This window comes from Streptomyces malaysiensis subsp. malaysiensis, assembly GCF_040653035.1.
In the GTDB taxonomy this organism is placed as follows: Bacteria; Actinomycetota; Actinomycetes; order Streptomycetales; family Streptomycetaceae; genus Streptomyces; species Streptomyces malaysiensis.
On record NZ_JBEZNG010000008.1, the window covers coordinates 274,305 to 331,975 of the forward strand.

51 protein-coding genes (2 of these 51 cut by a window edge) are annotated in these 57,671 nt (G+C 70.6%); 31 read left to right on the top strand and 20 right to left on the bottom strand.

Annotated features, from left to right (window positions below):
• Positions 1-107, top strand: the final stretch of a protein-coding gene (locus tag AB0E24_RS19015; RefSeq protein ID WP_069870003.1) for a tetratricopeptide repeat protein. 262 nt of this gene lie to the left of the window's left edge; 107 of the gene's 369 nt are visible here — the last part of the coding sequence; its start codon lies off the left edge, out of view; the stop codon is at positions 105-107.
• Positions 108-268: 161 nt separating this feature from the next.
• Here the strand turns inward: AB0E24_RS19015 and AB0E24_RS19020 are convergent, their stop codons facing one another.
• The gene (locus tag AB0E24_RS19020) at positions 269-574 is read right to left on the bottom strand and encodes a DUF6343 family protein (protein WP_173963312.1); all 306 of its coding nucleotides are present in this window, start codon (positions 572-574) and stop codon (positions 269-271) included.
• A gap of 143 nt (positions 575-717) precedes the next feature.
• On the opposite strand from AB0E24_RS19020, the gene AB0E24_RS19025 reads away from it, so the two are divergent.
• Positions 718-1,926: an ADP-ribosylglycohydrolase family protein gene (locus AB0E24_RS19025; RefSeq protein WP_359378347.1), complete on the top strand. Its 1,209-nt coding sequence runs from the start codon at positions 718-720 to the stop codon at positions 1,924-1,926.
• 45 nt (positions 1,927-1,971) lie between these two features.
• Here AB0E24_RS19025 and AB0E24_RS19030 read toward each other — a convergent pair whose 3' ends face one another.
• Positions 1,972-3,195, bottom strand: a complete 1,224-nt coding sequence (locus AB0E24_RS19030) for an FUSC family protein (RefSeq protein ID WP_079257224.1) — start codon at positions 3,193-3,195, stop codon at positions 1,972-1,974.
• A gap of 70 nt (positions 3,196-3,265) precedes the next feature.
• Here AB0E24_RS19030 and AB0E24_RS19035 point away from each other — a divergent pair, with 70 nt between their 5' ends.
• Positions 3,266-3,733, top strand: coding sequence for a type II toxin-antitoxin system PemK/MazF family toxin (locus AB0E24_RS19035; protein WP_173963313.1), 468 nt, complete (start codon positions 3,266-3,268; stop codon positions 3,731-3,733).
• A 93-nt stretch (positions 3,734-3,826) separates the two neighbouring features.
• Here AB0E24_RS19035 and AB0E24_RS19040 read toward each other — a convergent pair whose 3' ends face one another.
• The gene (locus AB0E24_RS19040) at positions 3,827-4,369 is read right to left on the bottom strand and encodes a DUF1697 domain-containing protein (RefSeq protein WP_359378351.1); all 543 of its coding nucleotides are present in this window, start codon (positions 4,367-4,369) and stop codon (positions 3,827-3,829) included.
• Positions 4,370-4,448: 79 nt separating this feature from the next.
• On the opposite strand from AB0E24_RS19040, the gene AB0E24_RS19045 reads away from it, so the two are divergent.
• Positions 4,449-5,096: a nucleoside/nucleotide kinase family protein gene (locus tag AB0E24_RS19045; RefSeq protein WP_359378354.1), complete on the top strand. Its 648-nt coding sequence runs from the start codon at positions 4,449-4,451 to the stop codon at positions 5,094-5,096.
• 71 nt (positions 5,097-5,167) lie between these two features.
• Here AB0E24_RS19045 and AB0E24_RS19050 read toward each other — a convergent pair whose 3' ends face one another.
• From AB0E24_RS19050 to AB0E24_RS19065, 4 genes are all read right to left on the bottom strand, one after another.
• Complete coding sequence (locus AB0E24_RS19050) at positions 5,168-5,830, bottom strand: DUF4360 domain-containing protein (protein ID WP_069869992.1); 663 nt, start codon at positions 5,828-5,830, stop codon at positions 5,168-5,170.
• A gap of 38 nt (positions 5,831-5,868) precedes the next feature.
• On the bottom strand, positions 5,869-6,522 hold the full coding sequence (locus AB0E24_RS19055; RefSeq protein ID WP_069869990.1) for a DUF4360 domain-containing protein: 654 nt from the start codon (positions 6,520-6,522) through the stop codon (positions 5,869-5,871).
• A gap of 335 nt (positions 6,523-6,857) precedes the next feature.
• Positions 6,858-7,574, bottom strand: coding sequence for a methylated-DNA--[protein]-cysteine S-methyltransferase (locus tag AB0E24_RS19060; protein ID WP_435865299.1), 717 nt, complete (start codon positions 7,572-7,574; stop codon positions 6,858-6,860).
• Between the two features lie 79 nt (positions 7,575-7,653).
• On the bottom strand, positions 7,654-8,538 hold the full coding sequence (locus tag AB0E24_RS19065; protein ID WP_359378361.1) for a glycerophosphodiester phosphodiesterase: 885 nt from the start codon (positions 8,536-8,538) through the stop codon (positions 7,654-7,656).
• Positions 8,539-8,765: 227 nt separating this feature from the next.
• Between AB0E24_RS19065 and uvrB the strand changes: the two genes are divergently transcribed.
• The 4 genes from uvrB (at position 8,766) to AB0E24_RS19085 (ending at position 14,972) form a co-directional block, all read left to right on the top strand.
• Positions 8,766-10,904 carry an excinuclease ABC subunit UvrB gene (gene uvrB, locus AB0E24_RS19070; protein ID WP_232637132.1) on the top strand — a complete coding sequence of 713 codons (2,139 nt, stop codon included), beginning with the start codon at positions 8,766-8,768 and terminating at the stop codon, positions 10,902-10,904.
• Between the two features lie 217 nt (positions 10,905-11,121).
• Positions 11,122-11,700: a TerD family protein gene (locus tag AB0E24_RS19075; RefSeq protein WP_069869984.1), complete on the top strand. Its 579-nt coding sequence runs from the start codon at positions 11,122-11,124 to the stop codon at positions 11,698-11,700.
• 119 nt (positions 11,701-11,819) lie between these two features.
• A complete protein-coding gene (locus AB0E24_RS19080; protein ID WP_359378365.1) occupies positions 11,820-13,745 on the top strand; it encodes a TerD family protein in 1,926 nt (641 codons plus the stop codon).
• 222 nt (positions 13,746-13,967) lie between these two features.
• Complete coding sequence (locus tag AB0E24_RS19085; RefSeq protein ID WP_069869980.1) at positions 13,968-14,972, top strand: TerC family protein; 1,005 nt, start codon at positions 13,968-13,970, stop codon at positions 14,970-14,972.
• An 87-nt stretch (positions 14,973-15,059) separates the two neighbouring features.
• Here the strand turns inward: AB0E24_RS19085 and AB0E24_RS19090 are convergent, their stop codons facing one another.
• From AB0E24_RS19090 to AB0E24_RS19100, 3 genes are all read right to left on the bottom strand, one after another.
• On the bottom strand, positions 15,060-16,370 hold the full coding sequence (locus AB0E24_RS19090) for an MFS transporter (RefSeq protein WP_359378499.1): 1,311 nt from the start codon (positions 16,368-16,370) through the stop codon (positions 15,060-15,062).
• Positions 16,371-16,564: 194 nt separating this feature from the next.
• Positions 16,565-17,221, bottom strand: a complete 657-nt coding sequence (locus tag AB0E24_RS19095; RefSeq protein ID WP_069869977.1) for an MBL fold metallo-hydrolase — start codon at positions 17,219-17,221, stop codon at positions 16,565-16,567.
• 4 nt (positions 17,222-17,225) lie between these two features.
• The gene (locus AB0E24_RS19100) at positions 17,226-17,957 is read right to left on the bottom strand and encodes a maleylpyruvate isomerase family mycothiol-dependent enzyme (RefSeq protein ID WP_069869976.1); all 732 of its coding nucleotides are present in this window, start codon (positions 17,955-17,957) and stop codon (positions 17,226-17,228) included.
• Between the two features lie 229 nt (positions 17,958-18,186).
• Between AB0E24_RS19100 and uvrA the strand changes: the two genes are divergently transcribed.
• Positions 18,187-21,204: an excinuclease ABC subunit UvrA gene (gene uvrA, locus AB0E24_RS19105; protein WP_079257217.1), complete on the top strand. Its 3,018-nt coding sequence runs from the start codon at positions 18,187-18,189 to the stop codon at positions 21,202-21,204.
• Between the two features lie 170 nt (positions 21,205-21,374).
• Here the strand turns inward: uvrA and AB0E24_RS19110 are convergent, their stop codons facing one another.
• Positions 21,375-22,337, bottom strand: coding sequence for a carbohydrate kinase family protein (locus AB0E24_RS19110; RefSeq protein WP_093700229.1), 963 nt, complete (start codon positions 22,335-22,337; stop codon positions 21,375-21,377).
• Positions 22,334-23,392 (bottom strand): LacI family DNA-binding transcriptional regulator, encoded by a 1,059-nt coding sequence (locus AB0E24_RS19115; protein ID WP_359378370.1) that lies wholly within the window; start codon positions 23,390-23,392, stop codon positions 22,334-22,336. Before AB0E24_RS19115 ends, AB0E24_RS19110 begins: the two co-directional genes overlap by 4 nt.
• Positions 23,393-23,612: 220 nt before the next feature.
• Here AB0E24_RS19115 and AB0E24_RS19120 point away from each other — a divergent pair, with 220 nt between their 5' ends.
• The 13 genes from AB0E24_RS19120 to pgi all read left to right on the top strand — a co-directional run bounded on the left by AB0E24_RS19120 (position 23,613) and on the right by pgi (position 39,865).
• A complete protein-coding gene (locus AB0E24_RS19120; protein WP_099016880.1) occupies positions 23,613-24,038 on the top strand; it encodes a Rieske (2Fe-2S) protein in 426 nt (141 codons plus the stop codon).
• Positions 24,039-24,224: 186 nt separating this feature from the next.
• Positions 24,225-26,465 (top strand): excinuclease ABC subunit UvrC, encoded by a 2,241-nt coding sequence (gene uvrC, locus AB0E24_RS19125; protein WP_359378374.1) that lies wholly within the window; start codon positions 24,225-24,227, stop codon positions 26,463-26,465.
• The gene (rapZ, locus tag AB0E24_RS19130; protein WP_079153545.1) at positions 26,462-27,397 is read left to right on the top strand and encodes an RNase adapter RapZ; all 936 of its coding nucleotides are present in this window, start codon (positions 26,462-26,464) and stop codon (positions 27,395-27,397) included. The genes uvrC and rapZ overlap by 4 nt, the downstream gene beginning before the upstream one ends.
• Positions 27,394-28,413 carry a gluconeogenesis factor YvcK family protein gene (locus AB0E24_RS19135; protein WP_069869971.1) on the top strand — a complete coding sequence of 340 codons (1,020 nt, stop codon included), beginning with the start codon at positions 27,394-27,396 and terminating at the stop codon, positions 28,411-28,413. Before rapZ ends, AB0E24_RS19135 begins: the two co-directional genes overlap by 4 nt.
• On the top strand, positions 28,404-29,393 hold the full coding sequence (gene whiA, locus AB0E24_RS19140; protein WP_046085668.1) for a DNA-binding protein WhiA: 990 nt from the start codon (positions 28,404-28,406) through the stop codon (positions 29,391-29,393). The genes AB0E24_RS19135 and whiA overlap by 10 nt, the downstream gene beginning before the upstream one ends.
• 285 nt (positions 29,394-29,678) lie before the next feature.
• Positions 29,679-32,630, top strand: coding sequence for a M14 family metallopeptidase (locus AB0E24_RS19145; protein WP_359378378.1), 2,952 nt, complete (start codon positions 29,679-29,681; stop codon positions 32,628-32,630).
• A 175-nt stretch (positions 32,631-32,805) separates the two neighbouring features.
• Entirely contained in the window at positions 32,806-33,810 is a 1,005-nt protein-coding gene (gene gap / locus AB0E24_RS19150) for a type I glyceraldehyde-3-phosphate dehydrogenase (RefSeq protein WP_069869969.1), read from the top strand.
• Between the two features lie 83 nt (positions 33,811-33,893).
• Positions 33,894-35,096 carry a phosphoglycerate kinase gene (locus AB0E24_RS19155; RefSeq protein ID WP_093700225.1) on the top strand — a complete coding sequence of 401 codons (1,203 nt, stop codon included), beginning with the start codon at positions 33,894-33,896 and terminating at the stop codon, positions 35,094-35,096.
• A 5-nt stretch (positions 35,097-35,101) separates the two neighbouring features.
• Positions 35,102-35,878 carry a triose-phosphate isomerase gene (gene tpiA / locus AB0E24_RS19160; protein WP_079257212.1) on the top strand — a complete coding sequence of 259 codons (777 nt, stop codon included), beginning with the start codon at positions 35,102-35,104 and terminating at the stop codon, positions 35,876-35,878.
• Between the two features lie 113 nt (positions 35,879-35,991).
• The gene (gene secG / locus AB0E24_RS19165) at positions 35,992-36,219 is read left to right on the top strand and encodes a preprotein translocase subunit SecG (RefSeq protein ID WP_014059875.1); all 228 of its coding nucleotides are present in this window, start codon (positions 35,992-35,994) and stop codon (positions 36,217-36,219) included.
• Between the two features lie 214 nt (positions 36,220-36,433).
• Positions 36,434-36,769, top strand: a complete 336-nt coding sequence (locus AB0E24_RS19170) for an RNA polymerase-binding protein RbpA (RefSeq protein ID WP_009718803.1) — start codon at positions 36,434-36,436, stop codon at positions 36,767-36,769.
• 153 nt (positions 36,770-36,922) lie between these two features.
• Positions 36,923-38,161 (top strand): MFS transporter, encoded by a 1,239-nt coding sequence (locus AB0E24_RS19175; protein ID WP_359378384.1) that lies wholly within the window; start codon positions 36,923-36,925, stop codon positions 38,159-38,161.
• A gap of 51 nt (positions 38,162-38,212) precedes the next feature.
• On the top strand, positions 38,213-39,865 hold the full coding sequence (gene pgi / locus AB0E24_RS19180) for a glucose-6-phosphate isomerase (RefSeq protein WP_102935486.1): 1,653 nt from the start codon (positions 38,213-38,215) through the stop codon (positions 39,863-39,865).
• A gap of 94 nt (positions 39,866-39,959) precedes the next feature.
• On the opposite strand, the gene pgl is transcribed toward pgi, so the two are convergent.
• The 5 genes from pgl to tkt are packed head-to-tail and all read right to left on the bottom strand — an operon-like array spanning position 39,960 to position 46,640.
• Positions 39,960-40,742: a 6-phosphogluconolactonase gene (pgl, locus tag AB0E24_RS19185; RefSeq protein ID WP_359378386.1), complete on the bottom strand. Its 783-nt coding sequence runs from the start codon at positions 40,740-40,742 to the stop codon at positions 39,960-39,962.
• Positions 40,739-41,872 (bottom strand): glucose-6-phosphate dehydrogenase assembly protein OpcA, encoded by a 1,134-nt coding sequence (gene opcA, locus AB0E24_RS19190; RefSeq protein WP_069869964.1) that lies wholly within the window; start codon positions 41,870-41,872, stop codon positions 40,739-40,741. Before opcA ends, pgl begins: the two co-directional genes overlap by 4 nt.
• A complete protein-coding gene (gene zwf / locus AB0E24_RS19195) occupies positions 41,869-43,392 on the bottom strand; it encodes a glucose-6-phosphate dehydrogenase (protein ID WP_370684997.1) in 1,524 nt (507 codons plus the stop codon). Before zwf ends, opcA begins: the two co-directional genes overlap by 4 nt.
• 5 nt (positions 43,393-43,397) lie before the next feature.
• Positions 43,398-44,516, bottom strand: coding sequence for a transaldolase (gene tal / locus AB0E24_RS19200; protein WP_069869962.1), 1,119 nt, complete (start codon positions 44,514-44,516; stop codon positions 43,398-43,400).
• 45 nt (positions 44,517-44,561) lie between these two features.
• On the bottom strand, positions 44,562-46,640 hold the full coding sequence (gene tkt, locus AB0E24_RS19205) for a transketolase (RefSeq protein ID WP_069869961.1): 2,079 nt from the start codon (positions 46,638-46,640) through the stop codon (positions 44,562-44,564).
• Between the two features lie 383 nt (positions 46,641-47,023).
• Here tkt and AB0E24_RS19210 point away from each other — a divergent pair, with 383 nt between their 5' ends.
• The 3 genes from AB0E24_RS19210 (at position 47,024) to AB0E24_RS19220 (ending at position 49,640) form a co-directional block, all read left to right on the top strand.
• Positions 47,024-47,974, top strand: coding sequence for a heme o synthase (locus tag AB0E24_RS19210; RefSeq protein ID WP_069869960.1), 951 nt, complete (start codon positions 47,024-47,026; stop codon positions 47,972-47,974).
• Positions 47,975-47,998: 24 nt separating this feature from the next.
• Positions 47,999-48,418 carry a hypothetical protein gene (locus tag AB0E24_RS19215; protein ID WP_231981499.1) on the top strand — a complete coding sequence of 140 codons (420 nt, stop codon included), beginning with the start codon at positions 47,999-48,001 and terminating at the stop codon, positions 48,416-48,418.
• Positions 48,419-48,587: 169 nt separating this feature from the next.
• The gene (locus AB0E24_RS19220; RefSeq protein WP_359378503.1) at positions 48,588-49,640 is read left to right on the top strand and encodes an amidohydrolase; all 1,053 of its coding nucleotides are present in this window, start codon (positions 48,588-48,590) and stop codon (positions 49,638-49,640) included.
• Here the strand turns inward: AB0E24_RS19220 and AB0E24_RS19225 are convergent.
• The 3 genes from AB0E24_RS19225 to AB0E24_RS19235 all read right to left on the bottom strand — a co-directional run bounded on the left by AB0E24_RS19225 (position 49,610) and on the right by AB0E24_RS19235 (position 52,403).
• Entirely contained in the window at positions 49,610-50,602 is a 993-nt protein-coding gene (locus AB0E24_RS19225; protein WP_079257208.1) for a COX15/CtaA family protein, read from the bottom strand. The two genes, AB0E24_RS19220 and AB0E24_RS19225, sit on opposite strands and share 31 nt — an antisense overlap.
• A 104-nt stretch (positions 50,603-50,706) precedes the next feature.
• Positions 50,707-51,480, bottom strand: coding sequence for an ABC transporter permease (locus AB0E24_RS19230; RefSeq protein WP_359378394.1), 774 nt, complete (start codon positions 51,478-51,480; stop codon positions 50,707-50,709).
• Entirely contained in the window at positions 51,477-52,403 is a 927-nt protein-coding gene (locus AB0E24_RS19235; protein ID WP_079257207.1) for an ABC transporter ATP-binding protein, read from the bottom strand. Before AB0E24_RS19235 ends, AB0E24_RS19230 begins: the two co-directional genes overlap by 4 nt.
• Before the next feature lie 195 nt (positions 52,404-52,598).
• Here AB0E24_RS19235 and AB0E24_RS19240 point away from each other — a divergent pair, with 195 nt between their 5' ends.
• The 6 genes from AB0E24_RS19240 to AB0E24_RS19265 all read left to right on the top strand — a co-directional run.
• Positions 52,599-53,399 (top strand): helix-turn-helix transcriptional regulator, encoded by an 801-nt coding sequence (locus AB0E24_RS19240; protein WP_079153543.1) that lies wholly within the window; start codon positions 52,599-52,601, stop codon positions 53,397-53,399.
• Positions 53,396-54,817, top strand: coding sequence for a Fe-S cluster assembly protein SufB (gene sufB / locus AB0E24_RS19245; RefSeq protein ID WP_069869955.1), 1,422 nt, complete (start codon positions 53,396-53,398; stop codon positions 54,815-54,817). Before AB0E24_RS19240 ends, sufB begins: the two co-directional genes overlap by 4 nt.
• A 90-nt stretch (positions 54,818-54,907) precedes the next feature.
• A complete protein-coding gene (gene sufD, locus AB0E24_RS19250; RefSeq protein ID WP_069869954.1) occupies positions 54,908-56,077 on the top strand; it encodes a Fe-S cluster assembly protein SufD in 1,170 nt (389 codons plus the stop codon).
• Positions 56,074-56,397 (top strand): bifunctional 3-phenylpropionate/cinnamic acid dioxygenase ferredoxin subunit, encoded by a 324-nt coding sequence (locus AB0E24_RS19255; protein WP_093702446.1) that lies wholly within the window; start codon positions 56,074-56,076, stop codon positions 56,395-56,397. Before sufD ends, AB0E24_RS19255 begins: the two co-directional genes overlap by 4 nt.
• A 7-nt stretch (positions 56,398-56,404) precedes the next feature.
• Complete coding sequence (sufC, locus tag AB0E24_RS19260; protein WP_069869952.1) at positions 56,405-57,169, top strand: Fe-S cluster assembly ATPase SufC; 765 nt, start codon at positions 56,405-56,407, stop codon at positions 57,167-57,169.
• Positions 57,166-57,671, top strand: the 5' portion of a protein-coding gene (locus AB0E24_RS19265; protein WP_069869951.1) for a cysteine desulfurase. Its footprint extends 751 nt past the window's final position; the window shows 506 of its 1,257 coding nt (coding positions 1-506); its start codon is at positions 57,166-57,168; its stop codon lies off the right edge, out of view. The genes sufC and AB0E24_RS19265 overlap by 4 nt, the downstream gene beginning before the upstream one ends.

Genomic DNA, 57,671 nt, shown 5'->3' on the forward strand with positions numbered 1-57,671 from the left:
AGCGGGCCAACCGCCCGGCCGAGGCCACCCGCCACTTCCGTCTGGCCGCGGCGCTCGACCCGCGGCCGGACTTCGTCGAGGCGGCCCGGTTCGGCGACAAGGGCTGAGGGGACGGATGGGCTGAAGGGACGGATGGGCGAGGCGCGGACGCCGCGATGCGTCCGCGCCTTACGGCGTCCGGACCCCACAGGGTGTCCGCGCCCTATAAGTGCCCGCGTCCTCTGGCGCCCGCGCCCCATGGTGCCCGCGCCCCATGGTGCCCGCGCCCTTATGGTGTCCGGCGCCGCCCGCGGTTCCGTCCGCGCTCGGCGACGGGTGCGTACGGTGGCACATCCCGGCCGGGCTGGTAGTGCGGTCCCTGCCGGATGTGCCGGATGACCAGGACCAGGTCGATCAGCGTGACGACGGCGAGCGCTCCACACGCGGCCGCCCATCCCGGCCGTCCCACGACCGCGAAGGCCACCGCGCCGCCGAGCGTCCAGAGCAGTCCCCACGTGGCCAGCCCCAGCCGCATCCGCAGTGGGCTGCGCGCGTGCAGGGGTTCATCACCCGTTCGGATCAGCCGCGTCGGCATAACAGTGCATCTCCCGTTTTCGACCGCTTTCTCCCGTTTCCGCCCCCTCGAATCTACCGCCGAGGGGCGCTCCCCGACACCTGAGATCATGTCGTGAGCATCCGCACGGGACGGCGCGGGACCAGGACGATGAGGAGCTGCCAGTGATCCGCCAGTCATGGGACGAAACGGTCGCCAAGCGGGCCCGGATCCGCGGCTGCCTGCTGGGCGGGGCGATCGGCGACGCCCTCGGCAATCCGATCGAGTTCCTCTCCCTGGGCGCGATCCGAGAGACCCATGGCGGCGAGGGCGTCACCACCCTCGTCCCGGACGGCGGCGGGGTCGCGGGCCTGGTCACCGATGACACCCAGATGACGCTCTTCACGGCGGAGGGGCTGATACGGGCGCACGCCAAATCCTCGTCGGAGGGCGTCGAAGGGTCCGAGACCGCCGCCGTCCGCCATGCCTATCTGCGCTGGCTGGACACCCAGAACCACCCCGCCCCGCCGCCCGCCCAGGGCACCGGGGACCTGGTCCGCACCGGCTGGCTGCGCACCCAGCCCTGGCTGTACGCCCGCCGCGCGCCCGGCAACGCCTGTCTCTCCGGCCTCACCGAGAAGCATGTCCCCGCCCCGCGGGCCCCTCTCGACGGCACGCCCGGCCCGGTGAACCCCGGCTCCAAGGGCTGCGGCACCGTGATGCGCTCGGCGCCGTTCGGCCTCACCGGGCTGGACCCGCGCGACTGCTTCGAACTCGCCGCCCGCTGCGCCCAGATCACCCATGGCCATCCCACGGGCTACTACGCGGCCGGTGCCCTGGCCGCCATGATCGCGTGCCTGCTCGACGGCGAGTCCCTCGAAGGGGCGACCCTGCGCGCCCTGGAGCTGCTGGCCCGCTACCCCCGCCATGAGGAGACCTCCGCCGCCCTCCGCAAGGCGGTCGATCTGGCGGCCGAGGGCGATCCGACCCCCGAGAAGGCCGAGTGGCTCGGCGGCGGCTGGGTCGCCGAGGAGGCGCTGGCCATCGCGGTCTACAGCGCCCTGGCCCATACCCCCGCCCAGCGGGCCCACTACGGCCCCGGCGGCGAGATCAGCTACGATCCGGCGCCCCGGCGCACCCCCGTCCAGGCGGCCCTGCTGCTCTCCGTCAACCACTCGGGCGACAGCGATTCGACGGGCTCGATCTGCGGAAATCTCCTCGGCGCCCACCATGGCGACCTCCGCCTCCCGCCGTCCTGGCTGGCCCGGATCGAGGGCCGCGGCACGATCGCCGAGCTCGCCGACGACTTCGCCTCCGAGTTCCACCGCTCCGTGGAGCCGTACGAGCCCTACGACGACGTGGTCTTCCCCCGCGACCGCTACCCGCTCGGCTGACCGCGCCCCCGGGGACGGCGTGCGTGGGCCGCGGCGGCGCCCCGCTCAGAAGGGTGTGGAGCCCTCCTTGCGGCCACGCCGGAGCCGGCGCTGGATCTTGTGGAGGTAGGGGAAGCGCTCGTGCTTCTCGCGGGTGCTGCGGTCGAGCTCTTCCATGAGGCGCTTGGAGCGCTGCTCCATGTCGAGTTCGTCGAGGATGCGGTCGATCTCCGCGAGCAGGGCACCGTGCAGCTGCCACTGACGAGGGTGCTCCTGGACGCGGCGCAGCAGGCGGTCGGCGGCGCGGTCGCGGCTGACGTGGGCCTTGACGAGTTCGCTGGAGAGGCGCGATTCGGCCTCTTCGGCGTTGGCGCTGACCTGCGTGGTGACCAGGATCGCGAAGTTCTCGACGGCGGCGGAGAGATGGGTGAAGAGGTCCTTGAGGGCATCCGCCACGTCCTCGGGGAAGAGGGGCTCGTCCGTCCGCGCCTTGGCGAGGTCGGTCAGGGTGCGGGTCATCACGCGCAGGATGACGGTGCAGATCTCCAGCGTGTCCAGACCGGTGCGGAGCACCACGCGGTAGAGGAGACCCTCCTTGACGCGGGGGTTGAGCCGCACACTGTCCTCCGCCTGGCGGAGGGCGGCGTCGACCTGGGCGACGTCGTGGTCCAGTCGGCGGGCCTCGTAGAGCCGGGCGGCGGCGTGGTCGACGGCGACATGGCTGCCGAGCTCCTCGCCGATGTGCAGCATCAGCTGACGCATCCGGCGGGCCAGGTCCTCGATGGACTTGCCCGCCGTCTCGACCCACACCGGAGGGGCGAGGAAGAAGTTGAAGGCCATCCCGACCCCGGCCCCGATCAGGGTCTCCAGCACCCGGTCCCAGGCGTAGGTGGTCACCTGCGCCACGCCGAGGACCAGCATGGCGCTGATCGCCACCTCCTGGACCCAGTCGCCCACCCGCGTCAGATATCCGGCGGTCTGGGCGGCGAGGATGATCATGCACAGACTCCACCAGGTCAGCCCCACCAGCACGCTGAAGGCGATGGCGATCAGGACGCCCACGATCACGGCCTCGACCCTGCGGACGCTCGCGGTGAGGGTCGCGTAGAGGGTGACCTGGACGACGAGGAGGGCGGTGAGCGGGGCGGTGAGCGGGGCCGGTTCCTTGCTGAGTCTGAGGGCGACGACGTACGCGATGGTCGCGGCTGCCGTGGAGCGCACTGTCTGGACGACGACCGGGTCATGGCGCCGTTTGACCAGCTCCGCCAGTGGGTCGAGAACATCGGGCACGTACTTGCCTCTTCCACGCCGAGGGGGCCGCCATGTCATCGCCCCTCGCGGACGGGTTAACGTGTCGCGCGTGATCAGGCCATTCAACGGAACGCAGGGGACGGAGGACGGCGCCGCGCTTCCCGGAAGCAGCGGTCCCGCCGCCACCGTCGAGGCTCATCCGCGCCAGGTCGGGCGGGTACGGACGGAGTACGCACCCGATCCGGACGGGGACCCGGACCCCGGGGAGATCGTCTGGACATGGGTGCCGTACGAGGAGAACGACGGCCGAGGCAAGGACCGGCCGGTGCTGGTGGTCGCGCGCGAGCGGGGCGGGACACTGCTCGCCGTGCAGCTGTCGAGCAAGCGCCATGACGACCGCGAATGGGTGGCGATCGGCTCCGGGCCGTGGGACCGGGCCGGCCGGGCGTCATGGGTCGATCTGGACCGGGTGCTGCGGGTGCATCCGGACGGGATGCGGCGCGAGGCGTGTGCGCTCGACCGGCCGCGCTTCGACCTGGTGGTGATACGGCTGCGGCAGCGGTACGGCTGGAGCTGAGCAGTCCGAGCGGGCGCGCCCGGAGACAGCGGCCTCTCGCGGCGGAGACGCGCCTCGGGGAGGGTGCTTCTCGCTTCGCGTTGAGGAAACGTCTCAGCCGTCGGCCAGCGCCAGCAGCTTGGTGACCGTGTTCCAGTTGCGGGCGGTGGCCGGCACGCCGAGCCGGGCGTTGGCGACCTTCGCCGCCAGCTTGGAGCGGCCGATTCCGTCCGGGCAGCGCAGGAAGATCTCGCGGCCGATGAGGCGGAACTCGTCCGGGGCGTAGGCGGCCGGGTCCAGCGCGTCCAGCGCGGCCGTGTCCGCGGGCACGGCCGCCAGGAAGACCACATGCAGGGTCCTGGGCTCGGCCGCGGCCTCCGGATAGGGGTTGGCCCCGACCGCCGCGGCCAGCTCATCGCGGGTACGGACCATGATGTCCACGGGAAAGCCGAGGTCGGCGGCGAAGCGGTCCTGGAGGGTGCGGGCCGTGCGCTCGGGCGGGGTACTGGGGTCGGCGAAGACGATATTGCCGGTCTGGAGGTGGACGGTGACGTCCTCGAAGCCCAGCTCGGCCATCAGCTCACGCTGCCGCGCCATGGGGAACTTCCTGTTCCCGCCCACATTGATGCCGCGGAGCAGCGCTATCTGAGATGCCATGGCCGGAGAGTACCTCCCGCCGGACCGTGGGGCCGGGGCCCGAGGCCCGGGCCGGGAGGCCCACGGCATGATGGGGGGCGTGCGGCTCGAAGCGATCACCTGGGAACGGCTGACCGACGCGACCGCCGACCGCATCGCCGGGCTGACGGCGGCGGACGGCAGCCCCTGGCTGAGGGTGGCGGTCGACGGGGCTCCGGCGGCGCCCACCGCCGAACTGGCCCGGGATCTGTCGGAGGCGCTGCGGATCCGGGGGCGCCCGGTGCTGGCGGTCGCGTCGTCGGGTTTCTGGCGGCCCGCCTCACTGCGCTACGAATACGGGAAGCGGGACCCCGACGCGTACTACGACCGCTGGCTGGACACCGGCGCCCTGTGGCGCGAGGTGTTCGGGCCTCTGGAAGCGGGGCCGGGCGGCACCGGGCGGGTCCTCCCCGACCTGTGGGATCCGGTGGCCGACCGGGCCACACGCAGCCCGTACGCCGAACTTCCGCGGGGCGGGGTGCTGTTGCTGCACGGCCTGCTGCTGCTGGGGCACTGGTTCCCGTTCGATCTGTCGGTGCATCTGCGGCTCTCCCCGGCCGCCCTCGCCCGCCGCACCGAGGAGGACGAGCGCTGGACCCTGCCGGCCTTCGCGCGCTACGAGGACGAGGTGGGGCCCGGTGAGGCGGCCGATGTGGTGGTGCGGATGGACAATCCCCGGCATCCGGCATGGCACCGCCCGGAGGGGTAGCCGAAGTACGCTTCCGGGCGGTGCGCTCCGGGCGGTGCGCGGAAGGCCATCTCCGGAGAAGTGCCAGGAGGTCACTTCTCGGCCGGCGGGCATTCCTTCCAGGCGAAGTGATAGGTGGTGCTTACATCGCCGTCCGTCGAGTCCATGGCGATGAAGCTGGTCGTTTCCTTGGTGTCGGAAGTTCCGGCGTTGGCCCGCAACTCGGTGTTGATGTTGAAGTTGCGGAGTTCACCGCAGGGCGACCACACCACGGTCGCGATATCGGATGTGTCGGTGGCCTGCCAGTTGTCGTCGTAGGCGCCCGTGAACTCATGCGTGTTGGACGAGGTCTGCGACTGCCCCTGGAAGTAGTACGAGGCTTTCTGGGTGGCCGACGCGCCCTTTTCCAGATGGGCGAAACCACGGTAGTCGACACTGGCGATGGCGTAGGAGAAGCCCTGTGGTACATGCATGACCAGACTCAGCTGACAGTTCTTTCTGAAGTCCGTCGGCTTGGCTCCCTTGCCCACCTGGGCGAGATACTCGCTGTAGGTCACGGTGAAGGCCGTGTTGTCGGGGGAGACGGCGATCGCCGCGGTGCCCGCCGGACAGCCCGAACCATTCACGGTCGCGACCGTGATCACGATCTTGTCGGGCGGCACGGTGTCGAACGGGGGTTGTGCATATGCCTGGGAAGTGAGCGTCGAGGCGAATAACGCCGCGACCACGCCGCCTGCGTACAGAACACCGGGCATGATTCTCCATTCGATGGTGGATTTACCGCACTCTCGGACTACCGGACGGCGGAAGGACATTCCTTCCAGGCGAGGTGGTAAATCGTGTTGACCCCGCCGTCCGTCGAGTCCATGGCCATGAAGCTGGTGGTGCCCGCGGGCGAGGTGCCGGCGCCGACCCGCAGCTCGGTGTTGACGTTGAAGTTGCGGTCCTGGCCGCAGGGGGCCCACACCAGGGCGCTGTAGTCGGTGCTGTCGGTGGTCTGCCAGTTGTCGTTGTACGGACCACTGAATTCATGGGTCCGCGACGCGGTGTCCGCCGAGCCCTGGAAGTAGTAGCTCGCCTTCTCGGTGCCCTTGGCGCCCTTTTCGAGATGGCCATAGCCCCGGTAGTCGACCTGGGCGATGGCGTACGTGAACCCCTGCGGTACATGCACGCCCAGGCTGAGCTGGCAGTTCTTACGGATGTCGATTGGATCCGCGTCGGGGCCGACCTGGGCGAGATAGTCGCTGTAGGTCACGGTGAACGCCGAGTTGTCGGCGGCGACGGCCACGGCGGTGGTGCCCTTGGGGCAGCCCGAACCGTTCACCGTCTTGACGCTGATCTGGATCTTTTCCGGCGGCCCATCAGGGGCCGAGGAAACACCCTGGGCGGAAAGGGCCGAGGCGAATAACGCCGCGGCCGCGCCGCCCGCGAGCAGAACACCGGACATGGCTCTCCAATTCGATCACTTGTGGGGACGTAGTTGAGCGATGAATTTCCGATGAGCGGGAAGAGCGGAGAAGAGCAGGGAAGAGCGGAGAAGGGCCGAGAAGGGCGGGAAGGGCAGGCGGAACCGAAGATCGGTGGAACGGGAAGAGCTGAAGAACGGAAGAGCGTTATCGCGCGGTACGGTGCGTACGGCAGAACGCAATGAGAGCCCCATGCCCGGCTGGTGACAGAAAGGCAGGGCGATGGGCGCTCCTAAGATAAGGGTGATAGGCAAGCGCCACAAGACGGCCGAGGAATTCAGGAACAAGATATTTCCGTCCCGGCCGGGAAAACGATTCAGAAGAGCGGCTGCGGAAGAACGCCCTCCAGGGCCAGCAGGGTGCGCTTGGTCTCCAGCCCGCCGCCGAAGCCGCCGATGCCCCCTCCGCTCTCGACCACGCGGTGGCACGCCACCACGACCGGCAGCGGATTGCTCCCCATGGCCACGCCGACGGCGCGGGCCGCGCCCGGCTCGCCCACCCGGTCGGCGAGGTCCTGATAGCCGACGACCGTGCCGAAGGGGACATGGGCGGCCAGCTCGCGCAGCACCCTGCGGTTGAAGCCGGCGGTCAGGGACCAGTCCAGGGAGAGGGTGAACGCCTTGGTGTCCCCGGCGAAATAGCTCTCCACCTGCCGGATCGCCTCGGCGAGATGCCCGGCGCAGCGAGGCACCGGTGCGGAGCCGGCGGAGTCGGCGGAGTCTGTGGAGTTCGCGGAGTCGGCGGACTCCGCGGACTCCGCGGTGCCGGAGTCGGCGGACGGCACGGAGCCGGGCACGGCGCTGGACACGGCCATGGGCTCGGCGCCGAGGCGGCGTGTGAGCCTGGCGACGGCCTCGGCCGTAGTCTTCTCCTCCGCGTGGAAGACCACTTGGGCCAGCCCCTCGTCCGTGGCCGCGAGCAGCAGCGGGCCGATGGGCGTGGCCCGGACCGCCCAGGCCCAGGCGCGCGCGTCCCGCCGCTCCGGCTCCGGCCGCTGCCGAGGGTCCCGCTGTGTCTGCCGCTCCGCGCTCATCACGCCTTCAGCGTAGAACCCACCACCGACAGCGCCCCGCCGGCCGGCCGGCGGGGCGCCTCGTCCGGGGAGCCGTGGATCACGAGGCGTCGTCGAGGGCGTCCCTGATCACATCGGGCTTGTTGGTGATGATGCCGTCGACGCCCATGCCGGCCACCGAGACCGCCGCCGGGCCGTCGTTCACGGTCCAGGTGTAGACCTCCAGGGGCTTGCCGTGCGCCCCGTCCACCGCCCGCACCGCGGCCACATAGCCGGCGTCGATGGTCTTGTAGCTGGGGTTGATCTGGTCGGAGAACTCGGCGTAGTCCGGCAGGTCGGCGACGGCCGGGGTGCCCAGGAAGCCGGTCTTGATGTCCGGCCGCAGCCGGTGGACCGACCGCACGGAGTCGGCGCTGAAGCTCTGGATGATCAGCCGGCGCTTGTGCCGGTGGTCCAGCCAGCCCTCTCTTCGCAGCTCCCGCAGCGTCTGGCGTTCGATCCCGGGATAGAGCTCGGGGGCCTTGAGCTCCAGCAAGAGCTTTTGGTGGTTGTCCGAAACCCGGTCCATGTACTCATCCAGGGTCGGCACCGTCTCGCCCTGGAACTCCGGGCCGAACCAGCTTCCGGCGTCCAGCTTCTCGATCTCGTCGAGGGTGAAGTCGGAGATGTTCCAGGGCGCGCGGTCCGGGAAGACCTGCTCGACATCGGTGGTCCGGCTCAGCGTGGTGTCGTGCATCACGATGAGCTCGCCGTCCTTGGTGCGCTGGACGTCGTTCTCCACCCAGTCGATCCCCAGGTCGTCGGCGGCGTCGACGGCGGCCAGGGTGTTCTCGGGGGCGTACGCCGAGGCCCCTCGATGGGCCACGGTGACCGTGTGGTGGTGGGTCTGGGCGGTGGCCTGGGCCGAGGCAGTGGCTGTGGGGAGGAAGAGCGCGGACACCCCGATGAGCGCGCCGGATAACGCGGCGGCCGGGCGGATCTGCATACGGACTCCTCGCATCGTCTGACTCTCGTCTGACTCATGGACGGGCAGAGGGTCCCAGATGTGTGCCAGCCGGGGATAGATATCGGATGGACGGAAAATTCGTGCCTCGGGCGACATCATGCGCATGATCGTCCGAATCCGGCCGGAGATGGCGGAGAGCGGGCGGCGAGCGGGCGGCGAACCGGAGTGCCCCGCCGTTGTCGGTGGCGAGTCGTACCGTTGGTTTCATGCGGCCCGTAACTCAGCTCGAACGCAAGGTGGCGCCCTTCGAGGTCGTCAGCCCCTATCAGCCCAGCGGTGACCAGCCCACCGCCATCGCCGACCTCGACCGGCGTGTCCGCGCAGGTGAGAAGGATGTCGTGCTGCTCGGCGCGACCGGCACCGGTAAGTCCGCGACCACCGCGTGGATGATCGAGAAGCTCCAGCGGCCCACGCTGGTCATGGCTCCGAACAAGACGCTGGCCGCCCAGCTGGCCAATGAGTTCCGCGAGCTGCTGCCGAACAACGCAGTCGAGTACTTCGTCTCGTACTACGACTACTACCAGCCGGAGGCGTACGTCCCGCAGTCGGACACGTACATCGAGAAGGACTCCTCGATCAACGAGGAGGTGGAGCGGCTGCGTCACTCGGCGACGAATTCGCTGCTCACCCGGCGTGACGTGATCGTCGTGGCATCCGTCTCCTGTATCTACGGCCTCGGCACGCCGCAGGAGTACGTGGACCGCATGGTGCCGCTCAAGATCGGCGACGAGATCGACCGCGATCAGCTGCTGCGCCGCTTTGTCGATATTCAGTACACCCGTAACGACATGGCGTTCACCCGGGGCACCTTCCGGGTCCGCGGCGACACCATCGAGATCTTCCCGGTTTACGAGGAGCTCGCGGTCCGCATCGAGATGTTCGGCGACGAGATCGAGGCGCTTTCCACGCTCCACCCGCTCACCGGCGAGGTGATCAGTGACGACCAGGAGCTCTATGTCTTCCCGGCCAGCCACTATGTGGCCGGGCCCGAGCGCATGGAGCGGGCCATCGCCGGGATCGAGGCCGAGCTCGCGGAGACGCTGGACCGGCTGGAGAAGCAGGGCAAGCTGCTGGAGGCCCAGCGGCTGCGGATGCGCACCACCTACGACATCGAGATGATGCGGCAGATCGGCACCTGCTCCGGCATCGAGAACTACTCGCTGCATATCGACGGCCGTGAGCCCGGCTCCCCGCCGCACACCCTGCTGGACTACTTCCCGGAGGACTTCCTCCTGGTCATCGACGAGTCCCATGTCACGGTGCCGCAGATCGGCGCGATGTACGAGGGCGACGCCTCCCGGAAGCGCACCCTGATCGAGCACGGCTTCCGGCTGCCCTCCGCCCTGGACAACCGCCCGCTGAAGTGGGAGGAGTTCTTGAAGCGCGTCGATCAGACCGTCTATCTCTCCGCGACTCCGGGGCCGTACGAGCGCTCCCGGGGCGATGGCTTCGTGGAGCAGATCATCCGCCCGACCGGCCTGGTCGACCCGGAGGTCGTCGTCAAGCCGACCGAGGGTCAGATCGACGATCTCATCCATGAGGTCCGCACGCGCACCGAGAAGGACGAGCGCGTCCTGGTCACCACCCTCACCAAGAAGATGGCCGAGGACCTCACCGACTACATGCTCGAGCTGGGCATCCAGGTGCGCTATCTGCACAGCGATGTGGACACCCTGCGCCGGGTCGAGCTGCTGCGCGAGCTGCGCGCCGGTGAGTACGACGTGCTGGTGGGCATCAACCTGCTGCGGGAGGGCCTCGACCTCCCGGAGGTCTCGCTGGTCGCCATCCTCGACGCCGACAAGGAGGGCTTCCTGCGCTCGGGCACCTCGCTGATCCAGACCATCGGCCGTGCCGCCCGTAACGTATCGGGCGAGGTGCATATGTATGCCGACAAGGTCACCCCGGCGATGGAGAAGGCCATCGACGAGACCAACCGCCGCCGCGAGAAGCAGATCGCGTTCAACAAGGCCAACAACATCGATCCGCAGCCGCTGCGGAAGAAGATCAACGACATCGTGGCCCAGATCGCCCGCGAGGACGTCGACACCGAGCAGCTGCTGGGCACCGGCTACCGCAAGACGAAGGACGGCAAGCCCGCGAAGGCGGCCGAGCCGGCGGCCGGTGGCAAGGCGGCCAAGGGCGGTAAGGCAGCCAAGGGCAAGGCCAAGGAGGCGGTGCTGACCGACCGGCCCGCGGCCCAGCTCGCCGAGCAGATCGAGGAGATGACCGACCGTATGCGGGCCGCGGCGGCGGAGCTCCAGTTCGAGGTGGCGGCACGGCTGCGCGACGAGGTGGCGGAGTTGAAGAAGGAGCTGCGGCAGATGAGGGAGGCCGGAGTTTCCTGACGTCCGGGCGCCCCGGCTCTCCACCGGGGCGCCCGCGCCTGCACCGGGCGGGGCCGGCACCCCCACTGTGTTGCAAGACCGACACAAAGCCCGCTCGTCGGGCCGGAGCCCCGGCGGCAGTGCATAGGGTTTTCGGAAGGGCCGTGCACACGGCGCGGCCACGGCCGCACACCCGCGGCGGCCACGGGGAATCGAGAGACGAGAGTAGGGACAGCGCGTGACGGTCAACATGTCCAAGGGACAGGCCATCAGCCTGCAAAAGGCCGACGGGGGCACCCTGACCGCGGTGCGGATGGGGCTGGGCTGGCAGGCAGCGCCCCGCCGCGGGCTGTTCGGCTCCCGTACGCGGGAGATCGACCTCGACGCGTCGGCCGTTCTCTTCGCGGACAAGCAGCCGACCGATGTCGTCTTCTTCCGCCACCTGGTGAGCGACGACGGCTCGGTCCGCCACACCGGTGACAACCTCGTGGGCGGCGCCGGTCAGGGCGGCGACGACGAGGCGATCCTGGTCGACCTCCAGCGGGTGCCCGTCCATATCGACAAGATCGTCTTCACCGTGAACTCCTTCACCGGCCAGACCTTCGCCGAGGTGCAGAACGCGTTCTGCCGGCTGGTGGACGAGACCAACGGCCAGGAGCTCGCCCGCTACACCCTCACCGGTGGCGGGCAGTACACCGCCCAGATCATGGCCACGGTCCAGCGCGCGGGCAACTCCTGGCAGATGAAGGCGGTCGGCGAGCCGGCCAACGGCCGCACCTTCCAGGACCTGATGCCGCATATCCTGCCGCATCTGTAAAGGCGTACCGCCCAGATGAGCGCGTCGGCCCGGTTGAGCAGAGCTCGCCGGGCCGACGCGCTCACCGCACCACCACACACATACGGCACACAGCGGAAACACAACGAGGGGACGCAGCCATGGCGGCCGAGCTGGTCCGAGGGCAGAACCACCCCCTGCCCCAGACCCGTTTGGAGATCCGGATCTCTGCGGGCAATCCGATCGTGGCCGGGGCGACACTCGGCGATGAGCGGGGCACGGTGCACGGCGCCGAATGGGTCGCGCATCCCGCCTCGCCCCAACTGGCCGGGATCGAGGTGCCCAAACAGGCGGCGGCCGCCCACCGGCTCGCCATCGACCTCGACGCGATGCCCGAGCACATCCACCGGGTGACCGTGCTGCTCGCGCTGCCGACCGGCGTCGGCGGCCCGGCCCGGTTCGGCGCCATGGCCGCGCCGTTCGTCGCCGTCACCGGCCTCGACGGCACCGAGATCGCCCGCTACACCGTCACCGATCTGGACACGGAGTCCGCGGTGGCCGCCCTGGAGCTCTACCGCAGACAGGGCGCCTGGAAGGTGCGCGCCGTCGGCCAGGGGTACGCGGGCGGGCTGGCCGCCATGCTGCACGACCAGGGGCTGGAACAGGGCACCGACCTCGCGGCGCGGATCGAGGAGGCGGTGGCGCGGGGCATGGCCCGTTCGGTCGCCCAGCCCCCGCCCCGCCCCGAGGGTGACGGCCGGGTGCGCACGGCCGCCGCGGGCGGCGGCACCGACCCGGCCCCCGCCAAGCCGCCGACCCCGCCGCAGCAGTCGCAGGACACGCCCCCCGCCGGAGGGCCCATCGACTACCAGCACCCGGGCCGCCGTACGGCCGCACCGCCCACGCCCCCGCCCGCCGTACCGCCCGCCGCGCCCGGGCACCCCGCCCAGCCGGTCGCGGGCGACGCCTCCGGCTGGACCATGGACGAGCGGCTCTACAACCAGGTCTGGGGGATGTTCGAGGATCTGGCCCGGACCACCGCGGCCTACCGCAGCGCGGTGGACTTCGCGGAGTCCCGGATGGAGCAGGAGCTGGACCGGGTGCTCTCCGATCCGCGCACCCGGGTGGGGCCGGCCGCCGACTCCGCCCGCGCCGAGGCGCGGGACAAGTACACCGACCTCGTCGAGCAGGCCCGCGAGGCTCTGGAGCGCGATCTGCGGCAGCTCACCGCCGAGGCCGAGGTGGTGGAGCCCGCGCTGCCGCCCGCCTACGCCCGCTGGGACAGCCCGGTCTGGCAGGCGTACCAGGTGCCGATGGAGATCCCGATGGCCGTGCGCCTGGGCGATCTGCACCTCCCGGAGCGCCCCGATCTGCGCATCCCCATGCTGGTGCGGCTGCCGCTGGAGCGGGGGCTGTGGATCGACGCGGGCCGTTCGGGCGCGTACGACGAGGTTGCGGTCGACTCCGGTGAGCTGCGCAGGCTGGCCGCGGACGCGGCGGTCGCGATCGCCGCACGGCTGCTGGCCGTCTATCCGGCGGGGGAGTTCTCGGTGCATGTGATCGACCCGGCGGGTTCGGCCGCGGGCTCGTTCGCCCCGCTGGTGGAGTCGGGCGCGCTGGCCGAGCCCCCGGCGGCCGGGGCCCAGGGGGTCTCCTCGGTGCTCGCCGCGCTGACCCAGCGCGTCGACCTGGTGCAGATGGCGGTGCGCAGCGGTGCCACGGACGCGCTGCCGCCCGACCTGGACACCGCCGAGCAGCTGCTGATCGTCCATGACTTCCCGCACGGCTTCGACGACCGGGCCGTCACCCAGCTGCGCTATCTGGCGGACGAGGGGCCCTCGGTGGGCGTGCATCTGATGATGGTCGCCGACCGCGAGGACGCACGGGCCTACGGCCCGGTGCTGGACCCGCTGTGGCGGTCGCTGCTGCGGCTCACCCCGGTGGCCGAGGACCACCTCGCCGACCCCTGGGTGGGCCATGCGTGGACGTACGAGCCGTCGCTGGTGCCGCCGGGCAGCCGGGTGCTGGGCCAGGTGCTGGGGGAGGTGGGGAGGGCCGCGAGGGCCCGCCAGTCGTATGGCAGTTGACCAGGGCTTTTGCCCATCTCTTTACTCTCCCATGGGAATTCCTGTACTCTCTTGTACGCGGAGGGGAGTACTCCTGTAGCGGTGTTCCCGTCACCACGGATTCCGTCCGGCACCAGGAGGCCGGACGGAATCCCGGGGCACCGGTCCACGGCACGGTCCATGGGCGGAAGAGACCTCCGGCAGCGACGACGCTGAGATTGCCGTACGAATGCCGGAGGAACAGTGGACGTTTCCGTGACCATGTGGGGGCTGACGATCGTCGGCCTCTGCGCCCTCATCGCCGTCGACTTCTTCATAGGCGGCCGAAAACCGCATGAGGTCTCCATCAAGGAGGCCGCGATCTGGACCGGCGTCTGGGTCGCCCTCGCCACGCTCTTCGGGCTCGGGCTGCTGGTCTTCGCGGGCGGCAAGCCCTCCGGCGAGTTCTTCGCGGGCTTCATCACCGAGAAGTCGCTGAGCGTCGACAACCTCTTCGTCTTCGTCCTGATCATGGCGAAGTTCGCCGTGCCCACGATCTACCAGCAGCGCGTCCTGATGGTGGGCGTGCTCATCGCCCTGGTGCTGCGCGCGGTCTTCATCGCCGCCGGCGCCGCGATCGTCTCGACCTTCGCCTGGGTCTTCTACATCTTCGGCGCGTTCCTCGTCTGGACGGCCTGGAAGCTCATCCAGGAGGCGCGGGCCGATGAGGAGGAAGAGGAGTTCGAGGAGAACCGGCTGCTCAAGGCGGTCGAGAAGCGGTTCCCGTCCACCGACCGGTACCACGACACCAAGCTGCTCATCGTGGAGAACGGCAAGCGGCTGATGACCCCGATGCTGATCGTCATGCTGGCGATCGGCACCACCGACGTCCTCTTCGCGCTGGACTCGATACCCGCGATCTTCGGCCTCACCCAGGACCCGTACATCGTCTTCACCGCCAACGCCTTCGCGTTGATGGGCCTGCGCCAGCTGTACTTCCTGATCGGCGGCCTGCTCAGGAAGCTGGTCCACCTCTCCTACGGGCTGTCGATCATCCTCGGCTTCATCGGCGTCAAGCTGGTGCTGCACGCACTGCACGAGTCCGGGGTGCATGTCCCGGAGATCAGCATCCCGGTCTCGCTCGGCGTGATCTGCGCGGTGCTCGCCGTCACGACGGCCACCAGTCTGTACGCCTCGAGAAAACAGGCCCTGGCGGAGGCGGGGAGCGGGGAGGGCCGGGCCCGGGACAAGGACAGCGTCGACGTCTGACGGCGCCCGCGGCGTCACCGCCCTGACGCGTCCGGCAGCGTCGGAAGGCGCGCGGCGACATCCGAGTCCCGGACCCGGGAGACGGGCTCACACAGCCGCCTCCCCGGCCTCCAGAGGCCGTACGGCCGACCGTCCACCACCCGGGCGGTCGGCCGTCGGCCGTGTCTCCGGCAGCAGCGCGAAGCAGCCCAGGCTCAGCAGCGCGACGGCGGTCAGATACGCGGCGACGCCCCAGGGCGGGCCGTCGCCGTGGGACATCGCCGTCGCGACGATCGGCGTGAGCGCCCCGCCGAGGACGCCCGCGAGGTTGTAGCCGAGCGCCGCCCCCGTACAGCGCACCCGTGCCTCGAACAGCTCCGGCAGATAGGCCGAGGTCACGGCGAACATGGCGATGAAGGCGAGCAGCGCGCCCAGGAAGCCGAGGAACATCAGCGGCGGCTCACCGGTGCGCAACAGCGCGATCAGCGGAAACATCCACACCACGATGGCCACACACCCCGCCAGGCACAGCGGCCGCCGCCCGAAGCGGTCGCCGAGGTGGGCCGCCAGGGGCGTCACGGCGCCGGTGACCGCCACGGCTGCCATGACGCAGCCCAGCAGGGTGGTGCGCCCCACCCCGAGCCGCTCGGTGCCGTACGCCAGCGACCAGGTCGTGACCGCGTAGAAGACGGCGTAGCCCACCGCGAGCCCGCCCGCGGTCAGCAGGACCAGCCGCCAGTGGCCGCGCACCACCTCGGCCAGTGGCGCGGCGGCCCGGTCGCCGCGCTCGGCCAGCTCCCGGAACCGCGGGCTCTCCGTCAGCCGGGCCCGCAGCAGCAGCCCGGCGCCCGCCAGCAGCCCCGCGCCCCAGAACGGCACCCGCCACCCCCAGGACCGGAACTCGCCCTCGCTCAGCGTGGCCGACAGGGCCAGCATCGTGCCGTTGGCCAGCAGAAAGCCGATGGACGGGCCGATCTGCGGAAAGCCCGACCACAGCCCGCGCTTGGCCGCGGGAGCGTGCTCGGCGGTCAGCAGCACCGCGCCGCCCCATTCGCCGCCGAGCCCCAGCCCCTGGAGGAAGCGCAGCACGAGCAGCAGGACGGGGGCGGCGACGCCGATCGAGTCGTAGGTCGGGACGAAGCCCACGGCCACGGTCGCGAGGCCGGTGAGCAGCAGTGAGGCGATGAGCACCGGCCGGCGTCCATGGCGGTCGCCGATGGGCCCGAAGAGCATCGAGCCCAGCGGCCGGGAGACGAAGCCGGCGGCGAAGGTGCCGAAGGCGGCGAGGGTGCCGACCAGCGGCGAGAAGGTGGGGAAGAACAGCGGGCCGAGGACGAGGGCCGCGGCCGTGCCGTAGACGAAGAAGTCGTAGAACTCGATCGCGGTGCCGGCCAGGGACGCGGCGGCGAGGCGGGCCATGGACGGAGAGCGGTCATGCTGCATGACGCGACAACCGCCCCGGCCCGTCAGGGGTCACGGGGCGTACGGAGGCGCGCGGCGCTCCGGGGCGTATGCGCGTCGCTGTCAGCCGCGCACACCACGGGGCCGCTGCCGCCGCGCGCACTGCTGGGGCCACTATCGGCCGCGCGCACCACCGGGGGTGCTACGCGCCGCTACCAGCCGCGCTCGCGCCACTCCCCGAGGTGCGGGCGCTCGGCGCCGAGGGTGGTGTCGTCGCCGTGGCCGGGGTAGACCCAGGTCTCGTCCGGAAGCCGGTCGAAGAGCTTGGTCTCGACGTCGTTGAGCAGGCTCTCGAACGCCTTGGGATCCTTACGGGTGTTGCCGACGCCGCCCGGGAAGAGGCAGTCGCCGGTGAACACGTGCGGATGGCCGTGCGGATCGTCGTAGATCAGGGCGATGCTGCCCGGAGTGTGGCCGACCAGATGGCGGGCGGTCAGCTCGACCCGGCCGACCCGCACCGTGTCGCCGTCCTCGACCAGCACATCGGTCCGCGCGGGGATGCCCTCCGCGTCGTAGCGGCCCGCGTAGGTGCGGGCGCCGGTGGCCTCCATCACCTCGCGCAGCGCGCCCCAGTGGTCGGGGTGGCGGTGGGTGGTGACCACGGACGCGATCCCGCTGTCGCCGATGAGGGAGAGCAGGGTGTGCGGCTCGGCCGCGGCGTCGATCAGCAGCTGTTCGTCGGTGGCCCGGCAGCGCAGCAGATAGGCGTTGTTCGACATGGGGCCGACCGCGACCTTCGAGATCATGAGATCGGGCAGTTCATGCACGTCCGCCGGTCCGCCGACCGTCACCACTCCGCTGTAGGTCATGGCCTCAGCCTAGTGCGGGGATGACGGGCAGGGGACCGCCGGGGCAGGAGAGTTCGGCGCCGTCCGTACGGCCGGTGAGCCAGCCCAGCAGGGCGGCGGGGGAGCCGGTGACGGTGACCGGGGACTCCCCGGGGGCCGCGGGGCGGCCGGTGTGCCGGACCTCCTCTCCGTCGGACCCGGTGACCAGCCGCAGCGGGGGAATATCCGGGTGCCCGCCGAACCTTGTACCGAGCAGCACGGTGAGCTGGCTCTCGACGAACGTGGCGGGCAGATCCGCCACGGTGTAGCCGATACCGAGATCGACATGGTGCAGCTCGACCTCGGCGAGCCGGCGCAGCGGCAGCCCGGCGGCCCGCTCCCGGACACCACCGCGCAGGGTCACCTCGTACGGCAGGCGCTCCGGGGGCAGCGCGGCGACCGCCGAGTCGAAGCGGGTGGCGCTCGTGCGCAGATCGTCCAGATGGACGGCGAGCGGACGGACGGCATCGCGCCGGATCTCGGCGTCGCGCGTCTCCGCGTCGGCGTACATCGGTGTCTCTTCACCGGTCCGGGCCCAGGTGAGAAGGTTCACCAAGGCGTCCGCGTTGCGGGCGAGGTGGGCCAGCACATGGCCGCGGGTCCAGCCGGGGAGTGCCGAAGCGCTCGTGAGGGTCGCGTCGTCGAGGGCGGCGACGGCGGTCAGCAGCCGTTCCGTCGCCTGCTGTACGGCGAGGGCGTCCCGGGTGTAGTCGGTCATGACCCGACCGTAGTGCGCACCACACGATCGGGTGAAGTCGGCTCCCGCGCCCGGCAAATCGAATGTGCGTGCTATAGGCTCGGTGTGCTGCATCCTTAAGACATCGTCGTCGTGCCCCCATACCCTGGGTTGGGGGTTTCGCTCCGCTCCGCCTCTGCTCCGTCCGGCAGGGCCGCCCCGTGAGCGGGCTCGGCGCACCCCGTCTCTCTCAAGAAAGGTGCCGACCGGCGTGGCCGACCGTCTCATCGTTCGTGGCGCTCGCGAGCACAACCTCAAGAACGTCTCACTCGACCTTCCTCGCGACTCGCTCATCGTCTTCACCGGGCTGTCCGGGTCGGGCAAGTCGTCCCTCGCGTTCGACACGATCTTCGCCGAGGGGCAGCGCCGCTACGTCGAGTCGCTCTCCTCCTACGCCCGCCAGTTCCTGGGGCAGATGGACAAGCCCGATGTGGACTTCATCGAGGGCCTGTCCCCCGCGGTGTCGATCGACCAGAAGTCGACGTCGCGCAACCCGCGCTCGACGGTCGGCACCATCACCGAGGTCTATGACTACCTCCGGCTGCTGTTCGCCCGTATCGGCAAGCCGCACTGCCCCGAATGCGGCCGTCCGATCGCCCGCCAGTCGCCGCAGGCGATCGTGGACCGGGTGCTGGAGCTCCCCGAGGGCAGCCGCTTCCAGGTGCTCTCCCCGCTGGTGCGCGAGCGCAAGGGGGAGTTCGTCGACCTCTTCTCCGATCTCCAGACCAAGGGCTACAGCCGCGCCCGGGTGGACGGCACCACCGTCCACCTGGCCGATCCGCCGAAGCTGAAGAAGCAGGAGAAGCACACCATCGAGGTGGTCGTGGACCGCCTCACCGTCAAGGAGAGCGCCAAGCGCCGGCTGACCGACTCGGTGGAGACCGCGCTCGGCCTCTCCGGCGGCATGGTGATCCTCGACTTCGTGGACCTCGACGAGGACGACCCGCAGCGGGAGCGGATGTTCTCCGAGCATCTGTACTGCCCGTACGACGACCTGTCCTTCGAGGAACTGGAGCCGCGCACCTTCTCCTTCAACTCGCCCTTCGGCGCCTGCCCGGACTGCACCGGTATCGGCACCCGGATGGAGGTCGACCCCGAGCTGATCATCCCGGACGAGGAGAAGTCGCTCGACGAGGGCGCCATCCACCCCTGGTCCCACGGCCACACCAAGGACTACTTCGGGCGGCTGGTCGGCGCGCTCGCCGACGCCCTCGGCTTCCGTACGGACATCCCCTGGGCCGGGCTTCCGCAGCGCGCCAAGAAGGCCCTGCTCAACGGCCACCGGACCCAGATCGAGGTCCGCTACCGCAATCGCTACGGCCGCCAGCGGGCGTACACCACGGCCTTCGAGGGCGCGGTGCCCTATGTGAAGCGGCGCCATTCGGAGGCGGAGAGCGACACCAGCCGGGAGCGGTTCGAGGGCTATATGCGCGAGGTGCCCTGCCCCACCTGTGAGGGCACCCGCCTCAAGCCGATCGTCCTGGCCGTCACCGTGCAGGACAAGTCCATCGCGGACGTCTCGGCGATGTCGATCAGCGAATGCGCCGAGTTCCTGCGCGCCATGCGGCTCAGCCCGCGCGAGAAGACCATCGCCGAGCGGGTCCTCAAGGAGGTCAACGAGCGGCTGAGGTTCCTGGTCGACGTCGGCCTGGACTACCTCTCGCTCAACCGGGCCGCGGGCACCCTCTCCGGCGGCGAGGCCCAGCGCATCCGGCTGGCCACCCAGATCGGCTCCGGTCTGGTCGGTGTGCTCTACGTCCTGGACGAGCCGTCCATCGGCCTGCACCAGCGCGACAACCACCGGCTGATCGAGACGCTGGTGCGGCTGCGCGACCTCGGCAACACCCTGATCGTCGTGGAGCACGACGAGGACACCATCAAGACCTCGGACTGGGTGGTGGACATCGGTCCGGGCGCGGGTGAGCACGGCGGCAAGGTGGTGCACAGCGGGCCGCTGAGCGAGCTGCTGGTCAACCAGGAGTCGGTGACCGGGCACTATCTCTCCGGCAAGAGGGCCATCCCGCTGCCGTCGACGCGTCGCTCCGTGGACCCCAAGCGGCATCTCACGGTCCACGGCGCGCGGGAGAACAACCTCCAGGACATCGATGTGTCCTTCCCGCTGGGGGTGCTAACCGCCGTCACCGGTGTCTCGGGCTCGGGTAAGTCCACGCTGGTCAACGACATCCTCTACACCCATCTGGCCCGTGAGCTGAACGGCGCGCGGGCGGTCCCGGGGCGGCACACCCGGGTCGCGGGCGACGATCTCGTCGACAAGGTGGTGCATGTCGACCAGTCGCCCATCGGCCGCACCCCGCGCTCCAACCCGGCGACGTACACCGGCGTCTTCGACCATGTGCGCAAGCTGTTCGCGGAGACGATGGAGGCCAAGGTCCGCGGGTACCAGCCCGGCCGGTTCTCCTTCAACGTCAAGGGCGGCCGCTGTGAGAACTGCTCCGGTGACGGCACCATCAAGATCGAGATGAACTTCCTGCCGGATGTGTATGTGCCGTGCGAGGTCTGCCATGGCGCGCGCTACAACCGGGAGACCCTGGAGGTGCACTACAAGGGCAAGTCCATCGCCGAGGTGCTGGACATGCCCATCGAGGAGGCGCTGGACTTCTTCGAGGCGGTGCCCACCATCGCCCGTCATCTGCGCACCCTCAACGAGGTCGGGCTGGGCTATGTCCGGCTCGGGCAGCCCGCGCCGACCCTCTCCGGCGGTGAGGCCCAGCGCGTCAAGCTGGCGAGCGAGCTCCAGAAGCGGTCGACCGGCCGCACGGTGTATGTGCTGGACGAGCCGACCACCGGTCTGCACTTCGAGGACATCAGCAAGCTGATCACCGTGCTCTCCGGACTGGTCGACAAGGGCAACACCGTGATCGTCATCGAGCACAACCTCGATGTGATCAAGACGGCCGACTGGGTCGTGGACATGGGCCCCGAGGGCGGCAGCGGCGGTGGTCTGGTGATCGCCGAGGGCACCCCGGAGGATGTGGCCTCGGTCCCGGCCAGCCACACCGGGAAGTTCCTGCGGGACATGCTGGGCGACCGGGTGAGCGACGCGACGGTGCCCGCCGCGCGCAAGGGCGGCGCGAACAATAAGAAGGCGCCCGCCAAGAAGGCCGCCGCCAAGAGCACGGCGGCCAAGAAGACCGCGGCGAAGAAGACCGTGGCCAAGAAGGCGGCGGCCAAGAGCACGGCCGCCTCCAAGCGGGCGTCCGCGAAGTAGCCGCGTCCGCTCGCGCCTGTTGCGCCCGCGATTGGCGCGCCGCGCCCGCGCCGCCACACCCGCGCTTGGTGCGCCGTGCCCGGTCCGACCGGGCACGGCGCATGCGGGCCGCCGGGTTCAAACCGGCTCGGTGGGCCGCCGCGGCAGACCGGCTCGGCGGGCCCTGGGTGTCACGCCAACTCGGAGGCGTAGGGCGGCTCCGCGCCCGCTCGGGAGCAGGTGATCGCGGCGGCGCGGGCGGCGAAGCCCAGCACATCCCGCCAGGCCGCCTCGTCCAGCTTGGCCAGCGCGGGCGCCGACAGCGCCTGGTGCTCCGCCAGCCGGTGCAGCAGCGCGGCGTTCACGGTGTCGCCCGCCCCGATGGTGTCCACGATGTCCACCCGCTCACCCGGCACAAAGAGCACGGAGCCGTCCTGGCGCCGTACGCTCAGGCCCTCCCCGCCATGGGTGAGCACCACGGCCGCCGGACCCGCCGCCAGCCACTCGCCCAGGGCCGTTTCGACATCCGCCGCGTCCTCCGAGTCGGCCAGCCACCTGGCGTCCTCTATGGACAGCTTCAGCAGGCCGATATGGGGCAGCCAGCCGCGGAAGCGGGCCCGGTAGGCATCGGCGTCGGGGATCAGCCCGGCGCGGATATTGGGGTCCAGCGTGGTGAAGACACCGCGCGCGGCCTCGCGCCGCAGCAGCTCCTCATACGCGCTCGCGCCCGGCTCCAGCACCAGCGAGCAGGTGCCCAGTGACAGCGCGCGCACCCCCTCGGGAAGAGACGGCGGCAGCGTGAAGAGCCGGTCCGCGGTGCCCTGCACATAGAAGCCGTACCCAGCCGAGCCATCGGCCCCGATGGAGGCCACGGCCAGGGTCGTGGGCTCCTCGCCGCGCTGCACCAGCGCGGTGTCCACGCCGTCCTTGCGCAAGCCTTCCAGCAGCGCCTCCCCGAACCCGTCCGTGGAGACGCGTGAGCAGAACGCGGTGGGCGAGCCGAGCCGCCCCAGCGCCAGCGCGGTGTTGTAGGGGCCGCCGCCGCGCGCCGGCCGCAGCGAGGGCAGCGGCTCGCCCGCCGTGGCGCTCGCTGTGGCGTTCGACGTGCGCTCGGGCACGAGGTCGATCAGGGCTTCTCCGGCGACGACGATCACGAGACGGGGTCCTTTCCGGGGAGTCCGGGTGTTCCGGGGAGCGGTCGGTCGGGGGCTTCGGCCACACAGCCGCAGGAGGTGCGGTGGACGAAGTCGCAGGGCAGCCGGACGGTACGCGGCGGCCGCGCCGGGTCCTCCAGCCGGTCGAGCAGCAGCCGGACGGCTGTGGCGCCGACCTCCCGGCTTGGCTGGGAGATGGCGGTGAGCCCGGGGGAGAAGACATCCGCCCAGGAGAAGTCGTCGAAGCAGACGAGCGCGAGATCGTCCGGCACGCCCAGGCCGGCCGTGCGCAGGGCGCGCAGCGCACCGATGGTCATCACATTGTTCGCGGTGATGATCGCGGTGGGCGGCTCGAGGGAGGCCAGCAGCCGGTGGACGGCGTCCTCCGCGCCCCGTGCCTCGGAGTGGCCCTCGGCCAGCAGCCCGGGGCGGAACGGCAGCCCGTGCCGCTCCAGCCCGGCCCGGTAGCCCGCGATCCGCTCGGTGGTGGTGCTCAGCCCCGGCAGCCCCGCGATCAGCCCGATGCGGATGTGGCCGAGGCCGGCCAGATGGTCCACCAGCTGTTCGACGGGGCGGGCGTTCTCGGCGCACACCTGGTCATGGGCGTCGCCGACCAGCCGGTCGAGGAAGACGGCGGGGATCTCGCGGCGGGCCAGATACTCCAGCAGTCCGGCGGGCTCGGCCGACGGGGCGACGATCACGCCGTCCACCCGCCGCTCATGGAGCAGCCCGACGGCCTTGCGCTCATGCTCGGGATCGTCGTGCGGATCGGCGATCAGCAGACCGTACCCCCGCTCGAGGGCGCTGGACTCGACGCCCTGGAGGATCTCGGTGAAGTACGGATTGCTGATCGCCGAGACGGCCAGGCCGATCGAGCGGGTGCGCGCGGTCACCAGGGAGCGCGCGAGCGTATTGGGGATGTACCCGAGGTCGTCGATGGCGTCCAGCACGGCCTTACGGGTGCCGGGGCGGACCGGCCGGGTCTCGTTGAGCACATGCGAGACGGTGGCCACGGACACCCCGGCACGGCGGGCGACGTCGACCATGGTTGCCATCCGCTGCGCTCCTCGATGGTGTGGTCGCCGGGGTCATGAGTGTTCGTCGGGGTCATCGGGGTCGTCGGGCTTGTGGGGCCCCGGGGGCACGTAACGTATCGCATCCTCGATCCGACGTAAACGTTTGCGCAAGCGCTTACGTCGTCATAGGGAGGCGGCGGCGAACGGAAGGATCTGTGCCGGTATGGTCAGGGAGCCCCCACACCCCCAGGAGCCGTACATGTCCAGCCACCCCGCCTCCCGTCGAACCGTGCTGTGCTGCGCCGCGCTGGCCGGAGCCGCCGGGCTCGGGGCGGCGGCCTGCTCCCCGGGCGGATCGGTCAGGAAGGCGTCCTCGACGCCCACCGCCCCCGTGGACCTCGGCTCGGCCGGTGGCGTCCCGGTCGGCGGCGCCAAGATCTACCGCGAACAGCGAGTGGTGGTGGCCCAGCCCGCCAAGGGCGAGTTCACGGCGTTCAGCGCGGTGTGCACCCACGCCGGATGCGTCGTCGACTCCGTCGAGGACGGCAAGATCAACTGCCCCTGCCACGGCAGCCAGTTCGACGCCCGCACCGGCAAGGTCCTCCAGGGGCCCGCGGAGAAGCCGCTGCCGTCGGTCCCGGTCACCGCGAAGGGCGGACGGCTGGTCGCGGGCCCGGACGCCTGAGCGAGCGCTGGGGCCTGGGCGGACTCTGGCCGCTTGGGCGGGCCCTGACCCCTGAGCGGGCCACCGACGCCTGAGTGGGCGCCCGGCGCGCCCGGGTGACGGCGGAATCTCCAAATCCCCTGGACCTCATCGAACCGCGTCCCGAGGGCGCCGGATGTGTCACCTGCCGCAAGTAGGGTGGTGACCATGGCCGACCCGAGCAGCTACCGCCCCAAGCCGGGACAGATCCCCGACTCGCCGGGGGTCTACAAGTTCCGTGATGAACACGGCCGGGTGATCTACGTCGGAAAGGCGAAGAGCCTGCGTCAGCGGCTCTCCTCGTACTTCCAGGACCTGGCGAACCTCCATCCGCGCACCCGCACCATGGTCACCACGGCCGCCGCCGTGGAGTGGACCGTGGTTTCCACCGAGGTCGAGGCCCTTCAGCTCGAATACTCCTGGATCAAGGAGTTCGACCCCCGGTTCAACGTCAAGTACCGCGACGACAAGAGCTACCCCTCCCTCGCCGTGACCCTCAACGAGGAGTTCCCCCGGGTCCAGGTGATGCGCGGCGCCAAGAAGAAGGGCGTGCGCTACTTCGGCCCGTACGGCCACGCCTGGGCCATCCGCGAGACCGTCGACCTGATGCTGCGCGTGTTCCCCGTCCGGACCTGCTCCGCCGGGGTGTTCAAGCGCTCCGCCCAGATCGGCCGCCCCTGTCTGCTCGGCTATATCGGCAAGTGCTCGGCCCCCTGCGTCGGCCGGGTCACCGCCGAGGAGCACCGCCAACTGGCCGAGGAGTTCTGCGACTTCATGGCCGGCCGCACCGGCACCTATCTGCGCCGCCTGGAGCAGCGGATGCACGAGGCCGCCGAGGAGATGGAGTACGAGAAGGCGGCCCGGCTCCGTGACGACATAGGGGCGCTCAAGCGCGCCATGGAGAAGAACGCGGTGGTCCTCGCCGATGCCACGGACGCCGATCTGATAGCGGTCGCCGAGGACGAGCTGGAGGCCGCCGTCCAGATCTTCCATGTGCGCGGCGGCCGGGTGCGCGGTCAGCGCGGCTGGGTCACCGACAAGGTCGAGGCCGTCGACACCGCCGGGCTGGTCGAGCACGCCCTCCAGCAGCTGTACGGGGAGGAGAGCGGCGACGCCGTCCCCAAGGAGGTCCTGGTGCCCGCCGTGCCGGACCCGGCCGAGCCGGTCACCGAGTGGCTCACCGGGCGCCGGGGCTCCCGGGTCGATCTGCGCATCCCGCAGCGCGGCGACAAGAAGGACCTGATGGAGACCGTCCAGCGCAACGCCCAGCAGGCGCTCGCGCTGCACAAGACCAAACGCGCCTCCGACCTCACCACCCGCTCCCGGGCGCTGGAGGAGATCGCCGAGGCCCTGGGGCTGGACTCCGCTCCGCTGCGCGTCGAGTGCTTCGACATCTCCCATCTCCAGGGCGATGACGTGGTGGCCTCCATGGTGGTCTTCGAGGACGGGCTCCCCCGTAAGAGTGAGTACCGCCGTTTCCAGATCAAGAGCTTCGCCGGGCAGGACGATGTCCGCTCCATGCACGAGGTCGTCAGCCGACGCTTCCGCCGCTATCTGCACGAGAAGCAGAAGACGGGGGAGTGGGAGGAAGAGGCTACGGAGGCCGCCGGGTCCGCGGAACCTGTTGGGGCCACTGGGGCCACTGGGGCTGCCGTGACTCCGGAAACGGTCGGGTCTCCGGAGACCACCGAGACCACCGAGGTCACCGAGGTCACCGAGGCCACGCAATCCGCCGGGGCCACCGAGGCCGCTGGGGCCACAGAACCCGCCGGTGTCACCGGGCCCACCGGCGTCACCGCCCCCGCCGGGCAGGACGCCGACGGGCCCGCCCCTGGGTCCTCCGGGCCGCTCGACGAGGAGGGCAGGCCCAAGCGGTTCGCCTACCCGCCCCAGCTCGTCGTGGTCGACGGTGGGAAGCCGCAGGTGGCCGCCGCCAAACGGGCCCTGGACGAGCTCGGCGTCGACGATGTCGCCGTCTGCGGTCTCGCCAAGCGGCTCGAGGAGGTGTGGCTGCCGGACGAGGACGACCCGGTGGTGCTGCCCCGCAGCAGCGAAGGGCTCTATCTCCTCCAGCGGGTCCGCGACGAGGCCCACCGCTTCGCCATCACCTACCAGCGCAGCAAGCGCGCCAAGTCGATGAAGGCCGGGCCGCTCGACACCGTTCCGGGCCTCGGTGACAGCCGTAAGCAGGCCCTGCTGAAGCACTTCGGCTCGGTCAAGCGGCTGCGCGCCGCCACGGTCGAGCAGATCTGCGAGGTGCCGGGCGTCGGCCGTAAGACGGCCGAGACGGTCGCCGCGGCGCTCGCCGGGGCCGCCCCCGCCGCGCCCGCCGTGAACACCGCAACAGGAGAGATCATTGAGGACGAGGCCGCCGGTGCGGCGTCGTCGAACGGGGGGACCAGACCATGACCGAGCACGCGAACCATGGAGACGGAGCGCAGGTGAATACGGGCACGTCGGGCGAGCCCGCCGAGGCGGCGGCCATCCCCGAGCTGGTGATCATCTCTGGAATGTCGGGTGCGGGGCGCAGCACCGCCGCCAAGTGTCTGGAGGACCTCGGCTGGTTCGTCGTGGACAACCTGCCGCCCGCGCTGATCCCCACCATGGTCGACCTGGGCGCCCGCTCCCAGGGCAATGTGGCCCGGATCGCCGTGGTGGTGGACGTCCGCGGCCGCCGCTTCTTCGACAACCTCCGCGAGTCCCTCGCCGACCTCGCCGCCAAGAGCGTCAAGCGGCGCGTGCTGTTCCTGGAGGCGTCCGACGACGCCCTCGTGCGCCGTTTCGAGTCCGTGCGCCGTCCGCACCCCCTCCAGGGCGACGGCCGGATCGTGGACGGTATCGCCGCCGAGCGGGATCTGCTGCGCGAGCTGCGCGGAGACGCCGATCTGGTGATCGACACCTCCAGCCTCAACGTCCATGAGCTGCGCGCCAAGATGGACGCCCAGTTCGCGGGCGAGGAGGAGCCCGAGCTGCGGGCCACCGTGATGTCGTTCGGCTACAAGTACGGTCTGCCGGTCGACGCCGATCTGGTGGTGGACTGCCGCTTCCTGCCCAATCCGCACTGGGTCCCCGAGCTGCGCCCCTTCACCGGGCTCAACGAGGAGGTCTCCAGCTACGTCTTCAACCAGCCCGGCGCCAAGGAGTTCCTCGACCGCTACGCGGAGCTGCTCCAGCTGATCGCCGCGGGCTACCGCCGTGAGGGCAAGCGCTATGTGACCATCGCCGTCGGCTGTACCGGCGGTAAGCACCGCAGCGTCGCGATGTCCGAGCGGCTTGCCCCCAGGCTGGCCGCCGAGGGAGTGGAGACCGTCATCGTCCACCGGGACATGGGGCGCGAGTGACCGTTCGTACCAACCGGTTGCGGCGGCTGGTCGGGGCGCGGGCCAACCGGGGCGCGCAGCCCAAGGTCGTCGCCCTCGGCGGCGGCATGGGCCTGTCGGCGTCGCTCGCCGCGCTGCGCCGGATCACCGGCGATCTGACCGCCGTCGTCACCGTGGCCGACGACGGGGGCTCCAGCGGACGGCTCCGCGACGAGCTGGGCGTGCTGCCGCCCGGCGATCTGCGCAAGGCCCTGGCCGCGCTGTGCGGCGACGACGACTGGGGCCAGACCTGGGCCCGGGTCATCCAGCACCGCTTCGCCAGCGAGGGCGATCTGCACGGCCACGCGGTCGGCAATGTGCTGATCGTCGCCCTGTGGGAGCAGCTGGGCGATCATGTGAAGGCGCTCGACCTGGTCGGCAAGCTGCTGGGCGCCCACGGCCGGGTGCTGCCCATGTCGGCCGTCCCCCTGGAGCTCCAGGCGTACGTCCGGGGCCATGACCCGGCGCGCCCGGAGGAGGTCTCCATCGTCGCCGGGCAGGCCACCGTGGCCCTCACCCCCGGCGAGGTGCAGTCGGTCCATCTGGTGCCGCACGATCCACCGGCCGTCCCCGAGGCCGTCGCGGCGGTCATGGACGCCGACTGGGTGGTGCTGGGGCCCGGCTCCTGGTTCTCCTCCGTGATCCCGCATCTGCTGGTCCCCGATCTGCTCCAGGCGCTCACCGAGACCAAGGCCCGGCGGGTGCTGTCGCTGAACCTCGCCCCTCAGCCCGGAGAAACCGATGGCTTCTCCCCGCAGCGTCATTTGGAGGTTTTGGCCCGACACGCCCCTAAACTCGCCTTCGACGTGGTGCTGGCCGACGAGGCCGCCGTCCCCGACCAGAGCAGTCTGTGCGACGCCGCCAAGCGGCTGGGCGGCACGGTCGAGCTTGCGCCGGTGGCCGCGACCGACGGTGCCCCGAAGCATGACCCGGAGCTTCTGGCGGCCGCGTACGACCGTATTTTTCGGATGCATGGAAGGATCGGCCCATGGCGATGACGGCAGCGGTGAAGGACGAAATCTCCCGGCTCCCCGTCACCCGGACCTGCTGCCGGAAAGCGGAGGTCTCGGCGATCCTGCGGTTCGCGGGCGGGCTGCACCTGGTCAGCGGGCGCATCGTGATCGAGGCGGAGCTGGACACCGGGATCGCGGCCCGCAGGGTGCGCAAGGACATCCTGGAGATCTTCGGGCACTCCTCGGATCTGGTGGTGATGGCCCCCGGCGGGCTGCGCCGCGGCAGCCGGTACGTGGTGCGGGTGGTGGCGGGCGGTGACCAGCTGGCACGGCAGACCGGCCTGGTCGACGGCCGCGGCCGGCCGATCCGCGGACTGCCGCCGCAGGTCGTCTCCGGCGCCACCTGTGACGCCGAGGCCGCCTGGCGCGGGGCCTTCCTCGCCCATGGCTCGCTCACCGAACCCGGCCGCTCGTCCTCCCTGGAGGTGACCTGCCCCGGCCCGGAGGCCGCGCTGGCGCTGGTCGGCGCCGCCCGCCGGCTCCAGATCGCCGCCAAGGCGCGCGAGGTGCGCGGGGTGGACCGGGTGGTCGTCCGGGACGGTGACGCCATCGGCGCGCTGTTGACGCGGCTGGGCGCGCACGAGTCGGTCCTCGCCTGGGAGGAGCGGCGGATGCGGCGCGAGGTGCGGGCGACCGCCAACCGCCTTGCCAACTTCGACGACGCCAATCTGCGCCGCTCGGCCCGTGCCGCCGTCGCCGCCGGGGCCCGGGTGCAGCGCGCCCTGGAGATCCTGGGCGACGAGGTGCCCGAGCACCTCGCCGCGGCCGGGCGGCTGCGCATGGAGCACAAGCAGGCGTCCCTGGAGGAGCTGGGTGCCCTCGCCGACCCGCCGCTGACCAAGGACGCCGTCGCGGGCCGTATCCGCCGGCTGCTGGCCATGGCCGACAAGCGCGCCCAGGATCTGGGCATCCCCGGCACCGAGTCCAGCCTGACCGAGGAGATGGCCGAGGGCATGGTCGGCTGACGGCGCCCAACGGCAGGCGGCACGGAAGCGCGTAGCCCCCCGCACGTCGCGCCCCGCGCCCTCCGCGCCCCGTACACCGCAAGTACGCCCCGCCCCGCACACCGCGCGTCCCCGGATCACACCAGCGATCCGGGGGCGCGGTGCGTCCACGTGGTGCGTCCAGGCGGCATGTGCCGGCGGTTCGCGCGCCGCTGTTGACATGACCATGTGTCCTGACAAGTCTGGAGCGCTGCGCACCAGCGTGTCTTCACACGACAGCCAGGGGGGCTCATGAAGCTCAGACGCATGGTGAGATCGAGCGGCGCGGTGGCTGCACTGGCCGCGTTGCTCCTGGGGGGACTGGCCGCGGCACCCGCGGCCACCGCACCACGACCGGCGGACCCCGCCGGGGACGGGCTGTCCGTATGGACCGCCCAGGTGACCAAGGATCAGATCCCGCTGCTGCTCCGCGCCGGGGCGGACGGCACCGAGCTGGGGCGGCAGGTGCCCGAGAAGGGCAGCGGCCCGGTCGAGCTCTACCTCACCGCCGAGCAGGCCGCCGAGCTGCGCGGCAAGGGCGTGCGGATCACCGAGAAGAAGGTCTCCGCACAGACCCACAACCGCCTCAAGGCCGCGGGCGACGGTGTATTCCGCCCCTATAGCGGCGAGGGCGGGCTCCAGCAGGAGATCGTCGAGACCGGCCGGGCGCACCCCGCCCTCACCAAGGTCGTCAGCATCGGCAAGACGGGCAGCGGCAAGGACATCCTCGCCCTCAAGCTGAGCAAGGGCGCCGGGAAGACCCGGGACGGCAGCAAGCCGTCGGTGCTCTACATGTCCAATCAGCACGCCCGTGAGTGGATCACGCCGGAGATGACCCGCCGGCTGATGCACTACTACCTGGACAACTACGGCAAGGACGACCGCGTCACCAGGATCGTGGACCGCACGGAGCTGTGGTTCGTCCTGTCCGCCAACCCGGACGGCTACGACTACACGCACCAGAGCCCGGCCAACCGCCAGTGGCGCAAGAATCTGCGTGACAACAACGGCGACGGCAAGATCACCTCGGGCGACGGCGTCGACCTCAACCGCAACTTCGGCTACAAGTGGGGCTACGACAACGAGGGTTCGTCCGCCGACCCGGCCGACGAGACCTACCGAGGCCCCACCCCGGGCTCCGAGCCGGAGACCAAGGCGCTGGACGCCTTCGAGAAGCGCGTCGGCTTCACGTACGGCATCAACTACCACTCGGCCGCCGAACTGTTGCTGTACGGCGTCGGCTGGCAGGTCGCCACCCCGACCCCCGACGACGTCCTCTACAAGTCGCTCGCCGGCACCCCGGAGCACTCCGCGATCCCCGGCTACCACCCGCAGGTCTCCTCCGAGCTCTACACCACCAACGGCGAGGCCGACGGCCACGCGGCGAACGTCAACGGCATGATGATGTTCACCCCGGAGATGTCGACCTGTCAGACCGCCTCCAACGTGGACCCCGACGACGCCTGGCAGCCGCGTGACTGCGCGTCCGTCTTCACCTTCCCGGACGACGAGAAGCTGATCGCCCAGGAGTTCACCAAGAACATCCCCTTCGCGCTCTCCGTCGCAGAGACCGCCGAACACCCCGACCGGCCCGCCTCGTCCGTCGGCCTGACCGCGCCCGACTTCACCCCGGACACCTTCACCACGTCCTACGCGCGCGGCGCCGACCAGGACGTCTCCGTCACCGTCCGCAAGAGTGTCCGCGACAAGAAGCTCAACTACCGCGTGGACGGCGGCCGTACCCGTACCGCCCCGCTGAAGGCGTGGCAGGGCGGCGAGACCTACGGCGGCGAGGACAACGTCCGCTTCGACCAGTACCGCGCCGCCGTCGAGGGCGCCGACCCCGGGCAGAAGGTCACGGTCTGGTTCACCGGCCGTACGCGGAGCGGTGCGCGGACCACGAGCGAGCCGTTCACCTACACCGTGGCCAAGCGGCCCCGCGCCGACACGCTGGTGATCGCCGAGGAGGGCGGCACCTCCCCGGCCCGGCACACCGCCGCGTACACCCGGGCGCTGGCCGACAACGACCGTAAGGCCGCCGTCTGGGACGTGGCCACCCAGGGCGCGCCGTCCGCGCTCGGGGTGCTGAGCCACTTCAGGACCGTGCTCTGGTACAGCGGCGCGGAACGGCCCGGCGGCCCGACCCTGCTCGCGGTGCGCGACTTCCTCAACGAGGGCGGCAAGCTGATCACCACCGGTGAGCGGGCGGGCGGCAGCTCCGAGGTGGGACCGGCCGACACCGACGACTTCAGTCAGTACTACCTGGGCGCCGACAGCCGGCTCACCCTGAAGTCGCCCACCGGATTCAAGGGCGCCGGCGCGCTCGCGGGCGCCGGCGCGAAGCTGGGCGACGCCCCCGGCAACCCCCTGGACGCCGCGGGCGCCTACACCGTCACCTCCGATGCGCTGCCGCCGAAGGACTTCCCCCAGTTCCGCAGCGCGGGCGCGGGGGAGTACCCGGGCACCCGCAGCCCGTACCAGCCCTATGAGGGCGACTGGATGGCGGCCGCGGGGCACCGTGACAGCTCCTGGATGCGGCTGTCCCGCACGGTCGACCTCACGGATGTGTCCGCCGCCGGCGAACCGGCCCTGGACTTCCGGCTCAGCCATGACACCGAGCCCGGCTACGACCATGTGATCATCGAGGCGCGCACGGCGGGTCAGGACGACTGGACCACCCTCCCCGACGCCAACGGCGGCTCCTCCACCGAGGTGCCCACCGAGTGCGAGGCGGGCTTCCTGCTCAATCTGCACCCGTTCCTGAAGCACTATCTGACCCTGGGCGACGACGGCTGCCGCGCGCAGGGCGGCACGGGCTCCTGGAACAGCCTGACGGGCTCCTCCGAGGGGTGGCGGCCGGTCTCGGTGGACCTGAGCGGCTACGCGGGCAAGAAGGTCGAGCTGGCCGTCTCCTACGTCACCGACCCGGGCACCGGCGGCCGGGGCGTCTTCGTGGACGGCACCGAACTCACCGTCGGCGGCACCGCCGAGGACTCCGAAGGCTTCGAGACCGCGCTCGGCCCGTGGTCGGTGCCGGGGGCGCCGGAGGGCAGCCCGGCGAACGCCGGGGACTGGTCCCGTTCCCAAGAGCTCTTCCACACCGTCGCGGGCGTCACGACCCGGGACACCGTGCTGCTGGGCTTCGGCCTGGAACATGTCCCGGACGCCGCCGAGAGGGCCCGGCTGGTGGCCGACGCGCTACGTGCGCTGCGTCGTTGACAGCGCGTGACGAATCGTGACTGAATCGGCGGTCCGTACCACTTTCCGGTGGTCATGGGCCGCCGATGCCAATGTCACGTACGTCCCGTGATAGCGGTAGGGTCGGAGGCGGTCGGGGACATCCCATACACGTTCGCCGGCGTCCAGACCGGCACACCAACGAGGAGATCGGTTCGTGACGATCCGCGTAGGCATCAACGGCTTTGGCCGCATCGGTCGCAACTACTTCCGCGCGCTCCTCGAGCAGGGCGCGGACATCGAGATCGTCGGTGTCAACGACCTGACCGACAACGCCACCCTGGTGCACCTGCTCAAGTACGACTCCATCCTCGGCCGGCTGAAGCACGAGGTCAGCCACACCGAGGACACCATCACGGTGGGCAACCAGACCTTCAAGACGATGGCCGAGCGCGACCCGGCCGCCCTTCCGTGGGGCGAGCTCGGCGCCGACATCGTGGTGGAGTCCACCGGCATCTTCACCAAGCGCGAGGACGCCGCCAAGCACCTCGCCGCGGGTGCCAAGAAGGTCCTGATCTCCGCGCCCGCCAAGGGCGAGGACATCACGATCGTCATGGGCGTCAACAACGACAAGTACGACCCGGCGAACCACCACGTCATCTCCAACGCCTCCTGCACCACCAACTGTGTGGCGCCGATGGCCAAGGTCCTCGACGAGAACTTCGGCATCGTCAAGGGCATGATGACGACGGTCCACGCGTACACCAACGACCAGCGCATCCTGGACTTCCCGCACAAGGACCTGCGTCGCGCCCGCGCGGCGGCCGAGAACATCATCCCGACCTCCACCGGTGCCGCCAAGGCCACCGCGCTGGTCCTCCCGCAGCTCAAGGGCAAGCTGGACGGCATCGCGATGCGCGTCCCGGTCCCGACCGGCTCGGTCACCGACCTCGTCCTGGAGCTCGACCGCGAGGTCACCAAGGACGAGATCAACACCGCCTTCCAGAAGGCCGCCGAGGGTCAGCTCAAGGGCATCCTGGAGTACACCGAGGACCCGATCGTCTCCTCGGACATCGTCAACTGGCCCGCGTCCTGCACCTTCGACTCCTCCCTGACCATGGTCCAGGGCAAGCAGGTCAAGGTCGTCGGCTGGTACGACAACGAGTGGGGCTACTCCAACCGACTCGTGGACCTGACCGTCTTCGTCGGCGGCCAGCTCTGACCGCTGTCCCGATGAGCTAGGAAACGGGGCCCGCTACGACGCCGTCGTAACGGGCCCCGATCCATGATCAAGGAGTCAACCCTGTGAAGACGATTGACGATCTTCAGGTCGCCGGGCAGCGGGTCTTCGTCCGCGCCGATCTGAACGTCCCGCTCGACGGCGAGACGATCACCGACGACGGCCGGATCCGCGCCGCCGTCCCGACGATCAACAAGCTCCTGGACCGTGGCGCCAGGGTGATCGTCGCCTCGCACCTGGGCCGCCCCAAGGGCGCCCCGGACCCGCAGTACTCGCTCGCCCCCGTCGCCCGGCGGCTCGGCGAACTCCTCGGTAAGGAGGTCGCCTTCGCGGCCGACACCGTGGACGAGAGCGCGCGGGCCACCGTGGCGGCGCTCGGCGACGGCCAGGTCGCGCTGCTGGAGAACCTGCGTTTCAACGCCGGTGAGACCAGTAAGGACGACGCCGAGCGCGGCGCCTTCGCCGATCGGCTCGCCGCCCTCGCCGACCTCTACGTGGGCGACGGCTTCGGCGCGGTCCACCGTAAGCACGCCTCCGTGTACGACCTCCCGGCGCGGCTGCCGCACGCCGCGGGCGACCTGATCGCCGCCGAGCTCACGGTCCTGAAGAAGCTCACCGAGGACGTCAAGCGGCCCTATGCGGTGGTCCTCGGCGGCGCCAAGGTCTCCGACAAGCTCGGCGTGATCGACCACCTGCTGGAGAAGGCCGACCGCATCCTGATCGGCGGCGGTATGGCCTACACCTTCATCAAGGCCCAGGGCCATGAGGTCGGCCGCTCGCTGCTCCAGGAGGACCAGGTCCCGGCGGTCCAGGACTATCTGCGCCGGGCCAAGGAGCGCGGGGTGGAGTTCGTGCTCCCGGTCGACGTCGTGGGCGCGCCCGAATTCCCGGACCTGAAGACCAAGGCCCCCGCGAACCCGGAGCTCGTCGCCGCGGACGCGATCCCGGCCGAGCTCCAGGGGCTGGACGTCGGCCCGGAGACCCGCAAGCTGTACGCCTCGAAGCTGGCCGACGCGGCCACCGTCTTCTGGAACGGCCCGATGGGCGTCTTCGAGCACCCCGACTTCGCCGAGGGCACCCGGGCCGTGGCCCAGGCGCTCGTGGACACCCCGGCCTTCACCGTGGTCGGCGGCGGCGACTCCGCCGCGGCCGTACGCATCCTGGGCTTTGACGAGAACGCTTTCGGCCACATCTCGACCGGCGGTGGAGCGAGCCTCGAATACCTCGAGGGCAAGACGCTCCCCGGCCTCGCCGCACTGGAGGACTGAACACCGTGAGTGACCGTATCCCGCTGATGGCGGGCAACTGGAAGATGAACCTCAACCACCTCGAGGCCATCGCCCACGTCCAGAAGCTCGCCTTCGCTCTCGCCGACAAGGACTACGAGGCCGTCGAGGTCGCGGTGCTGCCGCCCTTCACCGATCTGCGGTCGGTGCAGACCCTGGTCGACGGCGACAAGCTGAAGATCAAGTACGGTGCCCAGGACGTCTCGGCGCATGACTCCGGTGCCTACACCGGCGAGATCTCCGGCCCGATGCTGGCCAAGCTCAAGTGCGCCTTCGCCGTCGTCGGGCACTCGGAGCGGCGCCAGTACCACGACGAGACCGACGAGCTGTGCAACGCCAAGGTCAAGGCTGCCTTCCGCAACGACCTCACCCCGATCCTGTGCGTCGGCGAGGGCCTCGACGTCCGTAAGGCGGGCAACCAGGTCGCGCACACCCTCGCCCAGGTCGACGGCGGTCTGAAGGACGTCCCGGCCGAGCAGGCCGAGACGATCGTGATCGCCTATGAGCCGGTCTGGGCGATCGGCACCGGCGAGGTCGCGACCCCCGAGGACGCCCAGGAGGTCTGCGGGGCCATCCGCGGCCGGCTCGCCGAGCTCTACGGCCAGGAGGTCGCCGACAAGGTCCGGATCCAGTACGGCGGCTCGGTGAAGTCCGGGAACGTCGCCGCGATCATGGCCCAGCCGGATGTGGACGGCGCCCTGATCGGCGGTGCCTCGCTGGACGCGGACGAATTCGTCAAGATCGTTCGTTTCCGCGACCAGTGAGTAGGCCCTAGCGCGCGCGTCGTCGTACCCTGTCGGGGGCCGGAGCGGTGGGAATCGCACCGCTCGGCCCCCGACGTCCATACAAGCCCGAGAAGGTTGGTCCAGCTGTGATCATGGGGTTTTCGATCGCCCTCATCATCTTCAGCCTGCTGTTGATGATGTTGGTGCTCATGCACAAGGGGAAGGGCGGCGGCCTGTCCGACATGTTCGGTGGCGGCATGCAGTCCTCGGTGGGCGGCTCCTCGGTCGCCGAGCGCAACCTGGACCGCATCACCGTGGTGGTCGGGCTGCTGTGGTTCGTCTGCATCGTCGTGCTCGGGCTGCTGATGAAGCTCGACTGAGGGTCCGGCGGGGCCCGTCCAGGGCCCGGCTGACGCCCGATAACTGACGTACCGTCGTCAGCGGGGCCCATATGCGGCCTATGATGGCATGGCGTCCTCCGTGGCGGGTGTAACTCCTCTCACTGGACGCGCGTTGGGCCTTACGTAGACTGGGGCGCCGGGCGGCGAAGCTGCCAATCGAGGCTTCGGCACCATCACGCAGGGAGTTACGACCGTGGCAAGTGGCAACGCGATCCGTGGAAGTCGGGTCGGGGCGGGGCCGATGGGAGAAGCCGAGCGAGGCGAATCGGCGCCGCGCCTGCGCATCTCCTTCTGGTGCTCGAACGGGCATGAGACCGTGCCGAGCTTCGCCAGCGACGCGCAGATCCCTGACACGTGGGACTGTCCCCGCTGCGGCTTCCCGGCCGGCAAGGACCGGGACAACCCGCCGGACCCGCCGCGCACCGAGCCGTACAAGACGCATCTGGCGTATGTACGGGAGCGGCGCAGCGACGCCGACGGCGAGGCGATCCTCGCCGAGGCACTCGCCAAGCTCCGGGGCGAGATCTAGACACACGAGCGCGGTACGACGGCCCGGCCGGGCACCTCCTGTGAGGGGTGCGCGGCCGGGCCGTTGTCAGTGGTGCGGGCTACGGTCATGGGGTACTGAATGACCGGGGGAGCCGTCTCACCGGATGGGGCCGACGTACGGGGGAGGATCGTCATGGCCACGGTGGACGCCGGTGAGCTGGGCGCCGGAAGACCAGTGGTGCCGGCGTGGCGCGGGGGGTTCGGGCGGCTGTGGGCGGCCGCGGTCGTCTCCCGGTTCGGGGACGCGCTGCGGGGCGCCGCGCTGCCGCTGCTGGCCGTCTCGCTGACCGATTCGCCGGTGCTGGTCTCGCTCGTGACCGCCTGCGGCTTTCTGCCCTGGCTGCTGTTCGGGCTGATCGGCGGGGCGATCGCCGACCGGGTGGACCAGCGGCGGGCGATGTGGGCGGTGGACGGGGCGCGGGCCGTGCTGATGGCGGGATTCGCCGTCGCGGTATGGCTGGACCGGGCCACCATCGGGCTGCTGCTCGTCCTCGCGTTCGCCCTGACCACGCTCCAGACCCTGTTCGACAACGCCGCCACGGCGCTGCTCCCGTCGGTGGTGGGGGAGGAGGCGCTGGGCCGGGCCAACGCCCGGCTGATGACCGGGCAGGAGGTCATGGGCCGGTTCGTGGGCGCCCCGCTGGTGCCGGTGCTGCTGGGCCTCGGCGCCGCGATGCCGTACGCGGCGGACGCGCTCACCTATCTCGCCGCCGCCGTGCTGGTCGCCTCGCTGGGGGCGGCGCCCCCGCGGCGGGCCCCGCGCCCGCCGGGCGGGTCGCTGCGGCGCGATATCGCCGAGGGCCTCGCCGTGCTGTGGCGGGACCGGACGCTGCGGGCGCTGTGCGCCTCCACCACGCTGTGCAACATCGGCATCGGCGCGCTCATCGCCACCCTGGTGCTGCACATCACCGGCTGGCTGGGCGCCGGGAACACCGGCTATGCGGTCGTCATCACCGTGTACGGGATCGGGAGTGTGGCCGGCGGGCTGGTGGCCGCGCGGCTCACCGAGAAGCTGGGGCGCGTCCGTACGCTCCTGCTGTGCGGCACCGCGCAGATCGGCGCCCTGGTCGCCCTGGGGGCGATACGGAGCCTGCCGGCCGCGGTCGCCGCCATGGGCCTCTTCGGCTTCGCGGGCATCATCTGGAACGTGACCGAGGTGACGATGACACAGGAGCGCAGCCCCGAGGGGACGCTCGGCCGGGTGAGCTCCGCCTTCCGCACGCTGTCGATCGCGGGCGCCCCGCTCGGCGCGCTGCTGGGCGGGGTGATGGCCGCGGCGTGGGGGCTCAATACCCCCGCTCTGGGGGCCGCCGCGCTGTTCGTCTGCGGGGTGGCGGCCCTCGTTCCGGGAATGCGCTCCGACATCAATTAGGTTGGTGGCCACGGGGGCCAGGCACCGACGAGAAGTGGGCTGATGTCCGAGATGACCATGGAAGGCCGCACCAGGCTGGACCAGCTGCCGGAATGGCATGCGCTGGCCGCACACCGCAAGGAGCTGGGCGACGCGCATCTGCGCGACCTGTTCGCGGGCGACCCGGAGCGAGGGCGCCGCCTCACCCTTCAGGTCGGCGATCTCCACGTCGACTACTCCAAGCACCTGGTGACCGACGAGACCCTGCGGCTGCTGCGCGAGCTGGCGCGGGCCACCAAGGTGGCCGAGCTGCGGGACGCCATGTTCCGCGGTGAGCGGATCAACACCACCGAGAACCGCTCGGTGCTGCACATCGCGCTGCGCGCCCCGCACTCCGCGGAGATCAGGGCGGACGGCGACGACGTCGTCGGCGAGGTCCACGCCGTGCTCGCCAAGATGGCCGTCTTCGCCGACCGCGTGAGGTCCGGCGACTGGACCGGCCACACCGGCAAGCGGATCAAGAACGTCGTCAACATCGGCATCGGCGGCTCCGATCTGGGCCCCAAGATGGCGTACGAGGCGCTGCGCTCCTACACCGATCGCGCGATGACGTTCCGGTTCGTCTCCAATGTGGACGGCGCGGATCTGCACGAGGCGGTGCGCGACCTGGATCCGGCCGAGACGCTGTTCATCGTCGCCTCCAAGACCTTCACCACCATCGAGACCATCACCAACGCCACCTCCGCCCGCGACTGGCTGCTGACCGGGCTGCGGGCCGGCCAGGAGGCCGTGGCCAAGCACTTCGTGGCGGTGTCGACCAACGCCGAGAAGGTCGCCGAGTTCGGCATCGACACGGACAACATGTTCGGGTTCTGGGACTGGGTCGGCGGGCGCTATTCGTACGACTCGGCCATCGGCCTCTCCCTGATGGTCGCCATCGGCCCGGACTGCTTCCGCGAGATGCTGGCCGGCTTCCACCTGGTCGACGAGCACTTCGCCAGCGCCCCGCCGGAGGAGAACGTCCCCCTGCTGATGGGCCTGCTGGGCATCTGGTACGACAACTTCCATGGCGCCCAGTCGCATGCCGTCCTGCCGTACAGCCACTATCTGTCCAGGTTCACCGACTATCTCCAGCAGCTGGACATGGAGTCCAACGGCAAGTCCGTGGACCGGGACGGCAATCGCGTCGGCTGGCAGACCGGCCCCATCGTCTGGGGCACCCCGGGCACCAACGGCCAGCACGCCTACTACCAGCTGCTGCACCAGGGCACCAAGCTGGTCCCGGCCGATCTGATCGGCTTCGCCCGGCCGGTGCGGGATCTGCCGCCGGGGCTCGAGTCCCACCACGATCTGCTGATGGCCAACCTCTTCGCCCAGGGCCAGGCGCTGGCCTTCGGCAAGACCGCCGAGGAGGTCGCCGCCGAAGGGGTGGCCGAGGAGCTGGTGCCGCACAAGACCTTCCAGGGCAACCGCCCCACCACCACGATCCTCGCCCATGAGCTCACCCCGTCGGTGCTGGGCCAGCTGGTCGCCCTCTATGAGCACAAGGTCTTCGTCCAGGGCGCCGTCTGGAACATCGACTCCTTCGACCAGTGGGGGGTGGAGCTGGGCAAGGTGCTCGCCAAGCGCGTCGAGCCCGCCCTGTCCGAGGGCGCCGAGGTGCCGGGTCTCGACACCTCCACCGAGCATCTGGTGGCCACCTACCGCACGCTGCGCGGCCGCTGAGCACTCCGGGACATACGACGGGACACCCACGACAACACGACGATCCCCCGGGTGCCAAATAGCGCCCGGGGGATCGTCGTATGCGAGACGGGGGTTACGGCGACGCCGGGGAGTACAGCTCGCGCGGCAGCCCCGCCGCCGCGGCCCGGTCCAGCAGCCACAGCGTGCGGCGGCGGCCGTACGCGCCCGCCGCCGGGGCCTGGAGCTCCCCGGCACCCGACAGGGCCATCGTGACCGCACCCGCCTTGTCCTCACCGGCCGCCAGCAGCCACACCTCCCGTGCCGCGCGGATCGCGGGCAGGGTCAGCGAGAGCCGTACGGGCGGCGGCTTGGGCGCGCCACGCACCCCGACGACCATCCGCTCGGTCTCCCGGACGGCGGGCAGCTCGGGGAAGAGCGAGGCCACATGGGTGTCCGGGCCGACGCCCAGCAGAGTCACGTCGAACGACGGCACCGCGCCGTGGTTCTCCGGCCGTGCGGCGCGAGCCAGCTCGGCCGCGTACGCCTCGGCCGCGGCGTCCACATCGCCGCCGTGGGGCCCGTCGGACGCGGGCATCGCGTGCACCCGCGCCGGGTCCAGGTCCACCGCGTCCAGCAGCGCCTCACGGGCCTGGGTGACATTGCGGTCCGCATGCCCTTCGGGCAGGAAGCGCTCATCGCCCCACCACAGGTCGAGCCGCGACCAGTCGATCGCGTCGCGCGCCGGGGCGGCGGCGAGCGCGGCCAGCAGGCCGTTGCCATTGCGCCCACCGGTCAGGACGACCGAGGCGGAGCCACGGGCGGCCTGGGCGTCCACGATCTTCGTGAGCAGCCGGGCCGCCGCGGCCTGGGCCATCAGCTCCTTGTCGCGGTGGACGACCACCTGTGGTGCGGTCACTTGTCCGCCTTCCCGTTCGCCTTCTGCTCCTGGGCCTTCGGCGGGTGGGGCTTGGGAGCCGGCGGCTGGGTCGGTGCCTGCGGCGGGTTCTTCGACGACCCGGGCACATGCTCCGAGGGCGTCTCAGGGTCCCGGGTCGGCAGCGGTGGCCGGGGCGGCACCTGAGTGGCCGGGGCCGTCTTGGCGTCCCGCTCCAGCGTCCCCACGCCGCCCAGCTTGCTCACGCCGAACTTCACCGACGACTCGTAGGTCTCGTCGGGGTCCAGCCGGCGCAGCTCCTCGGCGATCAGCTCCGACATCTCACGCCGCTGGAGCGCCACATGCCGGTCGGGCTGGCCCGGCATCGCCAGCTCGGCCAGCGAGCCGTTCGCCCGGTCCAGGCAGATCACGCCGTCGGCGGTCTCCAGCCGCACCGCGGTCAGCCCGGGGCCCTCCGAGACCTGCCGGTCCACCGGCACCCCCAGCCGCTCGGCGAGCCACAGCGCGAGCAGCTCGCTGCTCGGGTTGTACGCCTCGCCCTCGACGATCGCGGAGGTGATCGGGGAGTGCCGCTGGTCCAGGGCGGCGGCCAGGACGCTGCGCCACGGGGTGATCCGCGTCCAGGCCAGATCGGTGTCGCCGGGGGTGTACGTCGCGGCCCGCAGCCCCAGGGACGCCACCGGGTCCTCGGTGGCCTGGGCGTCGGTGATCCGGCGCTGGGCCAGCTGTCCGAGCAGGTCCTCGCTGGGGTGCTCGGGGGCGTCCTCCGGCCACCACACCACCACCGGGGCGTCCGGCAGCAGCAGCGGCAGAACCACCGAGTAGGCGTGGTTGGCGAGTTCGCCGTGCAGCCGCAGCAGCACCGTCTCGCCGGTGCCGGTCTCCCCGCCGACCCGCACCTCGGCGTCCATCCGGGCCATCTTGCGGTCGCGCGGTGAGCGGCCCGGCCGCTTGATGACGACCAGGATGCGCGAGGGGTGCTCCTTGGACGCCTCGCTCGCCGCCCGCAGCGCGTCGTAGTGATTGCCCTCGTCGGTGACGATGACGAGGGTGAGCACCATGCCCACGGCCGGCGTACCGGTGGCCCGGCGCGCCTGGACCAGAGCGGAGTTGATCCGGCTGGACGTGGTGTCCGTGAGATCGATGTTCATGGCCGCCGCCAGCTCCGTCCGTCTCGTGCGAGCATCTCGTCCGCGGCCTTCGGGCCCCAGGTCCCGGAGGTGTACTGCTCGGGCTTGCCGTGCTTGTCCCAGTAGTCCTCGATCGGGTCCAGGATCCGCCAGGACTGCTCGACCTCCTCATGGCGGGGAAAGAGGTTCGCCTCGCCCAGCAGGACATCGAGCAGCAGCCGCTCGTACGCCTCGGGGCTGGACTCGGTGAAGGACTCGCCGTACTGGAAGTCCATCGTCACGTCCCGGATCTCCATGGAGGTGCCGGGCACCTTGGAGCCGAACCGGATGGTCACGCCCTCGTCCGGCTGCACCCGGATGACCAGGGCGTTCTGCCCCAGCTCCTGGGTGTCGGTGGCGTCGAAGGGGGAGTGCGGGGCGCGCTGGAAGACCACCGCGATCTCGGTGACCCGCCGCCCCAGCCGCTTGCCGGTGCGCAGGTAGAAGGGGACACCCGCCCAGCGGCGGTTGTCGATCTCCAGCTTGATCGCGGCGTAGGTGTCGGTCTTCGAGTGGGGGTCGATGCCCTCCTCCTCGAGGTAGCCGTGCACCTCCTCACCGCCCTGCCAGCCGCGGGCGTACTGGGCGCGCACCGTGTGCTTGCCCAGCTCCCTGGGCAGCTTGACCGCCCTGAGCGCCTTCAGCTTCTCGGTGACCAGGGAGGACGCGTCGAAGGAGGCGGGCTCCTCCATGGCGGTCAGCGCGAGCAGTTGGAGCAGGTGGTTCTGGATGACGTCACGGGCCGCGCCGATGCCGTCGTAGTAGCCCGCGCGGCCGCCGATGCCGATGTCCTCGGCCATGGTGATCTGCACATGGTCGACGTACGACCGGTTCCAGATCGGTTCGAACATCGTGTTGGCGAAGCGCAGCGCCAGGATGTTCTGGACCGTCTCCTTGCCCAGGTAGTGGTCGATCCGGAAGACATCGCTGGGCCGGAAGACCTCGTGGACGACCTGGTTGAGCTCCTGGGCGCTCTTCAGGTCGTGGCCGAAGGGCTTCTCGATGACCGCGCGCCGCCAGGAGTCGCCCTCGCCCTGCGACAGCCCGTGCTTCTTGAGCTGCTGGACGACGGTGGGGAAGAACTTCGGCGGGACCGACAGGTAGAAGGCGAAGTTCCCGCCGGTGCCGCGCGCCTTGTCCAGCTCCTCTATGGTCGCCCGCAGCTTGACGAACGCGTCGTCGTCGTCGAACACCCCGGGGACGAAGCGGAACCCCTCGGCCAGCTGCTGCCAGACCTCCTCGCGGAACGGGGTCCGGGCGTACTGCTTGACCGCGTCATGCACGACCTGGGCGAAGTCCTCGTTCTCCCAGTCGCGGCGGGCGAAGCCGACCAATGAGAAGCCCGGCGGCAGCAGACCGCGGTTGGCCAGGTCGTAGATGGCGGGCATCAGCTTCTTACGGGACAGGTCGCCCGTGACGCCGAAGATCACGAGGCCCGACGGCCCCGCGATGCGCGGGAGCCGTCGGTCTCGTGTGTCACGCAGCGGATTGCTGCTGCTCACGGTTTTCACGCCTCCGAGGGTGCGAGGCGCTTGAGCTCCGCCTCGGTGGACTTCAGCAGGTCGTTCCAGGAGGACTCGAACTTCTCGACGCCCTCGTCCTCCAGCACCTGGACGACGTCGTCGTAGGAGATACCGATCCCGGCCAGCGCGTCGATATCGGCCTTGGCCTGCTCGTAGGTGCCGCGCACGGTGTCGCCGCGGATCTCACCGTGGTCGGCGACCGCCTCCAAGGTGGCCTCCGGCATGGTGTTGACGGTGCCGGGGGCGACCAGCTCGGTGACGTACATGGTGTCCTTGTACGCCGGGTCCTTGACACCGGTCGAGGCCCACAGCGGACGCTGCTTGTTGGCGTTCGCCCGGTCCAGGACGGCCCAGCGGTCGGAGCTGAAGACCTCCTCGTACGCCTGGTAGGCGAGGCGGGCGTTGGCCACGGCGGCCTTGCCGCGCAGCGCCTTGGCCTCATCGGTGCCCAGCTTGTCGATGCGCTTGTCGATCTCGGTGTCCACGCGGGAGACGAAGAAGGACGCCACCGAGTGGATCTTCTGGAGGTCCAGGCCCGCGGCCTTGGCCTTCTCCAGACCGGCCAGGAAGGCGTCCATGACCGCGCGGTACCGCTCCAGGGAGAAGATCAGCGTGACATTGACGCTGATGCCCAGGCCGATCACCTCGGTGATCGCGGGCAGCCCCTCCTCGGTCGCCGGGATCTTGATGAAGGTGTTGGGCCGGTCCACCAGCCAGGCCAGCTGCTTGGCCTCGGCGATGGTGGCGGCCGTGTTGTGGGCCAGGCGCGGGTCGACCTCGATGGAGACCCGGCCGTCCTGGCCGCCCGTCGCGTCGTGCACCGGCCGGAGGATGTCGGCGGCGTCGCGGACGTCCGCCGTGGTGATCATGCGGACGGCTTCCTCGACGGTCAGCTTGCGGACCGCGAGGTCGGCCACCTGCTGCTGGTAGCCGTCGCCGCCGGAGATCGCCTTCTGGAAGATGGACGGGTTGGTGGTGACGCCTACGACATGCTGCTGGTCGATCAGCTCGGCCAGGTTGCCGGAGGTGATCCTCTTGCGGGAGAGGTCGTCGAGCCAGATCGCGACGCCTTCGTCGGCCAGCCGCTTGAGTGCGTCTGTCATGGGGTGTGTTCTCCTACTCGTCGCTACTAGGTCGTCAGCGGGGGGTCAGCGCCCCGCGGCGTCGAGGGACTCGCGGGCGGCGGTGACCACGGCCTCGGCGGTGAGGCCGAACTCCCGGAAGAGCACCTTGTAGTCGGCGGAGGCGCCGAAGTGCTCCAGCGAGACGATGCGGCCGGCCTCGCCGACGTAGCGGTACCAGGTCAGACCGATCCCCGCCTCGACGGCCACGCGGGCCTTGACGGAAGGCGGCAGCACGCTCTCCCGGTACCCCTTGTCCTGCTCCTCGAACCACTCGACCGAGGGCATCGACACGACGCGGGTGGGAACCCCGGCGGCCTGGAGCTGCTCCCGCGCCTCGACGGCGAGCTGCACCTCCGAGCCGGTGCCGATGAGGATGACCCGCGGCGTGCCGCCCTCGGCCTCGAAGAGCACATAGCCGCCCTTGGCGGCGTTCTCGTCGGCCTCGTAGGTCGGCACGTTCTGCCGGGTCAGCGCCAGGCCGTGCGGGGCGGGGTTCGCGCCATGGCGGCGGGTGATCTCCCGCCAGGCGATGGCCGTCTCGTTGGCGTCGGCGGGGCGGACGACGTTCAGGCCCGGGATGGCGCGCAGCGCGGCCAGGTGCTCCACCGGCTGGTGGGTCGGGCCGTCCTCGCCGAGGCCGATGGAGTCGTGCGTCCACACATAGGTGACCGGCAGCTTCATCAGCGCGGCCAGCCGGACCGCCGGGCGCATGTAGTCGGAGAAGACCAGGAAGGTACCGCCGTAGACACGGGTGTTGCCGTGCAGCGCGATGCCGTTCATGGCCGAGCCCATGGCGTGCTCGCGGATGCCGAAGTGGATGGTGCGGCCGTAGGGGTCGGCCTCCGGCAGCGGGTTGCCCTTCGGGAGGAAGGACGAGGACGCGTCGATCGTGGTGTTGTTGGAGCCCGCGAGGTCGGCGGAGCCGCCCCACAGCTCGGGGAGCACCCCGCCGAGCGCCTTGAGCACCTGGCCGGACGCCTTACGGGTGGCCACGTCCTTGCCCGGCTCGAAGACCGGCAGCACGCCCTCCCAGCCCTCGGGCAGCTCGCCCGCGGTGATCCGGTCGAACAGGGCGGCCCGCTCGGGGCTGGTGTTCCGCCACTCCTGGAGCCTCTTGTCCCAGGCGGCGTGCGCCTCGCGGCCGCGCTCGACCAGGGCGCGGGTGTGGTTGATCACGTCGGTGTCGACCGCGAAGTGCTGCTCGGGGTCGAAGCCGAGGACGCGCTTGGTGGCGGCGACCTCGTCGGCGCCGAGCGCCGAGCCGTGGGACGCCTCGGTGTTCTGCGCGTTCGGCGCGGGCCAGGCGATGATCGTACGGGCCGCGATGATCGAGGGGCGCTCGGTCTCGGCCTGCGCCGCCTTGAGCGCCGCGTACAGCGCGTGGATGTCGAAGTCGCCGTTCTCGGACTGCTCGATGCGCTGGACGTGCCAGCCGTACGCCTCGTAGCGCCCCAGGACATCCTCGGAGAGCGCGGTCGCGGTGTCGCCCTCGATCGAGATGTGGTTGTCGTCGTACAGGGCGACGATATTGCCCAGCCGCTGGTGGCCGGCGAGCGAGGACGCCTCGGCGGAGATGCCCTCCTCCAGGTCGCCGTCGGAGACGATCGCCCAGATGGTGTGGTCGAACGGAGAGGCGCCCTGCGGCGCCTCCGGGTCGAACAGGCCGCGCTCGTAGCGGGCGGCCATCGCCATGCCCACCGCGTTGGCGATGCCCTGGCCCAGGGGGCCGGTGGTGGTCTCGACACCAGTGGTGTGGCCGTGCTCCGGGTGGCCCGGGGTCTTGCTGCCCCAGGTGCGGAACGACCGCAGATCATCGAGCTCCAGCCCGAAGCCCGCCAGGTACAGCTGGACGTAGAGGGTCAGGCTGGTGTGCCCGGGGGACAGCACGAAGCGGTCGCGGCCGGTCCAGCCGGCGTCGGAGGGGTCGTGCCGCATCAGCTTCTGGAAGAGCAGGTACGCGGCCGGTGCGAGGCTCATGGCCGTGCCAGGGTGGCCGTTACCGACCTTCTGCACGGAATCCATGGCCAGGACACGAGCCGTATCGACGGCCCGCCGGTCCAGATCGGTCCACTCGAGGTCTGTGGTAGTCGGCTTGGTGCTCACCCTGAGTCAGGGCTCCTCTCCACAATGTCGAAATCCGGTGACCGTATGTGCACCGGCGTTGTCGAGCCTACCCTTGGAACAACGGTCATCTTTTCGAGTTCCACCCAACGGGATAAGGAACGAATTCCCGGGTTGACGCATTCCCTCCGGAGCCCGTCCTGACGGCGTCCTGAGCCCTACGGAAGGCGTCATTCCGGGCTTTGCCGAGTCCGTGGTCCCCGGGCGTGGCGGCCTTACGGACGCCTTGCGGCACCCACTTCAACACGAGGGACCCCGGCGGCGGGCGGCACATCCGCTACGTCTAGAGTGGCGTGGTACGCGCAAGTCTTTACCGGCTCTTCATGTCCGGTGCTTGCTTGTTCTTGCTTCCACCAGGGGTGTGCGTGACGGCCGTCGAATCCCGTCCTGCGGGGGTGCTCGAGACGAGCGAAACGAGCTCCGGTCACCGGCCGTTCGGGGCCCGTGTCAAGGCGTTCGTCGCACTGACCAAGCCGCGCGTCATCGAACTGCTGCTGATGACGACGGTGCCGGTCATGTTCCTGGCCGCTCAGGGCGTCCCGGATCTGTGGCTGGTGGTCGCCACTTGTGTCGGCGGCTATCTGTCGGCCGGTGGCGCGGCCGCCTTCAACATGTATTACGACCGGGACATCGACGCGCTCATGGAGCGCACCGCGCAGCGCCCGCTGGTGACCGGCATGGTCTCGCCGCGCGAATGCCTGGTCTTCGCCTTCGCGCTCGCGGCGGGGTCGACGGCCTGGTTCTGGGCGCTGGTCAACCCGCTGTCCGCGATGCTGTCGCTCGGCGCGCTGGCCTTCTACGTCGTCGTCTACACGATGTGGCTCAAGCGCCGCACCTCGCAGAACATCGTCTGGGGCGGTATCGCCGGCTGTATGCCCGTGCTGATCGGCTGGTCCTCGGTGACCAACGAGGTCTCCTGGGCCGCCGTCATCCTCTTCCTCGTCATCTTCTTCTGGACGCCGCCGCACTACTGGCCGCTGTCGATGAAGGTCAAGGACGACTACGAGCGGGCCAGCGTGCCGATGCTGCCGGTGATCGCGGGCAACAAGGTGGTCGCGCGCCAGATCGTCCTCTACAGCTGGGCCATGGTCGGCGTGTCGCTGCTGCTGTGGCCGCTGGGCTACACCGGCTGGTTCTACCCGGTCGTCGCGGCGCTGCTGGGCGGGTTCTGGCTCAAGGAGGCGCACGGTCTCCAGGCGCGCGCCAGGGCCGGGATCACGGGCGCGAAGCTCAAGGAGATGCGGCTGTTCCACTGGTCGATCACCTATGTGTCGCTGCTGTTCGTCGCGGTGGCCGTGGACCCTTTCCTGCGGTGATTACCGGCGGGTAGCATCGGCTGTATGGCAGACACCACCCAGCCGGAGACGAATGAGAGCGGCGAGACGGCCGCACAGCCCTCCGTGCCGGAGGCACCCTCCAAGCCGCCCAAGCCGTCCAAGGACGAGAAGCGGGCCGAGCGGCTCGCCCGTGAGATCACGGCCTTCGCCACGAGCCACGGCGGTGGCGCCGAGGGGCAGATCGCCCATGTCGGGCGTGGCGTCGTCCGGATCGCCCTCGTCGGCGCCGACGGCGAATGGGGCGTCCTCGTCGCCCCCTCCCAGGACGGCGCGCGGCGCGCCGCCGAGATCGCCGGGCTGACCCTCCACGACGACTTCGACGGCGAGCTCGCCGCCAAGGTCCGCACCGGTCCTTACGAGTGGACGCGCATGGCGGGCATCCAGCTCGGCGGCCCCGGCAACCCTCCGGCACCCGCCTCGTAGAACGCCTGAGTACGGGTCCGGCGACACCTCGTGCCCCTTCCGTCCGTTAAGCCCGTCGATGCCGGAGGGCGAGGAGGCGGCGGCGATGCACGAGGCGACGGACTCCCCGGACACCCTGGGGCCGCCGACCGGCCCGGTCCCCCGGGCCGGGCCGGGCCCGGGTGCGGGGCTGATCACCCTGCCGCCGCTGGTGGACCAGCACAGCCATGGCACGGTCGACGGCGAACTCGGGATCGGTTCGTTCGAAACCCATCTGGCGGCCGCCGCCGGGTCGGGTGCGGCCCCGGCCGGCACCACCTTCTTCGACAGCTGGACCGGTCTCGCGGTGCGCCGCTGGTGCCCCCCGCTGCTGGGCATGGAGCCCCACTGCGCGCCCGTCAGCTATCTCGCCCGCCGCCGTGAGCTGGGCGCCTACCGCTCCGCGCGGCTGCTGCTACGCGGCGCGGGCGTCGGCACCTTCCTGCTGGAGTCCGGCGCCCGGGACGGCCTCAGCACCCCCGACGAGCTGGCCACGGCCGCCGACGGCGCGGTCCATGAGGTGATCCGCCTGGAGCCGCTGGCCGAGCAGGTCGCCGACACCTCCGGCACCGTCGACGCCTTCATCGGCAACACCGCAGAGGCGCTGTACGCGGCGGCCCAGCACGCGACCGCCTTCGCCATGGGGATCGCCTTCTGCGACGAGCTCCCGCCCGATCCGCGCGAGGTGCGGCGCGCCGCCGCCCGCTGGCTCGCGCTCACCGTGCGCCCGGCCCGGGACCGCGCCCCCGATCCCGCGCTCGCCCAGCATCTGCTGTGGAGCGCGGTCGCGACCGGCCTACCGGTGCAGCTGCACTGCGCCGATCCGCAGTCGCTCACCGGCTTCCTGCGCGCCACGGCGGGCTTCGGCACCGATCTGGTGCTGCTGCCCGACCGGCCGCACCACCGGCGGGCGGCCCAGCTCGCCGCGGCCTTCCCGCATGTCTACGCGGACGCCGGGCCACGGCCGGGGGAGACCCTGGGCGAGGCGCCGTTCGGCAAGCTGCTCTTCTCGACCGGCGCGCGGGCGCTGCCCGAGCTGTATGTGACCGCGTCCCGGCTGTTCGGCCAGGCCATGGCCCGGCTGGCACAGGAGTGGGTCGGCGAGGGGATCTGCACCCGGGCCGAGGCCCAGCGGATCGCCGGGCTGGTCGCGTCCGGGACCGCGCGCCGGGTCTACCGGCTCGACGCGGCCGGCTCGGGCTGAACGGTCTCGTGGTCGCCCGTGGGGGCGGGGACGGCCGCCGGGAGCGCGCCGCGCTCGCGCTGGGCGAGCAGCACCCGCAGCACCGCGATCCACACCAGGCAGGAGCCGAGCATGTGGATGCCGACGACGACCTCGGGCAGATGGGTGAAGTACTGCACATAGCCCACCACGCCCTGGAGGAGCAGGACGACGAGGAGCTCCAGAACCGTACGGCGCTGGTCGGCGGGGGCCTTCACGGCCCGCAGCGTGAACCACAGGGCGACGGTGAGGCCCAGCACGATGTAGACGAAGTCCACGTGCAGCTGGGTGATCTCCTGCCAGTTCAGCGGGATGCGGTGCACCTTACGGGCGTCACCGGCGTGCGGACCCGCGCCGGTGACCACCGTGCCGATGACGATGAGCGCGCCGGTGGCGGCGATCAGCAGCCGGGTCAGCTGGCGCACCGGCCCGGCCACCAGCTCCCGCGGTTCGCCGTCGCCCTCGCGCGCCCGCCACCAGGTCAGCACGGCGACCGTGAGCAGCGCGGAGGACAGCAGGAAATGCGAGCTGACGATGTACGGGTTGAGCCCGGTGAGCACCGTGATGCCGCCGACCACGGCGTTGCCCATGACGATCCAGAACTGGGCCCAGCCGAGCCGGGTGAGGGAGCGGCGCACCGGCGTCCTGGCGCGGGCGGCGATGATCACCAGCCCGATGACGGCGCACAGGACGTACGTCAGCATGCGGTTGCCGAACTCGATGGCGCCGTGGATGCCCATGTCGGAGGTGGGCGTCAGACTGCCGGAGGTGCACTTGGGCCAGGTGTCACAGCCCAGCCCGGACTGGGTCAGCCGGACCGCGCCACCGGTCACCACGATGACCACGGCCATCACCACGGTGGCCAGCGCGGCCCGCTCCACGAAGCGCGCGGAGGGCTGCCAGCGCCGGGCGATCAGCTCGAACGGATTCAGCGAATTCGGCACGGACCCATCGTAGGCCGCCGCTTGTGCAGGTTTTCACGAGGGGTTGTGCTTCGGTAAAGCCGCAGCTCGCGGAGGGGGCGGGCGGCTTCCGACGGTGGCGCGGCCTACTCCCAGCGGAAGAAGCGCGCCGCCGCGCCCAGCCCCAGCACCGCCCAGACCGCCAGGATCCCCAGATCCCGCCACGGCATCCCGGCCCCGTCCTGGAGGACGTCCCGCAGCCCGCCCGAGAGCGCCGAGATCGGCAGCAGCGCAAGGACGCTCCGCGCGGCGCCCGGGAACTTGTCCAGCGACACGATGACGCCGCCGGCCACGAGCAGCAGCAGGAAGACCAGATTGGCGGCGGCCAGGGTCGCCTCGGCCTTCAGGGTGCCCGCCATCAGCAGCCCGAGGCCGGAGAACGCCGCCGTGCCGAGGATCAGCAGCAGCGCCACGGAGAGCGGGTCGCCGTGCGGCGACCAGCCGAGCGCCAGCGCGATCGCGGTCAGCAGCACGATCTGCATGACCTCGGTGACCAGCACCGCACAGGTCTTGGCGGCCATCAGCCCCCACCGCGGCAGCGGTGAGACGGCGAGCCGCTTGAGCACGCCGTAGCGCCGCTCGAAGCCGGTGGCGATGGCCTGGCCGGTGAACGCCGTGGAGAGCACGGCGAGCGCCAGTACACCGGGCGCCAGGAAGTCCACCGTGCTGCCGTCGGCGCCGGTGTCCACGATGTCGACGGTGCTGAACAGCACCAGCAGCAGGGACGGGATGACAACGGTCAGCAGCAGCTGCTCGCCGTTGCGCAGCAGCATCCGGGTCTCCAGCGCCGCCTGCGCCCGGATCATCCGCGTCAGCGGGGCCGCCCCCGGCTTGGGGAGAAAAGTGCCCGTGGCGGTCACGCTCGCAGCTCCTTACCGGTGAGCTCCAGGAAGACGTCCTCCAGGGTGTGCCGCTCGACCGAGATCCGGTCCGGCATCACCCCGTTCTGCGCGCACCAGGAGGTGACGGTGGCCAGCATCTGGGGGTTGACCTTGCCGGTGACGCGGTACGAGCCTGGCGTCAGCTCGGCGGCCGTGGAGTCGGCGGGCAGCGCCTTGAGGAGCGAGGCCAGGTCGAGTGCGGGGCGGCCGATGAAGCGCAGGGTGTTCTCGGCGCCGCCCCGGCACAGCTGCTCGGGACTGCCCCGGGCGATCACCTTGCCGCCGTCGATGATCGCCACATCGTCGGCGAGCTGCTCGGCCTCGTCCATGTAGTGGGTGGTCAGCATCACGGTGACCCCGTCGTCGCGCAGATCGCGGATGAGGTCCCAGGTGGCGCGGCGGGCCTGCGGATCGAGTCCGGCGGTCGGCTCGTCGAGGAAGACCAGCTCGGGGCGGCCGACGACGGCCATGGCGAGCGCGAGCCGCTGCTGCTGGCCCCCGGAGAGCCGTCGGTAGGTGGTCCGGCCGCAGGAGGCGAGGCCGAGTCGCTCGATCAGCAGATCGACGTCCACCGGATGGGCGTGCAGGGTGGCCGTGTGGCGCAGCATCTCTTCTGCGCGCGCGCCGGAATAAACGCCTCCGGACTGGAGCATCACCCCGACCCGGGGGCGCAGCGCCGGGGCGTTCGCGACCGGGTCGAGCCCGAATATCCGGACCGTGCCGGCGTCGGGGCGGCGGTACCCCTCGCAGGTCTCGACGGTGGTGGTCTTACCGGCTCCGTTGGGGCCCAGAACGGCGGTCACGGTGCCCCGGCCGACGGACAGGTCGAGCCCGTCGACCGCGGTCTTCGGGCCGTACCGCTTGACCAGGCCGACGATGTCGACCGCGGGCTCTTCTCGCATGCCGGGCAGTCTACGAATCGCCGGGCCCCGTGTGGGCGGCAGGGCCGGAAGTCCGCGGGACCACCGCCCGGTCCCGGACACGTCGCCGCAGGTGAACGGCCGTCCCGGAGTTAGGCAGACCTAAGTGACGCACCCCACCGGAACCGGAGAACTCCCCGCTTGTGTCTCGCCGGAGAATTACGCAACAATGGCGTTGTGAAATACGCGAGCGAGGCTTCGAAGGGGCGCGCGGCCGAGGTGGCCGCGCGGTCCGGCGTGCCCGCGTCCGCGCCGGAGGAGCAGCACGGCACCCGTAACCGGGTGGCCCGCTCGATCCTCGACCACGGCCCCTCCACCGCGGCGGAGCTCGCCCTGCGGCTGGAGCTGACCCAGGCGGCCGTCCGCCGTCACCTGGACACCCTCGTCGCCGACGGCGTCGTCGAGCCCCGAGAGAAGAGGGTGTACGGGGCGCGGGGGCGCGGCCGCCCGGCCAAGGTCTTCGCACTCACCGACTGCGGCCGCGACGCCTTCGACCAGGCGTACGACAAGCTCGCCGTCGACGCCCTGCGCTGGATCGAGCAGAGCGCCGGGGGCGGCGAGGCGGGGCGTGCCGCGGTCGCCGCGTTCGCCCGCGCCAGGCTCGCCGCCCAGGCGGAGGGATACCGCGGCGCCGTCGAGGCCGCGGCCCCCGGCCGCCGCACCGAAGCGCTGGCCGGTGCGCTCTCCGCGGACGGGTACGCTGCAACGGCGCGCAGCGCGCCGGTCGGCGAACAGCTCTGCCAGCACCACTGCCCGGTCGCCCACGCAGCCGAGCGATATCCGCAGCTGTGTGAGGCGGAGACCGAGGTCTTCTCCCAGCTGCTCGGAACCCATGTGCAGCGTCTGGCCACCATCGCCCACGGCGACGGGGTGTGCACGACGTTCGTTCCGAAGACCGGCAAGGTCGAGAAGACCGACACCAGCACCACCAAGACCACCACCGCATCTGCCAGCACGGCCGGGAGGAACCCCGAATGACTCTCCCCACGGAGACCGCTCACCCCGAGCTCGAGGGTCTGGGCAACTACGAGTACGGCTGGGCCGACTCCGACGTGGCCGGCGCCTCGGCCAAGCGCGGCCTCTCCGAGGAGGTCGTACGCGACATCTCGGCGAAGAAGTCCGAGCCGGAGTGGATGCTCAAGCTCCGTCTCAAGGGCCTGCGGCTCTTCGGCAAGAAGCCCATGCCCACATGGGGCTCGGACCTGTCGGGTATCGACTTCGACAACATCAAGTACTTCGTCCGCTCCACCGAGCAGCAGGCCGCCTCCTGGGAGGAGCTGCCCGAGGACATCAAGAACACCTACGACAAGCTGGGTATCCCGGAGGCCGAGAAGCAGCGCCTCGTCGCGGGTGTCGCGGCCCAGTACGAGTCCGAGGTCGTCTACCACCAGATCCGTGAGGACCTGGAGGAGCAGGGCGTCATCTTCCTGGACACCGACACCGCGCTCAAGGAGCACCCGGAGCTCTTCAAGGAGTACTTCGGCACCGTGATCCCGGCGGGCGACAACAAGTTCGCCTCGCTGAACACGGCGGTCTGGTCCGGCGGCTCGTTCATCTACGTGCCGAAGGGCGTGCACGTGGAGATCCCGCTCCAGGCGTACTTCCGGATCAACACCGAGAACATGGGCCAGTTCGAGCGGACGCTGATCATCGTCGACGAGGACGCCTACGTCCACTACGTCGAGGGCTGCACCGCGCCGATCTACAAGTCGGACTCGCTGCACTCCGCGGTCGTCGAGATCATCGTCAAGAAGGGCGCCCGCTGCCGCTACACGACCATCCAGAACTGGTCGAACAACGTCTACAACCTGGTCACCAAGCGCGCCGTGGCCTACGAGGGCGCGACCATGGAGTGGGTGGACGGAAACATCGGCTCCAAGGTGACCATGAAGTACCCCGCCGTCTACCTGATGGGTGAGCACGCCAAGGGCGAGACCCTGTCCATCGCCTTCGCGGGCGAGGGCCAGCACCAGGACGCCGGCGCCAAGATGGTCCACATGGCCCCCCACACCTCGTCGAACATCGTCTCCAAGTCGGTGGCGCGCGGCGGCGGCCGCACCTCCTACCGCGGTCTGATCGAGATCGGCGAGGGCGCCGAGGGCTCCAAGTCCAATGTGCTGTGCGACGCCCTGCTCGTCGACACGATCTCCCGCTCGGACACCTACCCCTATGTGGACGTCCGTGAGGACGACGTGTCCATGGGCCATGAGGCGACCGTCTCCAAGGTCAGCGACGACCAGCTCTTCTACCTGATGAGCCGGGGCCTGTCCGAGGACGAGGCCATGGCGATGATCGTGCGTGGCTTCGTCGAGCCGATCGCGCGCGAGCTGCCCATGGAGTACGCGCTGGAGCTCAACCGGCTGATCGAGCTGCAAATGGAGGGCGCGGTCGGCTGACGCCACCCCCTTCCGGCCCCGGCGGGGCACCGTCCCCGTCCGGGCACCCCATTCAGGCCCATCAGGCAGAAAGTGAGCAGTACGACAGCCATGGCTGAAACCATCCCGGCCGGATCCACTACGGACGGCGTCATCCAGGTGGGCCAGCCCACCGATGCCCGGGTGAGCGCGCCCGCGTCGTACGACGTGGCCGACTTCCCGGTGCCCCATGGCCGCGAGGAGGACTGGCGGTTCACCCCGCTGGAGCGGCTGCGCGGTCTCCACGACGGCACGGCCGTCGCCGACGGCGGCGTCAAGGTCGAGGTGATCGCCCCCGAGGGCGTCACGGTCGAGACCGTGGGCCGTGACGACGCGCGCCTGGGGAAGGCCGGCAAGCCGGTGGACCGGGTGGCGGCCCAGGCGTACAGCTCCTTCGAGAAGGCGTCGGTCGTCTCGGTGCCCAAGGAGACGGTGCTCACCGAGCCGGTGCGGATCGCCGTGCACGGCGAGGGCGGCACCGCCTTCGGCCACCAGGTGATCGAGGTCGGCGCCTTCGCCGAGGCGGTCGTGGTCATCGACCACACCGGTGACGCCACGGTCGCCGCCAATGTGGAGTACCTGATCGGCGACGGCGCCAAGCTCACCGTGGTCTCGGTCCAGGACTGGGACGACACCGCCGTCCACGTCGGTCAGCACACCGCGCTGGTCGGCCGGGACGCCACCTTCAAGTCCGTGGTCGTCACCTTCGGCGGCGATCTGGTCCGGCTCCACCCGCGGGTCGTCTACGGCGCCCCCGGCGGTGAGGCCGAGCTCTACGGCCTGTACTTCACCGACAACGGCCAGCACCAGGAGCACCGGCTCTTCATCGACCACGACACCCCGCACTGCCGCAGCAACGTGGCGTACAAGGGTGCGCTCCAGGGCCAGGAGGCGCATGCGGTGTGGATCGGCGATGTGCTGATCCGGGCCGCCGCGGAGGGCACCGACACCTACGAGCTCAACCGCAACCTGGTTCTCACCGACGGCGCCCGCGTCGACTCGGTGCCCAACCTGGAGATCGAGACCGGCGAGATCGTCGGCGCCGGTCATGCGAGCGCGACCGGCCGCTTCGAGGACGAGCAGCTGTTCTACCTGATGGCGCGCGGTATCCCGGCCGACGAGGCCCGCCGTCTGGTGGTCCGCGGCTTCTTCGCCGAGCTCGTCCAGCAGATCGGGCTCCCCGAGCTGGAGGAGCGGCTGATCGCCAAGATCGAGGCCGAGCTGGAGGCGTCCGTAGGATGACCCAGACCTTCGTACGCGCCTGTGCGCTGGACGAACTCGACGAGGACACCCCCAAGCGGGTCGAGCTCGAGGGGGTGCCCATCGCTCTGGTGCGCACCGAGGGCGAGGTGTTCGCGGTCAACGACATCTGCTCACATGCGAACGTCTCGCTGTCCGAGGGCGAGGTGGAGGACTGCCAGATCGAGTGCTGGCTGCACGGCTCCAGCTTCGACCTGCGCACCGGCAAGCCGTCCGGCCTCCCCGCGACGCGCCCGATCCCCGTATACCCCGTAAAGATCGAAGGGGACGATGTGCTCGTCTCCGTCACCCAGGAGTCCTGAGGCACCCATGGCCACGCTTGAGATCCACGACCTGCACGTTTCCGTCGACGCCGAGGGCGGTCCCCGCGAGATCCTGCGCGGTGTCGACCTGACCGTCAAGCAGGGCGAAACGCACGCCATTATGGGCCCCAACGGCTCCGGCAAGTCCACCCTCGCCTACTCGCTCGCCGGCCACCCGAAGTACACGGTCACCGGCGGCACCGTGACGCTGGACGGCGAGGACGTGCTCGCGATGTCCGTCGACGAGCGCGCCCGCGCCGGTGTCTTCCTCGCCATGCAGTACCCGGTCGAGGTCCCCGGCGTCTCGGTCTCCAACTTCCTGCGCACCTCCGCGACCGCCATCCGCGGTGAGGCGCCCAAGCTGCGCACCTGGGTGAAGGAGGTCAAGGAGGCCATGGAGCGCCTCCACATCGACCCGTCCTTCGCCGAGCGCAATGTGAACGAGGGCTTCTCCGGCGGTGAGAAGAAGCGCCACGAGATCCTTCAGCTGGAGCTGCTGAAGCCGGCCATCGCGATCCTCGACGAGACCGACTCCGGCCTCGACGTGGACGCTCTGCGGGTGGTCTCCGAGGGCGTCAACCGGGTCCGGGAGTCCGGCCGGGTGGGCACCCTGCTGATCACCCACTACACCCGCATCCTGCGGTACATCAAGCCCGATCACGTCCATGTGTTCGCGGCGGGCCGGATCGCCGAGTCCGGCGGCCCGGAGCTCGCGGACAAGCTGGAGGAAGAGGGCTACGAGGCGTATGCGAAGGGAGGCGCGTCCGAGTGACACAGTTGCCGGGCCTCCTCGACACCGAGGCGATCCGCAAGGACTTCCCGATCCTGGACCGGGTCGTCCACGACGGCCAGCGGCTCGTCTATCTGGACAACGCGGCGACCTCGCAGAAGCCGCGCCAGGTCCTGGACGTGCTGAACGACTACTACGAGCGCTCCAACGCCAATGTGCACCGCGGCGTCCATGTGCTCGCCGAGGAGGCCACGGCGCTGTACGAGGGCGCCCGCGACAAGGTCGCCGCCTTCATCAACGCTCCCAGCCGCGACGAGGTGATCTTCACCAAGAACGCGTCGGAGTCGCTGAACCTGGTCGCCAACATGCTGGGCTGGGCCGATGAGCCCTACCGGGTGGACCAGGACACCGAGATCGTCATCACCGAGATGGAGCACCACTCCAACATCGTTCCGTGGCAGCTGCTCTCGCAGCGCACCGGCGCGAAGCTGAAGTGGTTCGGCCTCACCGACGACGGCCGGCTCGACCTGTCGGAGATAGAGCA

Bases quoted from the DNA above. Each gene is read 5' to 3' on its own strand.
- sufC (WP_069869952.1), top strand. From the start codon at position 56,405: ATGGCCACGCTTGAGATCCACGACCTGCACGTTTCCGTCGACGCCGAG.
- AB0E24_RS19080 (WP_359378365.1), top strand. From the start codon at position 11,820: ATGGCGGCCGAGCTGGTCCGAGGGCAGAACCACCCCCTGCCCCAGACC.
- AB0E24_RS19040 (WP_359378351.1), bottom strand. From the start codon at position 4,369: ATGGCATCTCAGATAGCGCTGCTCCGCGGCATCAATGTGGGCGGGAAC.
- tal (WP_069869962.1), bottom strand. From the start codon at position 44,516: ATGACAGACGCACTCAAGCGGCTGGCCGACGAAGGCGTCGCGATCTGG.
- rapZ (WP_079153545.1), top strand. From the start codon at position 26,462: ATGACCGAGCACGCGAACCATGGAGACGGAGCGCAGGTGAATACGGGC.
- opcA (WP_069869964.1), bottom strand. From the start codon at position 41,872: ATGAACATCGATCTCACGGACACCACGTCCAGCCGGATCAACTCCGCT.
- secG (WP_014059875.1), top strand. From the start codon at position 35,992: ATGGGGTTTTCGATCGCCCTCATCATCTTCAGCCTGCTGTTGATGATG.
- AB0E24_RS19255 (WP_093702446.1), top strand. From the start codon at position 56,074: ATGACCCAGACCTTCGTACGCGCCTGTGCGCTGGACGAACTCGACGAG.
- AB0E24_RS19060 (WP_435865299.1), bottom strand. From the start codon at position 7,574: ATGAGCGCGGAGCGGCAGACACAGCGGGACCCTCGGCAGCGGCCGGAG.
- AB0E24_RS19120 (WP_099016880.1), top strand. From the start codon at position 23,613: ATGTCCAGCCACCCCGCCTCCCGTCGAACCGTGCTGTGCTGCGCCGCG.
- AB0E24_RS19055 (WP_069869990.1), bottom strand. From the start codon at position 6,522: ATGTCCGGTGTTCTGCTCGCGGGCGGCGCGGCCGCGGCGTTATTCGCC.
- AB0E24_RS19115 (WP_359378370.1), bottom strand. From the start codon at position 23,392: ATGGCAACCATGGTCGACGTCGCCCGCCGTGCCGGGGTGTCCGTGGCC.
- AB0E24_RS19090 (WP_359378499.1), bottom strand. From the start codon at position 16,370: ATGGCCCGCCTCGCCGCCGCGTCCCTGGCCGGCACCGCGATCGAGTTC.
- whiA (WP_046085668.1), top strand. From the start codon at position 28,404: ATGGCGATGACGGCAGCGGTGAAGGACGAAATCTCCCGGCTCCCCGTC.
- AB0E24_RS19215 (WP_231981499.1), top strand. From the start codon at position 47,999: ATGGCAGACACCACCCAGCCGGAGACGAATGAGAGCGGCGAGACGGCC.
- uvrC (WP_359378374.1), top strand. From the start codon at position 24,225: ATGGCCGACCCGAGCAGCTACCGCCCCAAGCCGGGACAGATCCCCGAC.
- pgi (WP_102935486.1), top strand. From the start codon at position 38,213: ATGACCATGGAAGGCCGCACCAGGCTGGACCAGCTGCCGGAATGGCAT.
- AB0E24_RS19145 (WP_359378378.1), top strand. From the start codon at position 29,679: ATGGTGAGATCGAGCGGCGCGGTGGCTGCACTGGCCGCGTTGCTCCTG.
- sufB (WP_069869955.1), top strand. From the start codon at position 53,396: ATGACTCTCCCCACGGAGACCGCTCACCCCGAGCTCGAGGGTCTGGGC.
- AB0E24_RS19095 (WP_069869977.1), bottom strand. From the start codon at position 17,221: ATGACCTACAGCGGAGTGGTGACGGTCGGCGGACCGGCGGACGTGCAT.
- AB0E24_RS19050 (WP_069869992.1), bottom strand. From the start codon at position 5,830: ATGCCCGGTGTTCTGTACGCAGGCGGCGTGGTCGCGGCGTTATTCGCC.
- AB0E24_RS19100 (WP_069869976.1), bottom strand. From the start codon at position 17,957: ATGACCGACTACACCCGGGACGCCCTCGCCGTACAGCAGGCGACGGAA.
- sufD (WP_069869954.1), top strand. From the start codon at position 54,908: ATGGCTGAAACCATCCCGGCCGGATCCACTACGGACGGCGTCATCCAG.
- AB0E24_RS19175 (WP_359378384.1), top strand. From the start codon at position 36,923: ATGGCCACGGTGGACGCCGGTGAGCTGGGCGCCGGAAGACCAGTGGTG.
- uvrB (WP_232637132.1), top strand. From the start codon at position 8,766: ATGCGGCCCGTAACTCAGCTCGAACGCAAGGTGGCGCCCTTCGAGGTC.
- AB0E24_RS19065 (WP_359378361.1), bottom strand. From the start codon at position 8,538: ATGCAGATCCGCCCGGCCGCCGCGTTATCCGGCGCGCTCATCGGGGTG.
- AB0E24_RS19020 (WP_173963312.1), bottom strand. From the start codon at position 574: ATGCCGACGCGGCTGATCCGAACGGGTGATGAACCCCTGCACGCGCGC.
- AB0E24_RS19235 (WP_079257207.1), bottom strand. From the start codon at position 52,403: ATGCGAGAAGAGCCCGCGGTCGACATCGTCGGCCTGGTCAAGCGGTAC.